60 protein-coding genes (2 of these 60 cut by a window edge) are annotated in these 57,239 nt (G+C 45.4%); 19 read left to right on the top strand and 41 right to left on the bottom strand.

The window, feature by feature from the left end; all coding sequences use genetic code 11:
• The 3 genes from DP120_RS12950 to DP120_RS12940 form a co-directional block, all read right to left on the bottom strand.
• Positions 1–515 carry the beginning of an MFS transporter gene (locus tag DP120_RS12950; protein WP_112224099.1) on the bottom strand. The gene continues 715 nt to the left of window position 1, outside the view, so 515 of the gene's 1,230 nt are visible here — the first part of the coding sequence; it begins with the start codon at positions 513–515; its stop codon lies beyond the left edge, outside the window.
• Positions 516–679: 164 nt separating this feature from the next.
• On the bottom strand, positions 680–1,489 hold the full coding sequence (gene zupT / locus DP120_RS12945) for a zinc transporter ZupT (protein WP_112224098.1): 810 nt from the start codon (positions 1,487–1,489) through the stop codon (positions 680–682).
• A 101-nt stretch (positions 1,490–1,590) separates the two neighbouring features.
• The gene (locus tag DP120_RS12940) at positions 1,591–2,235 is read right to left on the bottom strand and encodes a uracil-DNA glycosylase (RefSeq protein ID WP_112224097.1); all 645 of its coding nucleotides are present in this window, start codon (positions 2,233–2,235) and stop codon (positions 1,591–1,593) included.
• A 155-nt stretch (positions 2,236–2,390) separates the two neighbouring features.
• On the opposite strand from DP120_RS12940, the gene DP120_RS12935 reads away from it, so the two are divergent.
• Positions 2,391–2,732, top strand: a complete 342-nt coding sequence (locus DP120_RS12935) for a P-II family nitrogen regulator (protein ID WP_112224096.1) — start codon at positions 2,391–2,393, stop codon at positions 2,730–2,732.
• Positions 2,733–2,744: 12 nt separating this feature from the next.
• Positions 2,745–4,025 (top strand): ammonium transporter, encoded by a 1,281-nt coding sequence (locus DP120_RS12930; protein WP_112224095.1) that lies wholly within the window; start codon positions 2,745–2,747, stop codon positions 4,023–4,025.
• A 30-nt stretch (positions 4,026–4,055) separates the two neighbouring features.
• On the opposite strand, the gene DP120_RS12925 is transcribed toward DP120_RS12930, so the two are convergent.
• The 7 genes from DP120_RS12925 to DP120_RS12895 form a co-directional block, all read right to left on the bottom strand.
• Positions 4,056–4,691, bottom strand: a complete 636-nt coding sequence (locus DP120_RS12925; RefSeq protein ID WP_112224094.1) for a phosphatase PAP2 family protein — start codon at positions 4,689–4,691, stop codon at positions 4,056–4,058.
• Positions 4,692–4,798: 107 nt separating this feature from the next.
• A complete protein-coding gene (locus DP120_RS12920) occupies positions 4,799–5,101 on the bottom strand; it encodes an antibiotic biosynthesis monooxygenase family protein (RefSeq protein WP_112224093.1) in 303 nt (100 codons plus the stop codon).
• 113 nt (positions 5,102–5,214) lie between these two features.
• Positions 5,215–6,174 (bottom strand): siderophore ABC transporter substrate-binding protein, encoded by a 960-nt coding sequence (locus DP120_RS12915; RefSeq protein WP_112224092.1) that lies wholly within the window; start codon positions 6,172–6,174, stop codon positions 5,215–5,217.
• Positions 6,175–6,195: 21 nt separating this feature from the next.
• A complete protein-coding gene (locus DP120_RS12910) occupies positions 6,196–6,957 on the bottom strand; it encodes an iron ABC transporter ATP-binding protein (RefSeq protein WP_112224091.1) in 762 nt (253 codons plus the stop codon).
• Positions 6,954–7,904, bottom strand: coding sequence for an iron chelate uptake ABC transporter family permease subunit (locus DP120_RS12905; protein WP_112224090.1), 951 nt, complete (start codon positions 7,902–7,904; stop codon positions 6,954–6,956). Before DP120_RS12905 ends, DP120_RS12910 begins: the two co-directional genes overlap by 4 nt.
• Positions 7,897–8,847, bottom strand: a complete 951-nt coding sequence (locus tag DP120_RS12900; protein WP_112224089.1) for an ABC transporter permease — start codon at positions 8,845–8,847, stop codon at positions 7,897–7,899. The genes DP120_RS12905 and DP120_RS12900 overlap by 8 nt, the downstream gene beginning before the upstream one ends.
• 244 nt (positions 8,848–9,091) lie before the next feature.
• Entirely contained in the window at positions 9,092–9,955 is an 864-nt protein-coding gene (locus DP120_RS12895) for a DUF6612 family protein (protein ID WP_112224088.1), read from the bottom strand.
• Positions 9,956–10,154: 199 nt separating this feature from the next.
• Between DP120_RS12895 and DP120_RS12890 the strand changes: the two genes are divergently transcribed.
• On the top strand, positions 10,155–11,873 hold the full coding sequence (locus DP120_RS12890; protein ID WP_112224087.1) for an ABC transporter ATP-binding protein: 1,719 nt from the start codon (positions 10,155–10,157) through the stop codon (positions 11,871–11,873).
• Positions 11,874–12,413: 540 nt separating this feature from the next.
• Here the strand turns inward: DP120_RS12890 and hflX are convergent.
• Positions 12,414–13,685 (bottom strand): GTPase HflX, encoded by a 1,272-nt coding sequence (hflX, locus tag DP120_RS12885; protein WP_112224086.1) that lies wholly within the window; start codon positions 13,683–13,685, stop codon positions 12,414–12,416.
• A gap of 89 nt (positions 13,686–13,774) precedes the next feature.
• A complete protein-coding gene (locus DP120_RS12880) occupies positions 13,775–14,479 on the bottom strand; it encodes a VOC family protein (protein ID WP_112224085.1) in 705 nt (234 codons plus the stop codon).
• Positions 14,480–14,647: 168 nt separating this feature from the next.
• On the opposite strand from DP120_RS12880, the gene DP120_RS12875 reads away from it, so the two are divergent.
• Positions 14,648–16,198, top strand: coding sequence for a BCCT family transporter (locus tag DP120_RS12875; protein ID WP_112224084.1), 1,551 nt, complete (start codon positions 14,648–14,650; stop codon positions 16,196–16,198).
• A 225-nt stretch (positions 16,199–16,423) separates the two neighbouring features.
• Here the strand turns inward: DP120_RS12875 and putP are convergent, their stop codons facing one another.
• Positions 16,424–17,944 carry a sodium/proline symporter PutP gene (gene putP / locus DP120_RS12870; RefSeq protein ID WP_112224083.1) on the bottom strand — a complete coding sequence of 507 codons (1,521 nt, stop codon included), beginning with the start codon at positions 17,942–17,944 and terminating at the stop codon, positions 16,424–16,426.
• A gap of 109 nt (positions 17,945–18,053) precedes the next feature.
• Between putP and DP120_RS12865 the strand changes: the two genes are divergently transcribed.
• Entirely contained in the window at positions 18,054–18,419 is a 366-nt protein-coding gene (locus DP120_RS12865; protein WP_112224082.1) for a DUF2188 domain-containing protein, read from the top strand.
• A gap of 45 nt (positions 18,420–18,464) precedes the next feature.
• On the opposite strand, the gene DP120_RS12860 is transcribed toward DP120_RS12865, so the two are convergent.
• The 3 genes from DP120_RS12860 to desA form a co-directional block, all read right to left on the bottom strand.
• The gene (locus DP120_RS12860) at positions 18,465–19,064 is read right to left on the bottom strand and encodes a response regulator transcription factor (RefSeq protein WP_112224081.1); all 600 of its coding nucleotides are present in this window, start codon (positions 19,062–19,064) and stop codon (positions 18,465–18,467) included.
• On the bottom strand, positions 19,061–20,197 hold the full coding sequence (locus DP120_RS12855; protein ID WP_112224080.1) for a sensor histidine kinase: 1,137 nt from the start codon (positions 20,195–20,197) through the stop codon (positions 19,061–19,063). The genes DP120_RS12860 and DP120_RS12855 overlap by 4 nt, the downstream gene beginning before the upstream one ends.
• 90 nt (positions 20,198–20,287) lie before the next feature.
• Complete coding sequence (gene desA / locus DP120_RS12850) at positions 20,288–21,310, bottom strand: Delta(5) desaturase DesA (protein WP_112224079.1); 1,023 nt, start codon at positions 21,308–21,310, stop codon at positions 20,288–20,290.
• 269 nt (positions 21,311–21,579) lie between these two features.
• Between desA and DP120_RS12845 the strand changes: the two genes are divergently transcribed.
• Positions 21,580–21,810, top strand: coding sequence for a hypothetical protein (locus tag DP120_RS12845; RefSeq protein ID WP_084243114.1), 231 nt, complete (start codon positions 21,580–21,582; stop codon positions 21,808–21,810).
• Positions 21,811–21,879: 69 nt separating this feature from the next.
• Here the strand turns inward: DP120_RS12845 and cydC are convergent, their stop codons facing one another.
• The 6 genes from cydC to DP120_RS12815 form a co-directional block, all read right to left on the bottom strand.
• Positions 21,880–23,586, bottom strand: a complete 1,707-nt coding sequence (gene cydC / locus DP120_RS12840) for a thiol reductant ABC exporter subunit CydC (RefSeq protein WP_112224078.1) — start codon at positions 23,584–23,586, stop codon at positions 21,880–21,882.
• Positions 23,583–25,310 carry a thiol reductant ABC exporter subunit CydD gene (cydD, locus tag DP120_RS12835; RefSeq protein ID WP_112224077.1) on the bottom strand — a complete coding sequence of 576 codons (1,728 nt, stop codon included), beginning with the start codon at positions 25,308–25,310 and terminating at the stop codon, positions 23,583–23,585. Before cydD ends, cydC begins: the two co-directional genes overlap by 4 nt.
• 482 nt (positions 25,311–25,792) lie before the next feature.
• Positions 25,793–26,455, bottom strand: coding sequence for a hypothetical protein (locus DP120_RS12830; RefSeq protein ID WP_338066471.1), 663 nt, complete (start codon positions 26,453–26,455; stop codon positions 25,793–25,795).
• A 190-nt stretch (positions 26,456–26,645) separates the two neighbouring features.
• Positions 26,646–27,263 carry an NAD(P)H:quinone oxidoreductase gene (gene wrbA / locus DP120_RS12825; protein ID WP_112224075.1) on the bottom strand — a complete coding sequence of 206 codons (618 nt, stop codon included), beginning with the start codon at positions 27,261–27,263 and terminating at the stop codon, positions 26,646–26,648.
• Positions 27,251–27,451, bottom strand: coding sequence for a hypothetical protein (locus DP120_RS12820; protein WP_112224074.1), 201 nt, complete (start codon positions 27,449–27,451; stop codon positions 27,251–27,253). Before DP120_RS12820 ends, wrbA begins: the two co-directional genes overlap by 13 nt.
• 20 nt (positions 27,452–27,471) lie before the next feature.
• Positions 27,472–29,115, bottom strand: a complete 1,644-nt coding sequence (locus DP120_RS12815) for an AMP-binding protein (RefSeq protein WP_205854548.1) — start codon at positions 29,113–29,115, stop codon at positions 27,472–27,474.
• Positions 29,116–29,301: 186 nt separating this feature from the next.
• On the opposite strand from DP120_RS12815, the gene DP120_RS12810 reads away from it, so the two are divergent.
• Together DP120_RS12810 and DP120_RS12805 are read left to right on the top strand one after the other, a co-directional pair.
• On the top strand, positions 29,302–30,459 hold the full coding sequence (locus tag DP120_RS12810) for a class I SAM-dependent methyltransferase (protein ID WP_112224073.1): 1,158 nt from the start codon (positions 29,302–29,304) through the stop codon (positions 30,457–30,459).
• The gene (locus DP120_RS12805) at positions 30,456–30,713 is read left to right on the top strand and encodes a hypothetical protein (protein WP_112224072.1); all 258 of its coding nucleotides are present in this window, start codon (positions 30,456–30,458) and stop codon (positions 30,711–30,713) included. The genes DP120_RS12810 and DP120_RS12805 overlap by 4 nt, the downstream gene beginning before the upstream one ends.
• Before the next feature lie 43 nt (positions 30,714–30,756).
• Here DP120_RS12805 and DP120_RS12800 read toward each other — a convergent pair whose 3' ends face one another.
• Positions 30,757–31,179, bottom strand: a complete 423-nt coding sequence (locus tag DP120_RS12800) for a hypothetical protein (protein ID WP_112224071.1) — start codon at positions 31,177–31,179, stop codon at positions 30,757–30,759.
• A 92-nt stretch (positions 31,180–31,271) separates the two neighbouring features.
• Between DP120_RS12800 and DP120_RS12795 the strand changes: the two genes are divergently transcribed.
• The 3 genes from DP120_RS12795 to DP120_RS12785 are packed head-to-tail and all read left to right on the top strand — an operon-like array spanning position 31,272 to position 33,581.
• Positions 31,272–31,739: an ATP-binding cassette domain-containing protein gene (locus tag DP120_RS12795; RefSeq protein ID WP_205854547.1), complete on the top strand. Its 468-nt coding sequence runs from the start codon at positions 31,272–31,274 to the stop codon at positions 31,737–31,739.
• Complete coding sequence (locus tag DP120_RS12790; protein WP_112224070.1) at positions 31,736–32,659, top strand: ABC transporter ATP-binding protein; 924 nt, start codon at positions 31,736–31,738, stop codon at positions 32,657–32,659. The genes DP120_RS12795 and DP120_RS12790 overlap by 4 nt, the downstream gene beginning before the upstream one ends.
• Positions 32,637–33,581 (top strand): ABC transporter permease, encoded by a 945-nt coding sequence (locus DP120_RS12785; RefSeq protein WP_112224069.1) that lies wholly within the window; start codon positions 32,637–32,639, stop codon positions 33,579–33,581. The genes DP120_RS12790 and DP120_RS12785 overlap by 23 nt, the downstream gene beginning before the upstream one ends.
• Here the strand turns inward: DP120_RS12785 and DP120_RS12780 are convergent.
• Genes DP120_RS12780 through nfsA form a run of 3 tightly spaced genes read right to left on the bottom strand, consistent with a single transcriptional unit; the run spans position 33,578 to position 35,126 of the window.
• The gene (locus tag DP120_RS12780; RefSeq protein ID WP_112224068.1) at positions 33,578–33,760 is read right to left on the bottom strand and encodes a hypothetical protein; all 183 of its coding nucleotides are present in this window, start codon (positions 33,758–33,760) and stop codon (positions 33,578–33,580) included. The genes DP120_RS12785 and DP120_RS12780 overlap by 4 nt on opposite strands.
• A complete protein-coding gene (locus tag DP120_RS12775; RefSeq protein WP_112224067.1) occupies positions 33,760–34,374 on the bottom strand; it encodes an NAD(P)-dependent oxidoreductase in 615 nt (204 codons plus the stop codon). The genes DP120_RS12780 and DP120_RS12775 overlap by 1 nt, the downstream gene beginning before the upstream one ends.
• A 20-nt stretch (positions 34,375–34,394) precedes the next feature.
• Positions 34,395–35,126 carry an oxygen-insensitive NADPH nitroreductase gene (gene nfsA / locus DP120_RS12770; protein ID WP_112224066.1) on the bottom strand — a complete coding sequence of 244 codons (732 nt, stop codon included), beginning with the start codon at positions 35,124–35,126 and terminating at the stop codon, positions 34,395–34,397.
• Between the two features lie 104 nt (positions 35,127–35,230).
• Between nfsA and DP120_RS12765 the strand changes: the two genes are divergently transcribed.
• Both DP120_RS12765 and DP120_RS12760 read left to right on the top strand, forming a co-directional pair.
• Positions 35,231–35,785 carry a M15 family metallopeptidase gene (locus DP120_RS12765; protein WP_112224065.1) on the top strand — a complete coding sequence of 185 codons (555 nt, stop codon included), beginning with the start codon at positions 35,231–35,233 and terminating at the stop codon, positions 35,783–35,785.
• Between the two features lie 162 nt (positions 35,786–35,947).
• Positions 35,948–36,523 carry a hypothetical protein gene (locus DP120_RS12760; RefSeq protein ID WP_233785984.1) on the top strand — a complete coding sequence of 192 codons (576 nt, stop codon included), beginning with the start codon at positions 35,948–35,950 and terminating at the stop codon, positions 36,521–36,523.
• A gap of 45 nt (positions 36,524–36,568) precedes the next feature.
• Here the strand turns inward: DP120_RS12760 and DP120_RS12755 are convergent, their stop codons facing one another.
• The gene (locus tag DP120_RS12755) at positions 36,569–37,867 is read right to left on the bottom strand and encodes an ABC transporter permease (protein ID WP_112224064.1); all 1,299 of its coding nucleotides are present in this window, start codon (positions 37,865–37,867) and stop codon (positions 36,569–36,571) included.
• Positions 37,857–38,555 (bottom strand): ABC transporter ATP-binding protein, encoded by a 699-nt coding sequence (locus tag DP120_RS12750; protein ID WP_112224063.1) that lies wholly within the window; start codon positions 38,553–38,555, stop codon positions 37,857–37,859. Before DP120_RS12750 ends, DP120_RS12755 begins: the two co-directional genes overlap by 11 nt.
• Before the next feature lie 218 nt (positions 38,556–38,773).
• Between DP120_RS12750 and DP120_RS12745 the strand changes: the two genes are divergently transcribed.
• The 5 genes from DP120_RS12745 to DP120_RS12725 all read left to right on the top strand — a co-directional run bounded on the left by DP120_RS12745 (position 38,774) and on the right by DP120_RS12725 (position 43,420).
• Entirely contained in the window at positions 38,774–39,820 is a 1,047-nt protein-coding gene (locus DP120_RS12745) for a bifunctional glycosyltransferase family 2/GtrA family protein (protein WP_112224062.1), read from the top strand.
• Between the two features lie 325 nt (positions 39,821–40,145).
• Positions 40,146–40,967, top strand: a complete 822-nt coding sequence (locus tag DP120_RS12740; RefSeq protein WP_112224061.1) for an STAS domain-containing protein — start codon at positions 40,146–40,148, stop codon at positions 40,965–40,967.
• Positions 40,968–41,121: 154 nt separating this feature from the next.
• The gene (locus DP120_RS12735) at positions 41,122–41,946 is read left to right on the top strand and encodes an amino acid ABC transporter substrate-binding protein (RefSeq protein ID WP_112224060.1); all 825 of its coding nucleotides are present in this window, start codon (positions 41,122–41,124) and stop codon (positions 41,944–41,946) included.
• Positions 41,933–42,637, top strand: a complete 705-nt coding sequence (locus tag DP120_RS12730) for an amino acid ABC transporter permease (protein ID WP_112224174.1) — start codon at positions 41,933–41,935, stop codon at positions 42,635–42,637. Before DP120_RS12735 ends, DP120_RS12730 begins: the two co-directional genes overlap by 14 nt.
• A gap of 33 nt (positions 42,638–42,670) precedes the next feature.
• Positions 42,671–43,420 (top strand): amino acid ABC transporter ATP-binding protein, encoded by a 750-nt coding sequence (locus DP120_RS12725; protein WP_112224059.1) that lies wholly within the window; start codon positions 42,671–42,673, stop codon positions 43,418–43,420.
• A gap of 61 nt (positions 43,421–43,481) precedes the next feature.
• Here the strand turns inward: DP120_RS12725 and DP120_RS12720 are convergent, their stop codons facing one another.
• The 9 genes from DP120_RS12720 to DP120_RS12680 all read right to left on the bottom strand — a co-directional run bounded on the left by DP120_RS12720 (position 43,482) and on the right by DP120_RS12680 (position 53,265).
• Positions 43,482–44,261, bottom strand: coding sequence for a SurA N-terminal domain-containing protein (locus DP120_RS12720; protein WP_112224058.1), 780 nt, complete (start codon positions 44,259–44,261; stop codon positions 43,482–43,484).
• 125 nt (positions 44,262–44,386) lie between these two features.
• Complete coding sequence (locus DP120_RS12715; protein WP_112224057.1) at positions 44,387–45,382, bottom strand: GNAT family N-acetyltransferase; 996 nt, start codon at positions 45,380–45,382, stop codon at positions 44,387–44,389.
• A 14-nt stretch (positions 45,383–45,396) separates the two neighbouring features.
• Positions 45,397–46,050: a Dph6-related ATP pyrophosphatase gene (locus tag DP120_RS12710; RefSeq protein ID WP_112224056.1), complete on the bottom strand. Its 654-nt coding sequence runs from the start codon at positions 46,048–46,050 to the stop codon at positions 45,397–45,399.
• 137 nt (positions 46,051–46,187) lie between these two features.
• Positions 46,188–47,570, bottom strand: coding sequence for a class II fumarate hydratase (fumC, locus tag DP120_RS12705; protein WP_112224055.1), 1,383 nt, complete (start codon positions 47,568–47,570; stop codon positions 46,188–46,190).
• A 374-nt stretch (positions 47,571–47,944) separates the two neighbouring features.
• Positions 47,945–49,438 carry a UDP-N-acetylmuramoyl-L-alanyl-D-glutamate--2,6-diaminopimelate ligase gene (locus DP120_RS12700; RefSeq protein WP_112224054.1) on the bottom strand — a complete coding sequence of 498 codons (1,494 nt, stop codon included), beginning with the start codon at positions 49,436–49,438 and terminating at the stop codon, positions 47,945–47,947.
• A 283-nt stretch (positions 49,439–49,721) separates the two neighbouring features.
• Positions 49,722–51,233: a flotillin family protein gene (locus DP120_RS12695; protein ID WP_112224053.1), complete on the bottom strand. Its 1,512-nt coding sequence runs from the start codon at positions 51,231–51,233 to the stop codon at positions 49,722–49,724.
• A 21-nt stretch (positions 51,234–51,254) separates the two neighbouring features.
• Positions 51,255–51,794 carry an NfeD family membrane protein gene (locus tag DP120_RS12690; RefSeq protein WP_112224052.1) on the bottom strand — a complete coding sequence of 180 codons (540 nt, stop codon included), beginning with the start codon at positions 51,792–51,794 and terminating at the stop codon, positions 51,255–51,257.
• Between the two features lie 118 nt (positions 51,795–51,912).
• On the bottom strand, positions 51,913–52,626 hold the full coding sequence (locus DP120_RS12685) for a hypothetical protein (protein WP_112224051.1): 714 nt from the start codon (positions 52,624–52,626) through the stop codon (positions 51,913–51,915).
• A 129-nt stretch (positions 52,627–52,755) separates the two neighbouring features.
• On the bottom strand, positions 52,756–53,265 hold the full coding sequence (locus DP120_RS12680; protein ID WP_112224050.1) for a P-loop NTPase family protein: 510 nt from the start codon (positions 53,263–53,265) through the stop codon (positions 52,756–52,758).
• A gap of 227 nt (positions 53,266–53,492) precedes the next feature.
• On the opposite strand from DP120_RS12680, the gene DP120_RS12675 reads away from it, so the two are divergent.
• On the top strand, positions 53,493–53,693 hold the full coding sequence (locus DP120_RS12675) for a cold-shock protein (protein ID WP_006830093.1): 201 nt from the start codon (positions 53,493–53,495) through the stop codon (positions 53,691–53,693).
• Positions 53,694–54,006: 313 nt separating this feature from the next.
• Here the strand turns inward: DP120_RS12675 and DP120_RS12670 are convergent, their stop codons facing one another.
• The 4 genes from DP120_RS12670 to DP120_RS12655 form a co-directional block, all read right to left on the bottom strand.
• Positions 54,007–55,650, bottom strand: coding sequence for a serine hydrolase (locus tag DP120_RS12670; RefSeq protein ID WP_112224049.1), 1,644 nt, complete (start codon positions 55,648–55,650; stop codon positions 54,007–54,009).
• Between the two features lie 341 nt (positions 55,651–55,991).
• Positions 55,992–56,444, bottom strand: a complete 453-nt coding sequence (locus DP120_RS12665; protein WP_112224048.1) for a GNAT family N-acetyltransferase — start codon at positions 56,442–56,444, stop codon at positions 55,992–55,994.
• Entirely contained in the window at positions 56,444–56,896 is a 453-nt protein-coding gene (locus DP120_RS12660) for a hypothetical protein (RefSeq protein ID WP_112224047.1), read from the bottom strand. Before DP120_RS12660 ends, DP120_RS12665 begins: the two co-directional genes overlap by 1 nt.
• Positions 56,897–57,033: 137 nt before the next feature.
• On the bottom strand, positions 57,034–57,239 hold the final stretch of the coding sequence (locus DP120_RS12655; protein WP_112224046.1) for an MMPL family transporter. 2,425 nt of this gene lie beyond the right edge of the window; the window shows 206 of its 2,631 coding nt (coding positions 2,426–2,631); its start codon lies beyond the right edge, outside the window — the gene reads right to left on this strand; the stop codon is at positions 57,034–57,036.

The following is a 57,239-nucleotide window of genomic DNA, read 5'->3' as shown; positions in this document are numbered from 1 at the left end:
CCGTATTCTGATGCGGGAATAACAAAATAAGAGATGATTGCCGCGAGCAGCCAGCCGGCAGCCCAAAAACTTTCAAGTAAGACAACAACGCGCCCGCGCTCTTTCGCTGGCACACTTTCCGAAACAAGTGTCGAAGCCACAGGCAATTCCCCACCGAGCCCCATTCCGACGAAAAAGCGCAAAATCATGAACGCCGCCAGTGTTGTGGTAAAGGCAGAGACACCGCTCGCCAATGAAAACAACAGCAGCGTAATGATGAATATTTTCTTTCTTCCCACACGGTCCGCATAAATTCCGAATACGAATGCGCCAACAGCCATCCCGATGGAATTGATGCTTCCTATCCAACCCATTTGATCTGTCGTCAGATTCCAATCCTGCTGAAGCGCTGCGATGATGAAGGATAAAATCCCAACATCCATCGCATCGAACAGCCAGCCGAGACCGGCGACCCATAACAGCCGATTACGTGTAATCGGCGCAGTATTTTTTTCATTATCAGTAATTGTAGACATCTGCATTCTCCTTGTCCTAAGCATTCCACTTGGTGTCTTTACACCTTATTACTATACTCGTAAGGATTAATTGGCACAAGCATGCTTTTTTCAAGCAAGAAGCTGCGCAAAAGGAAAAACGCTTCCGCCCCTTTTAAAAAGGAGACGAAAGCGCCGGAGTTCAATTATGTCACTAATACAAGGCTAACAGCCATCACTGCCATACCGGCTACCAAACCATAAATCGATAAATGCGCTTCGTCATAGCGTTTGGCGGCAGGCAATAATTCATCCAATGAAATAAAGACCATAATTCCGGCTACCGACGCAAAGACGATGCCAAAAAGTGTATCACTCAAAAACGGCATCAGGAACAGCCAGGCGGCGATTGCGCCAATCGGTTCTGAAATCCCCGAAAGAACACTGTAAAGCAAAGCTTTTTTTCGGCTGCCGGACGCATAATAAATCGGCACGGAAACCGCAATGCCTTCCGGAATATTATGGATGGCCACCGCAATTGCAATCGCGATACCGAGCGCCGGGTCCTGGATCGCCGACATGAATGTAGCGATTCCTTCCGGAAAATTGTGGATTCCGATGGCAAGCGCTGTAAAGATGCCCATTTTCCGCAATCTGGCATATTCATCGTTGGTCGGCCCCGTATCCATATCCTCAATCGTCTTAACTTCATGTGGATTCCCGAGCTGAGGCAAGACACGGTCCAAAGCGGCCATAAAAACCATTCCGCCGAAAAAGCCGGCGAGCGTCAGCCAATACCCCATACTTTCACCATGAGCCCCGGTTAGCGAATCTTTTGCTTTGAAGAAAATCTCAATCATAGAAACATATATCATTACACCTGCTGAAAATCCTAAAGAAACGGATAAAAATTTAGTATTGGTCCGTGAAGCAAAAAACGCCAGCAAACTGCCGATACCGGTGGCTAAACCGGCAAATAGCGTGAGCCCCAAAGCAAATAAGACTGCACTGTCCATATCCCATGACTTCCTTCCACTCTTGCTGAATATCGTTATTGTATCCTTAAAGTTTCCTTAGTGCAACTTTTTTCAACAAAGAAAGATATTCGATTATTCGTTCACCTTTTCATCTTCAGGATTTCGCCCAATTTCCGCCAATCATCCTCTTTTAAATAACGTACCGGAGGATTATAAAAAACACTGGCCGGATGAAAAGTCGGGAAGATATGGTAATTCTCTTCAGTTTCTTTGAACATCCCTGCCTCTTCGTCCCATGTCAATACAGGGGTTTCCAGCAACACACCATGCAGTTCCGTCACTTTTGCCTGCGGGCCAATCAGCCGCTGTAATCCAACGTTGCCCAAAGTAACGATCAGCGGCGGCCTGATATCCTTTATTTCTGCATCAAGAATCGGAGCATGGGCGATAATCTCTTTTTTTGTCGGCGCACGGTTATATTTTCTTTCCACCGTTTCTCCGTTCCGCTTTTTCTTAACCCCCCATTTATACGGCCGGCTTCTTACAGCACTCGTTATATACACATCTTCACGGCTAAGCCCGACACTTGCCAGGGATTCCATTAATTCTTTCCCTGCTCTGCCGGTGAAAGGAATTCCAGTTTCCAATTCATTTTCTCCCGGTGCTTCACCGACAAGCATGACTGCCGGCTCCAAAGGACCGCTACCCCGCACAAATCCTTCCACTGAAAATCCTTCTATACGCTTTAATCCTAATGCCACAAGTTCCTCACTGATTTTATACATAAAATCACCTCAAAATAAGTATAACATTTATGAAATGTTAACTTTTATAACATTGATTTCAAAAAATGCTTGCATTATCTGAAAATTTTATTTATTATGTTAAGAAACCTAACATTATTTCATGTTAGAAAATCTAACATCATAGGAGGAAGAGTATGAAAAAGATTGAGACTATTATCCGTCCGTCCGTTTTCGGTGACGTTCGACAAGCTTTAGCTCTTGAAGGCATTGACGGGTTAAGTGTTACGGAAATTGCAGGAATAGGCAAACAAGAAGGGCGAATCGGCATGTTCCGAGGGAATACTTATAAAATGGAGTTTTCACCAAAATTAAAGTTAGAGATGGTGGTAGAAGATTCGAAAGTGGAAGCGATCATAGAAGCTCTTCTGGACTATGCGGCAACCGGAGAAGTTGGAGACGGAAAGATTTTCATTTTCGCTGTAGAAGAAGCAATCAGAATCAGAACGAAAGAGCGCGGCGATGTCGCGGTCGGATAAGGAGGAGATTGGATGGAAGCAGTACAAGGCTCAGTTGATATGATATGGATTATGCTCGGCGCTATGCTTGTCTTTTTCATGCATGCCGGGTTTGCCATGGTAGAATCAGGATTTACACGTTCAAAAAATACATTGAATATTTTAATGAAAAATATCATTACTATATCGTTAGGTTCTATTCTTTATTTTATCGTCGGATTTGCTCTTATGTTTGGACCATCAGCTTTCGGCATGATCGGTACACAAGGATTTGCGCTTTTAGGTGACGCAGACATCGCGTTCTTCGTCTTCCAGGCAGTTTTCGCGGCAACTTGCGCAACTATCGTTTCTGGGGCCGTTGCAGAACGGGTGAATCTGTCGGCATATATTTTATTGACTGTCGCTATCACCGCAGTCATTTATCCAGTCGTCGGACATTGGATCTGGGCGGATGGCTGGCTGGCCGGACTTGGCTTTATCGATTTTGCCGGTTCAACTGTCGTTCATTTGACTGGGGCCGTTGCAGCATTTGTTGCAGCCTGGAAAATCGGCCCTCGTATCGGCAAATATAATGGAAAGATTGTCAACTCAATTCCAGGGCATAATATTCCGCTCGGCGCATTGGGAGTTTTCATCCTGTGGCTTGGATGGTTCGGATTTAACGGCGGCAGTACACTGGCAGCCGATCCGGAGCTGGTTCCTTCAGTGATTGCCAACACTTTATTGGCAGCTTCTGCCGGCGTTCTTGCAACCGCAGGCTATACTCGCTTAAAATATGGACAAATCGATCCTTCATTGACATTGAACGGCGCACTTGCAGGGCTTGTCGGAATTACAGCCGGCGCAGCGAATGTTTCATTTATCGGCGCCATTGTAATCGGTCTGGCGGCTGGTGTCATTATGACCGAAGCCATTCGTTTACTGGATTCAAAAATCCGTGTCGACGATCCGGTCGGCGCCATCTCAGTCCACGGAATCGCCGGAATTTGGGGAACGATTGCAATCGGGTTGTTTGATACTTCAGGAGGCTTGCTGTATGGTGGCGGCCCGGAAATTCTCGGTATTCAAACTGTAGGCGTTCTCGCAGTAGTCGCTTGGACTTCTATTGCAACAGGACTTGTACTTGGAGCCATCAGCCTTTTTGTTCCTCTGCGTGTTTCTGCTGAAGAAGAAGAAAGCGGCTTGGATTTCGCAGAACACGGATCACAAGCATATTCAATGGACGAAGTTTTGCAGGGGTCTTCCGGTACTGGAGATTCTTTTGCCAACCGCCTCAACCAATTAGGCGAAGCTTCAGCAACCTCAAAATCTTAAAAACATAGAAAGAGGATGTCCGCTCAGCGGTCATCCTCTTTCTATGTTTTGATGTCGTTTCCTGAGAAAATATTCCCTCATTTCGTACCAGACAGCAACCGCCACAAACCAGGAGTAACCTGCAAACCAGCCCGCCAATACATCCGAAAAGAAATGTTCGCCGCCTGCCACCCGTGACAGTCCAACTAATGCCACCATAATTACTGTAAGCAGCCAGATCAGCCAGCGGGCATATTTGGACGCCATATGATCCGTCAGGAAGTAAGCCAGAGTGAAGAAGAATAATAACCCGACCATGGCATGACTTGATGGAAAACCGAAAGTTTCCAGTCCCCTCGGAAGATCCGGTCTTTCATTTACAAAAAAGTACTCCATCAGTTCATTCAGACCATTACCGGCTCCGACTGTCAAAAACACAAAAAACATGCCCCTGTAATTCTCCCTTTTGAGCCAAAGGAAAACCATCAAGCCCAAACTGACAACGAAGATCATCCACCGTTCACCGAAAATCGATAATGCATCCAGAAAGACATTGCCATGAAGCCATTCCATCGTACGCAGATCAAGCTCCAGAAATCCTTCGTTCGTATAACTTGTCAAGATTGCAAAAAAACCGATCAAAGTCGCCATTCCCAGTGCATAGAATAGACGTTTGATAGCCTTCACCCTCTTTCTTCAGTATATTCAGTTTATCATAGAAGGACTTCTGCTTCATTTAATGAAACAAAAAAGCGAACCGGAAATCCAGTTCGCCTTCTGCTTCATTCGCTTGCTTATTCATGCACGTGGAAAGTGTTCTGAGTGACTTCGATAATGTGATCAGGTTTCGGTTTCCCGATTTTCGCTTTATGGCCAGCGATATGGTCAGGATGCTTCTCCCAATTCTTCCAGTCCTCTTTGGATTCCCAGCGGACATAAAGAATCACTTCTTCGTCACCGCGGCGGACATCCTTTTTCAGAATGGTACGGTCAATAAACCCAGGCTGTTCCGCCAATTTGTTCTGCCCCGCAAAACGACCTAACACAATCTGCGAAGTTCCTTCTTTTACAACAAAAGTTTTCATTTGCACGAACATTTTTATATCCCCCTATTCGAATATATACCCTAAATTATTTTGAACTGTGTTGTGTAATATCGACAGTTAAAACAATACTCAGCGGTAAGCAGCCCGCTGAGTATTGTTCGCTCTTATTCGAATGCAGATTGGATTTCTTTAACCATTTCGCTGACAGATTGCAGTCCGCCACCAGACAGGTACCAGTAATCCGGGTCAAGGTAGATGATTTTATCTTCTTTATAAGCAGTTGTTTTTTGCACCAATTCATTTTCAAGAGAGTCTTTCGCACTTGCATCCGTACCGACTGCAGCGTTGCGGTCGACAACAAACATCATATCCGGGTTTGTTTCCAGGATGTATTCAAACGAAATGCTTTGTCCGTGAGTAGAAGCTTCAATGCCTTCATCCGCTTGTTTTACACCGAAAACATCATGGATGATTCCGAAACGTGAAGCCGCTCCGTATGCACTTATTTTGCCTTCATTCGCCAAAACGATTAGGGCTTTTTCGTCTGTTGCACTTGCTTTAACATCTTCGATTTGGGTTTCAATTGCAGCCAGCTCTTCTTTTACTTCATCTTCTTTACCGAAGATTTCACCAAGAGTGTTCATATTGCTTTCAAAAGACTCCATGTATTTCGTTGTATCCACACCCAGGTGAACTGTTGGAGCGATATCAGAAAACTCTTCATACATAGCAGCCTGACGGCCAGAGATGATGATAAGATCCGGTTTCATCGCATGGATCGCTTCAAAATCGGCTTCTTTCAAAGTACCGACATTTTCATACTTTTCAGCGTCAGCGAATTTTTCAAGATATGAAGGCATGTTTGCTTGCGGCACACCTGCTACAGCTTCGATGCCCAGTTTATCCATCGAATCAAGAATACCGAAGTCGAATACGACTACTTTTTCAGGATTTTTGTCAAAAGTCGTTTCGCCAAGTTCGTGAGTAACTGTTATCGTTTCAGTGCTGGCTTCTTTCGTGTCTGCCGCAGCTGTTTTTGAATCTGTCGCTTCTTCGTCCGCGCCACATGCTGCAAGGAAAGCAACCATCATTAATGTGAATGCAATCAATAATAATTTTTTCATTTTTCGTCGAGCTCCTCTTTTTTAAGAATTGAAATACACGCAAATTCGGCAATTGTTCATCTGCTGAATCGGAATATCCATATCGTAGATTTCTTTTAATGCTGCACTTTGAATAATTTCTTCTGTCGGCCCGTCTTTTACGACACGGCCGTTTTTCAATGCGACAATCCGGTCCGAATAGACCGAAGCGAAATTGATGTCGTGCAAAACGATGATGACAGTCTTGCCAAGCTCATCAACAAGGCGGCGCAGAATTTTCATGATTTGTACTGAATGTTTCATATCCAGGTTGTTCAATGGCTCATCAAGAAGCACATAATCCGTATCCTGGGCAATGACCATGGCAATAAATGCACGTTGGCGCTGGCCTCCGGACAGTTCATCCAGATAGGCATGCTCCATTTCAGCCAAATCCATGTAGGCAATTGCCTGATCCACCATTTTTTCATCTTCATCATTCAAGCGTCCCTTGGAATAAGGAAAACGTCCAAATGAAACCAATTCGCGAATTGTCAACCGCACATTCATGAAATTCGACTGTTTCAAAATCGATACCCGTTTTGATAATTCATTGGATTTCATTTTTTTCGTGTTCGTCGAATCGATCAGCACTTCACCGGTGTCCGCATCTAGAAGCCGGCTGACCATTGATAAAAGCGTCGATTTCCCGGCTCCGTTCGGGCCGATGAAAGACGTGATCTGGCCCCTTTGGATATCAACAGTGACATTTTCCACGACTTGTTTTTTTCCGTAAAGCTTGCTCAATTCACGTACTTGGATCATTTAGCCCGACTCTCCTTTAATAGTAGATAGATGAAGTAAATTCCACCGATGAAGTTGATGATGACGCTGAGCGTCGTGTTGAAAGTGAAGAGCCTCTCCACTACCCATTGTCCGCCGACCAAGGCCAGAACACTGATGACAATGGCACCAAGCAGCAACACTGAATGTTTATAGGATTTGAAAAACTGGTAGGACAGGTTCGCCACAATCAGGCCGAAGAATGTAATCGGACCAACAAGTGCTGTGGCAACAGCGATTAAAACCGCGGAAAGGATAAGCATATAGCGGACAAGTGAATCATAATTGACTCCCAGGTTCAACGCCGTGTCCCGTCCGAGCGACAGCACATCGAGTGACGCGTTATGCTTCCATGCAAATGCGATCAGCACAACGATTACAATTAGTGAAAGCCAGACCAGGTCCGAATTGACATTATTGAAACTCGCGAACATCTGGTCCTGGACAATCTGGAATTCATTGGGGTCGATCAATACTTGCAGGAAGGTCGAAATGCTTCCGAAAAACGTACCGAAAATGATGCCGATTAATAATAGGAAGTAAATCGGCTGATTTCCTTTTTTAAATAGGAAATGATAGAACAATAAAGCGAAAATGACCATGGCCGCTATTGATAAGATGAAATTGACTTGTCTGTTCATAATGCTGATGTGATCGGATCCAAGGAAGAAGATCAGCAAAGTCTGGAGCAGCATATACAGCGAGTCGAGTCCCATGATGCTCGGCGTCAGGATCCGGTTATGCGTTATGGTCTGGAAAACCACTGTTGCATAAGCAATCGCTATTCCTGTCAGCACCATGGCGAACACTTTAATGCCGCGTCTCGGCAGTGCATAATCGAAACTTCCGTTCAGGTCATGGAAGAGATAAACTCCACAAGCGGCCAGAGCCAAGGCCACAAGTATGAGCATCTTATGTAAATCACGCATACGCCTTCCTCCTAAACAGTAAGAAGAGGAAGATGAAGCTTCCGATGACACCGACCATCAGGCTGATGGAAATTTCATACGGGTAAATCAAAACTCTTCCTAGAATATCGCACAGCAGCAAGAATATGGCTCCAAGCATCGCTGTATGCGGCAATGTTTTCTGTAAATGGTCTCCTTTGAAAATTGAGACGATATTCGGGATGATCAACCCGAGAAACGGGATGACGCCTACTGTCAAAACGACTGTCGCTGTAATCAGCGCAACAAGTGTCAAGCCGATGTTGACGATGCTGCGGTATTTCAGTCCCAAGTTCTTCGAGAAATCCTCACCCATGCCGGCAACCGTAAAGCGGTTGGCGTACAGATAAGCGATGATAAACACCGGAACACTGATGTAAAGCAGCTCGTAGCTCCCTTTCATGACCATCGAAAAATCTCCCTGCAGCCAGGCGGACATGTTCTGGATAACATCCGCGCGGTATGCGAAAAACGTTGTAATGGAAGAAAGGATATTCCCGAACATCAAACCGACCAAAGGAATGAAAATCGCATCTTTGAATTTGATGCGGTTGAGAATTTGCATAAACAGGAATGTACCCGCTAAAGCAAATACGAAAGCTACAGCCATTTTCTCAATCATGGACGCATTAGCGAACATGAGCATTGAAACGAGAATCCCAAGCCTTGTAGCATCGAGTGTACCTGCTGTCGTTGGCGACACAAATTTATTGCGGCTCAATTGCTGCATGATGAGTCCTGCCATACTCATACCTGCACCCGCCAGCAATATGGCTACCAGCCTTGGCAGACGGCTGATCAGGAAAATCTGTGTTTCTTCCGACTGGAAATCCAGCAGATCTAATGGACTGATACTGCTAACTCCGACAAACAGCGAAATGACAGACAGTATGAATAATGCTGGTATTAAATATCTTTTTTTCATGACTGACCCTCATCCGTTTCCAATAAAAACTTACTTGACTGATTATGATAGTGATAATCATTATCACTCTCTCACAAATTTAAGTATAGCAGTTGGAAATTAGGTGTCAACGATTAAATGAGAATTATTTTCATTTAGATGAGAAAAAACACATTTGTCGTTCTTTTGCCACAAATGGGGTGCAATAAAGAAACCGCGTGCTCCACCGTTTAGGGTGGAATACGCGGCCATTTGAACCGTTTTCTTAGTAGCCATTCATTTCTTCGGCATTCTCAATTACTTCTGCCGGTACAGTAATAGTATCGATTCCATTGAAATTGCTGTACTCCGCCTGCATATCGCTTTGGATATTCACGGATTCGCCTTCCATTTCCATGTCAAAATCCATTGTCATATTAATCGTATTAGGCTGGAAAGTTTCTTTATCGATGAAAATCTCGTAATAGATTTTATTGATGGTCATTCCGTCCATGATTTCCTGCGCTTCGACATCCAGCTCGCCAAGCATCTGGCCCATTTCTTCAGAGATCAATTTTTCGTATTCTTCTCCCGCTGCATCCAGTGTCAGAACAAATTCATCACCCGTCTGTTCGAAAGTGAAATCATCCTGAAAAGCTTCCAGCTGTTCAAATTGACCAGCCAGATCGCCTGACTGCTGCTCCATCATCATCAATGCTTCCAAATCTTCCATCTCATCCGCCGGCAGTTTAACCCACATATCCATCATTGGGTCGTAACTATAGAGGCCATCAGCTGTATAGTACATTTCCGTTTCCATGGGCGGCATGTCTTCCATGCCTTCAGATATAAAAGAGGATTGGGCTTTTTGATAAAATGCCAATGGCTCGACAGTCATATCCATTGAGATATCCATTTTCATGTCCATATCCATTTCAGGCCCCATAACCATCGTCTGGTTTGTCACCATGTCCATATGGAAACTTTTCGCTTCTTCAGATGCTGCAGTCGTTTTCGCAAACAGCTCTTCCAGCGTCAGATCACTTGTTTCCTTTGGATCTGTTTCCTCCGACGGTTCCGCCGATTCTCCGCATCCCGCCAAGGTCAAGGCAATGGCTCCGGCTCCCATGTAAGCTATCCATTTCTTCAAATCGCTCATCCTTTCCAATTTCTGTGTTACTGAATAATACGAAGCAATTCTCAAGAAGTTTCATTAAATAATTCTATTTCCGAAATTTCAATCGTTTATTTTCCTTTTTTGGACTATACTTTTCTTTGTGGGAAAAAATCTTACTGCAATCAGTACCGGCATCAGCCGTTCTGTCCAATAAACACAAGAGGTGAATTTTTTGAATTTAAAACATTTTTTCAAGTACTATAAACCGCATAAACGTCTGTTTATCGTCGATTTCTCAAGCGCTGTCATCGTCGCGATATTGGAATTGGCGTTTCCGGTAGCCGTTCAATATTTTATCGATGAATTATTGCCGAGCGGTGAATGGAGTACCATCGTTACTGTAAGCATTCTTTTGCTGGCCGTGTTCCTGCTCAGTACGTTTCTCCAATATATCGTCAGTTTTCTTGGGCATAAGCTCGGCATCAACATTGAAACCGACATGCGCGAGGAACTTTTCACTCATGTGCAGCGGCAGTCTTTCCGCTTTTTCGACAATATAAAAACCGGCCATATCATGAGCCGCATCACCAATGATTTATTTGATATCGGCGAACTGGCCCATCATGGCCCGGAAGATTTTTTCATTGCCATCATGACGTTCTTCGGCGCATTCGGCATCATGTTCTGGATCAATCCAAAACTGGCGCTCGTCACACTGATTGTCGTGCCATTCCTGGTTTGGCTGATCACTTATTGCAACATCAAGATGAATTCAGCATGGAGCAATATGTACGGAAAAATCGCCGACGTCAACGGCCGTGTGGAAGACAGCGTTTCCGGCGCGCGTGTCGTGCAATCTTTCACCAATGAAGAATTTGAAATCAACCGTTTCAAAAAAGACAACGGCAGTTTCCGCCTTGCCAAGCTTGTTGCTTATAAAGTGATGGCCGCCACTCATTCCAGCATCTATATGATGACGCGTCTTTTAACATTGATCGTCCTTGTTTACGGTGCATGGCTGAATTACCAAAACGAATTAAGCTACGGGGAACTGGTCAGTTTCGTGCTGTTCCTGAATGTGCTGATCAAACCGATTGATAAAATTAGCGCATTACTTGAATTGTATCCGAAAGGAATGGCCGGCTTCAGCCGCTTCCGCGAACTGATTGACCAGGATCCCGATATCGTCGATAAGAAAGGCGCCCAGCCAATTACCGGTTTGCAGGGCAATATCACTTTCGACAATGTCCATTTCGGTTATGATGAACACAAGAAAGTGCTGAATGGAATCGATTTGAATCTCCGTGCAGGCGAAACAATCGCTTTTGTCGGTCCATCTGGCGCCGGCAAGACAACCATTTGTTCATTGATCCCACGTTTTTATGACATCCAGCAAGGTTCAATCGCCATCGACGGCATCGACATCCGGGACATGACCAAGCATTCGTTGCGCTCCCATATCGGCATCGTGCAGCAGGACGTTTTCCTGTTCACGGGTACAATCCGCGAGAATATCGCATATGGCAGGCAAGGTGCGAGTGATGAAGAGATTCTTGCCGCAGCCCGAAAAGCCCACCTTGAAGACTTCGTCAATAAATTGCCGGATGGCTATGAAACCCAAATCGGTGAACGTGGCCTGAAATTATCAGGCGGCCAGAAGCAACGGCTCGCCATTGCGCGTATGTTCCTGAAAAATCCGCCGATCCTGATTTTGGATGAAGCGACTTCCGCGCTTGATACGGAAACCGAACGCGTCATCCAGGAAGCTCTTTCCGAACTCGCGGAAAACCGCACCACATTGATCATCGCCCATAGGCTGGCGACAATACGCGACGCAGACCGCGTCATCGTTGTAACCGAAGACGGCATCGCGGAACAAGGCGGATACAGCGAACTTCTTGAACACGACGGCATCTTTGCGAACCTGCATCGCATCCAATTCCAGCAGTAATTAAGAAAAGCGGAAACGGCCGTTAAGCTCCGACAGGCTTAAGATGAACTTCCGAAGCGGCGTACTTTGCCGCACAGGAAGGGCAGCTTAAGTCCGAGGAGTTGGCCGGTGGAGTCTGGACAAGAAAAGCGACGGCACCCGGTTAGCTCTGTAAGGCAAGAGATGGACCAAATGGAATTTGGGACATCTCTTTGCGACGAAGCTAGCGCAGCGATGCAGGAGCAATGCAGGAGCAATGCAGGAGCAATAAGGGGTTAGACGGATCAGCAGAGTGGCGTTTTTTGCCGCGGCAGCTGGGCCGGCTTATGACCCGAAGAGCTGGGTCGCCGGAGTCTAGACAATAACGAAAAGCGAAAGCGCGACCGGTCCTTCCGGGCGCGCTTTTTTACGAGTTGGGCGTATTTCCTTCGAAGTTGGGCGTATTCCGGGTAAAGTCGGGCGTATTTACATGAAAGTTGGGCATATTCGAATAGAAGTTGGGCATATTTACAAATAAGCCCCAAAACAAAAGCAGGCTTCCGCGTGGAAGCCTGCTTTTCGTTATTTACCTACAACAAATTCCTGGTAACGGTCGTAATCCGCCCGGCTCAGTTCCACCCGCAGCGAAGTGCCTTCTTCTTCATACTCCGTTTCCCGGATAGTGGCTGTTTCATTCAGGTAGCCCACGATGTCCCCGCGGTCAAATGGAATGACCATCCGGCAAGTGACATAGTCTGCGAAGATGCGTTGTTTGACCATCGCAAGCAGTTCATCCAGTCCTTTATCGTTTTTCGCAGAAATCCACAGGCCATCCCCATTTGTTCTTGGATGCGGGATACCGGCAAGATCTGATTTATTGTACACATAGATCGTGGGAACATTCTCCACACCAACTTCATGGAGCGTCCGGTTGGTGACATCCATCATATGGCGATATTCTTCGTGTGACACATCGACGACATGAAGAAGCAGATCTGAGTTACGCGCTTCTTCAAGAGTCGAGCGGAACGCACGGACCAAGTGATGCGGCAATTTGCTGACAAATCCTACCGTGTCGGTAAGGAGGAAACTTTTATTGTCTGCCAGCAAAATCTGGCGCACAGAAGTTTCCAATGTAGCAAACAGCATATCTTTTTCGAAAACTTGCTTTTCTTCCTGCTGCCCTGTCTTTTTCAGCAATTCGTTCATGACGGTAGATTTTCCGGCATTGGTATATCCGACAAGCGACACGACCGGCATGCCTTTTTTCGTGCGCTGCTTGCGCTGGGTTGTCCGCTGGTCTTTGATATGTTCAAGTTCTTTATGCAATTTGGAAATCTGGTCTTCGATTTTCCGGCGATCGAGTTCGAGTTTCGTTTCACCGGCACCACGGTTTGCGACTCCGCCGCTGCTGCTGCCCCCTTGGCGGCCGAGTGAAGCCCGAAGTCCAACCAGTCTTGGCATCATGTATTGCAATTGAGCCAATTCAACCTGCACCTGCGCTTCTCGCGTTTTCGCACGACGAGAGAAAATATCAAGGATCAGCATCGTCCGGTCGATGACTTTGCATTCCAGGTCTTCCTCAAGATTCCGTATCTGCGAAGGCGATAGCTCATCATTGAAAATGATCAGATTGGCTTCTGTTTCTTCATAAAAAGCTTTTAGTTCGTCCACTTTCCCTGTCCCGACATAATGGGAAGGATTGACGCGTTCGAGGTTTTGAGTGATTTCACCAAGCACTTCGACGTTGCAGGCTTCCGCCAGATTTTTCAGTTCATCCATTTCGTAATCGAAATGGGAGTCTTTCTGGAGCTGTACGCCGACAAGCACCGCTTTTTCAATCAATGTATCCATATGCACCGTCTCCTTTTCAGCCGCTTCACAAGGCTGACTCTATTCTCTCCATCTTATCACAGGGGCGACAGACCTTTAAATTCAAGCCATCAAATCATGTAAATGCCTTTTTGATACAATACCCGTTCTTTGCCATTTCGAAAATAAACTTCTTCCAATCGCTCTTTTTGGCCCGTCTGTTTCCTGAACTCTATTTCACAATTTGGCAACTGCAAGCTGCCGCCAAGAATAGCCTTCCACCTTCTGCCCGTTGCTTCCACATCCTCCACCCCAAATACGCAGCGTTCCAAAGTTCTGTTTTCATCGGCCGCCTTAATAGCTCCATCTGCCTTAAGCCCTTCATACCGCTCTTCATTAGTTTCACTCCATTCAATAAAGAATGGGTTCGGCAAGCGTTCCGAGAAATCCTCGTTGATGAACAGCATTTTCCACTCGATCAGCTTTCCTCCAGCAGTCCGGCGGCTGCCGTCCAGGATTCCGCTTGTCTGAAAACCTTCCGACGTTAAGCGCTCCTCTAATTGATCAATGGATTCCACGCGACAACAAACGGTCCCGAATCCCGGTCCATTGAGCAGTAATAACTGCGTCAAAGGATGGGAGGCAGACTCAGCGATTTGCCGATTCTCCAGTGACAGCCATTCGATATAACTATCCTTGCCATACCACAAGGCGTTACGTGTCCCCCAGTTTTCGTGGCGCCCTCCTATAACTGCATGCAGATTTTGCTGTCCCCAGAACTCCACCACTTGTTCAGGAGTTTCTTCTATAAAATGTATGACGTGATCGAACTTCATGGATTCCACTTCCTTTTCTTCAGATTCATCAAGCTGTTCTCTACTTTATCTTTTCAAACTTTTCAATTTAATTCTACCAAACTTCCCCCTATCGGTAGTCTTCACGGGTTATTTTCGGTAGTCTAGGGTATATAGAAAAATAACTGCATATTAAAACAGGAGGTCATCATGGACAAAAAATTATGGATTAATCCCGTTTTCATCGTATCAACACTCGTCATCCTGCTGCTTGTCGTACTCGGAGCCTTGGCTAACGAGCAATTTAAGTCAGTATCGGACACCTTATTCAGTTTCACAACCGATAATTTTGGTTGGTTCTACCTGCTCGCCGTATTTATCATTACCCTATTCCTCATCTTCATATCCATCAGTAAATATGGTGGCATTCGTCTCGGTGCAGACACTGACCGCCCCGAATTCCCTTTCTTCACCTGGATCGGCATGTTGTTCTCAGCCGGGTTTGGTGCGGGCCTCGTATTTTGGGGCGTAGCTGAGCCGATGAGCCACTTCTTTACCACTCCTTTCGGCAATGAAGCACAAACACCCGAAGCAGCCCGCATTGCAATGGGATACTCATTCTTTCATTGGGGAGTCAGCCAGTGGTCAGTCTTCGCAATTGTAGGTCTGGTCATCGGATTCCTGCAATTCCGAAAGAAAAAATCCGGGCTGGTATCGACCGCACTCGAGCCCGTAACCGGTTCAAAACCATTGGTGAAACATTCGATTGATTCTTTGGCTGTAATTGCCACTGTCATGGGGATTGCAACTTCGCTGGGTCTTGGCGTATTGCAGATGAACGGCGGTTTGAATGCAGTCTTTGGCATCGGGAATTCATTCACCATCCAATTGATCATCATTGGCGTCATGTTCGCCGCTTATACATTATCGTCTTCCACCGGACTACATAAAGGGATCGCTTACTTAAGCAACCTGAATCTCGGATTGGCCCTGGTCCTGATGGTATTTGTATTCTTTGCGGGACCGACCGTCTTTATTATGGAAACTTTCACATTGGCGCTCGGCGATTATGTTACAAACTTTGTGCAATACAGCCTGCGCATGGAACCATATGCAGGCGGAGAATGGGTTCGCGGTTGGACCGTCTTCTATTGGGCTTGGGCAATTGCATGGTCGCCATTTGTCGGTGCCTTTGTCGCCCGCGTTTCCCGTGGACGGACAATCCGCGAATTTGTTCTCGGCGTATTGGTCATCCCGCCGGCAATCGCCTGTGTGTGGATTGCTGTCTTTGGCGGAACAGCATTATTCTATGATTTGAACAACGGCACCGGTATTGCGGAAGCGGTTAATAACGATCTCACTTCGGCTTTATTCCAGACTTTTGACGTATTGCCTTTAACGACAATTATGTCAGTTCTGGCAATCCTATTGATTTTCACATTCCTGGTCACTTCTGCCGACTCTGCCACGTACATTCTGGCAAGCATGACGAGTTTCGGCAGTCTGAATCCACCGACCGCATTTAAAATCATCTGGGGTGTGCTGATGGCCTCGATTGCCGCGGTCCTGCTTTACTCTGGCGGACTTGAAGCTTTGCAGACCGCATCCTTGATTTCGGCTCTGCCGTTCACCGTCCTGCTGCTGATGATGGTATGGTCATTTGTTAAGCTATTGCGCACTGAAACACCGCCCATCCGCAAATCGGATATACGCCAGTTTAAGAAGATGGAAAGAGAAGCACGAAAAGATCAACAAAAATAAACAAGTTTAAGCCAAATGAAAAAGCTCAACCCTATCCACACGGAAGGGTTGAGCTTTTTCTTTGTTCAGACGCGGCCCAGCTTAACGGGCGCCGTCGCTTTTCTTTGTCCAGACTCCGGTGGCCCAGCTCTTCGGGTCATAAGCCAACCCAGCTGCGCGACCTAGGCCACTACGCTGGTCTGTCTTATGCCTTTCAGAGCTTAACGGGCACCGTCGCTTTTCTGCTTACTTATCTTCTTTGATCAAACGTACTGTTTCATCAAATTCTGTCTCAATTTCTGTATTCGGTTTGTAAGTAACTAGACTTACCAACCAAGCTACAAGAAGACACAGGATAAATCCTGGGATGATTTCATAGACACTGCCGAGGAAGTTAGTAGTCGCTGTTGCGCCTGCATCTCCTTCAGCTGTTCCGATTGAATCCCAAATGATTACAGTAGCAGCACCGACGATCATGCCGGCAAGTGCTCCCATGCTTGTAAATTTACGCCAGAATAATGACAACAGGATCAGCGGACCGAATGCGGCACCGAAACCTGCCCAAGCGTAAGCAACCAAGTCAAGAATTGTAGCATTTCTTTCCCACGCAAGAAGAGCTGCCACAATAGCGACCAGCAATACGCCTGCACGGCCAAGATTGACCACGATTGTATCAGAAATTTTCTTCTTGAAAGCGATCTTGTACAAATCTTCCACCAACGCTGAAGAACTTACCAGCAATTGGGATGAAATCGTACTCATGATAGCAGCCAATACTGCCGCAAGCATAAGTCCCGCAATAAGCGGGTGGAACAGAATTTGTCCGAGTGCGATAAATATTGCCTCAGGATCAGTCAATGTTACACCAGGATTCTGCTGGAAGTACGCGATACCAATGAGAGCAGTTGCAGTTGCACCCAGAAGGCTTATAATCATCCAGCCAATACCGATGCGGCGTGCCTGACGCACTTCTCCCAATGTTTTGATTGCCATAAAACGGACAATGATATGAGGCTGACCGAAGTAACCAAGGCCCCACGCTACAGCAGAGATGATACCGATTGCTGAAGCACCTGTTGTAAAGTTAAGCAAAGTCGGGTCAACAGCACGGATACTGTCTGCTGTTTCACCAAGACCGCCGGTCACGAAAATCCCGATAGTCGGAACCGCGATCAACGCAAGGAACATCATGACACCTTGAACAAAGTCAGTATAGCTGACCGCAAGGAATCCTCCGAATAGAGTGTAGGCTACAACTACTCCAGCTACAATCAGCATACCCATTTGGTAGCTTAGCCCGAATGAGCTTTCGAAGAATACTCCACCTGCCACCATTCCTGAAGACACGTAAAACGTGAAAAAGATCAGAATAATAATACCTGAAACAATTCTTAATAATCGTGAAGAATCTCTCAAGCGATTTTCCAAGAAACTTGGAATCGTAATGGAGTCTTTCGTTACGAGTGAGTAGACACGCAAACGCGGTGCTACAAAATACCAGTTTAAATAGGCACCAATCGTTAATCCGATTGCAATCCAAACTTCCACTAGACCGCCGACGTAAATGGCACCAGGAAGTCCCATTAACAACCAGCCCGACATGTCGGATGCTCCTGCGCTGAGTGCGGCTACGGATGGGCCAAGGCCACGTCCTCCGAGCATGTAATCTGATAAGTTGACGGTCTTGCGATACGCATACCATCCGATGAATAACATAGCGATGAGGTAAATAATTAGCGCTATGATTTGATAAGTTAAATCTGACATCTTATCTCCCCCTTCCACACCATTGTAACATTCTGAGTCTTTAATACCAGTAATTTTTTGTTTCGCATGCTAATAAAAGGGGGAATTGAGTGGCAAGGAGGCGATTATTGTGCCATGGAATAAAGACGATTATCCGGATTCTTTCAAGAACTTAAACCCTGATGTACGTAACAAAGCAATTGAAATTGCCAACGCATTGCTCGAAGATAATTACGAAGAAGGAAGAGCAATTTCGATTGCCACAGCCCAAGCCCAAAAATATGTGGAAGGAGACAAAGAACACCCGGTTTATGAAATCCGATCACACGATGATGGCTGGCAGTTGAAGAAAAAAGACAGCAAGAAAGCGATTTTAATCGAGGAAACAAAAGAAGAATTAATGGATGAAGCAAAACGTTATGTAACCAAGAACCACGGCGAATTGCATATTTACTCAAATTCCGGGGAACTGCAGGATACATTATATGAAGACTAGTAAAAACCATGCACAAAAAAGCCGCTGTCGATTGACAGCGGCCTTTTACTTGAACCAGCCTTTTTCTTTGAAGCGTGATATCGCTTCAATCCGATTTCCGACTTCCAATTTATCAAGGATAGTGGAAATATAATTACGGACCGTACCGGAAGTAATGAACATTTCCTTTGCAATTTCATTGGTGCTGCGCCCTTGCGCAATCAATTCCATTACTTCTCTTTCCCGCTCCGTCAGGGGATTGTCTCCTGCATAAACAAGGTCGACAAGTTCAGGAGCATAGATGCGCCGTCCAGACATGATACTGCGTATCGAGGTGGCGAGATCTTCACTTGGGCTGTCTTTCAGAAGATAACCGCTGACACCCGCGTTTCGGGCACGTTCAAAATAACCGGACCGGGCGAAAGTCGTCAGGATGATTACTTTGCATGGATGTTCTTTAAGGTGTTCAGCAGCATCCAGGCCGCTTTTCATCGGCATTTCAATGTCCATGATGCAAATATCCGGATTCAGATTCGCTACAAGATCGATTGCTTCCTGGCCATTCGAAGCCATTCCGACAACTTCCATATCCTCTTCCAAATCGAGCAAAGAACCCAGAGCTCCGAGCATCATACGCTGGTCTTCAGCGAGTACGATTCGAATCATGCCATCTCCCCCTTGGAATTATAAAGAATCACATTAGGCACCCGAATGTTCAAAGTCATCCCCTCCACACCTTTAATATCAGCAGAACCATTGATGAATTCAAGCCGCTCCCTCATCCCTGCCAAGCCATTCCCCTGCATGAAGCCGCCTGTTTCGGGCAAACCGATGCCGTCATCCTGCACCTGAACCAATACTTCCTGCGCCGTCTGTTTGATAAGAACAGTACACCTTGTCGCCTGGCTGTGCTTGACGACATTGTTGACCGCTTCTTTCAGACACATGCTGAGAACATTCTCCACCAGCAAAGGCGTATTTTTAAGTTTCGGGCTTCCGTACAAGACGAAATCGATTTCAGCTGCTTTCAGAATCTGCTGCACCCGCAGCAATTCGTCTTCAATTTTTGTACCCCGCATATCTGATACCAATTCGCGTACTTCCTTTAAGGCTGTACGCGCTGTCTGTCTGACATCATTGATTTCATTCAGCGCAGCTTCCGGATCCCGGTAAATCAACTTACTCGCCAAATCGCTTTTCAATCCGATTAACGAAAGTTTTTGTCCGAGTGTGTCGTGAAGATCACGTGCAATCCGCTCTCGTTCTTCTATAATAACCAATTGCGAAATCCGCTTGTTCGCGTCTTCCAGCTGGCCTTCCAGCTTTTCGCGTTTATTGCGGTTATACGTATTAAACGGCAACAGGATGACCCCAAGAATCGTCAGCACGACAAACGGCAGCTGCGTCATGAAGAGATTGCTGTGGAAAGCAATGCCAAAAGCGACTGTTGCAATGGTCGTTCCGATATGGATGCCGTAAATGATGAAGAAACCGATTTTATTGCGGATATTACCAATAAAAAATGCTACAAAAATGGCCAAATAAATATAGCCGAAAAGAAAGGTCAAAATGATGTTTACAGCCATTTCTACACTTACCCATACATATACAAAACCGCTATTCGAGTTTATGGATAAACGGTAGGCCAAAAAGAACAAGCCTAAAAGGGCAATCCCAATCGATATTTCAATTACCGACGATGACCGAAAAAGGAAGAAGAAAGGCAAAATACAAAAGATAACCCACGCGTAAAGACTGAGCCACGGGTTTTTCGGAAATAATTGATACCAGCTTTGCATAAGCTCCTCCTCGTATTGCTATTATTATCCATCATACCAAAATCTGATTAAAAGAAAAAACCATTCCGCTGAGGAATGGCTTTTCGAACTTTAGTTGGCAGCTGTCTTCTTGGAATCATTCAGAAGATGCTTGATGTCGCCAAATGTTACAAAGGTTTTGTTTTTTGCATCGTATACTTTGTAACGCAATGACTTAAGGCTTGACTTAATATTGATCGTCGTTGCCTGCTGAAGCGGCGGAGTTGATTCATGCGCTTTTTCCAAATTATAGTTCGGAACACGCGGGCTCAAGTGATGGACATGGTGGAAACCGATGTTTCCTGTAACCCATTGCAATACTTTCGGAAGTTGATAATAAGAGCTTCCTTCTACAGCTGCTTTCACATAATCCCATTCGCTTTCATCTTCAAAATATGAATCTTCGAATGTGTGCTGTACATAGAACAACCAAATGCCAAATGCTCCGGCAACGAACATTGTTGTACCTTGTACGATTAGGAATGCCTGCCAGCCGATTGCCCAAATAAGCAGTGAATAGATCACGACTAACGAGATATTGATCAAATATGTGTTATTACGCTCTTTCTTGCGAGCATCTTTACGGTTGAAACGACTCGAAATCAATACAAGGAACAATGGTCCGAATCCGAACATGACCAGTGGATTACGGTACATGCGGTATTTGAAACGTTCCCATTTAGAAGCTTCGACATATTCATCGATTGTCATAACCCAGATGTCGCCGACTCCGCGTTTATCAAGGTTACCACTCGAAGCATGGTGAATTGTATGTTCCCGTTTCCATTTTTCAAACGCGAATAACGTCATGATTCCAGTGATTGTTCCGACAATAGCATTCGCTTTTTTGTTTTTAAAGAAAGAACCGTGTGTGCAGTCATGGAAAATGATGAATGTTCTTACTACAAATCCTGCTGCTACAAATGATAATGCGATTGTCAGCCAGATTGAAACGTCAAGAGCCAGATAAGCCAAAGTCCATGCGATGATGAATGGGGGAATCGTATTCACCAATTGCCGTACACTTGCTTTTACATCTGCCTGTTCAAAAGGTTTTACGAATTTTCGGAGTTGCGCTGTTTTTTCTTTGCTCATCATTCTTCCTCCTTATGCGGACATTCTGCGTCCGGATAACTTATTAACCTAATAATAGTAAAAATAATAATTATGAATAAGTCATAAACGCATGGATTTATACATGACACTTGTCATGTATGTTATTTCCGGGTGAGTTTCCTTTCCAAATAAGCAGGGTATTGTAAGATAAAATGCGAATACATAACATGACAAGGGATAATTCTTTCAAAATCCCATTGACTTAAAAGGATTACTTTCTTTACACACTATAAAAAGAGGTGGATTCCATGATTTATCTGGTTGCAGTCATTATGATTTTTTCCATACCGTTAGCCGCGATCATCACATCGCACTTGGAAACCCAGACCAAGCTGAAGCATAAAATGATTGAAAGTGAAGTCGAATTGGAAAAGCTGAAGCATGAAAATTACGTTATTGAAACGCAGAAATTACGGTTGGAACTGGAACAGATGAGACTGGAAGACGCGAAAAAGGAACAGGATTTTTTAGCAAAATAAAAAGGCAAAGCTGATACCAGCTTTGCCTTTCAACTTCTGAGCCGCCAAAATTTTTTTGGCGGCTTTTTATTATGCCATGACCTGCTGTTCAATTTCCTTCAACCCATAAAAATAGCCTTTGCTTCGCATCAATTCATCATATGAACCATTTTCAATCAATCTGCCATTCTCAAGTACAATGATTTGATCCATTTTCTCGAGTCCAGTTAAATCGTGGCTGACCACAATGAACGTTTTGTCAGGATGGTCATCAAATAAGCGTTCATAAATCAATTGCCCCGTTTCAGAATCGACAGAAGAAACCGGTTCATCCAACATCCAAATATCGCCTTTTTTTAATAAGGCTCTCGCTATTGCCAATCGCTGTCTCTCGCCACCGGAAAGATTTTGCCCTTTTTCTTCAACTTCCATTGCAAGCGAGAATCTTCCGAGTTCGACTCTTTCCAAAGCCGCTGTCATCTGTTTATCATTTGCGGATGGATCGGCAATCTGCAAGTTGCTCCGGAGGGTACCTTGGAAAAAGTGGTTTTCCTGCAGCACCACATTTAAGCTGCGCCATATATTTTCCTGTGAAAATTCTTCGGCACTAACGCCATTGAATAGCACCTGGCCATCCCGCGCCGGAAGAATATCCATTAACACAGCCAGCAAAGTAGATTTGCCTGAGCCACTCGGTCCAACAATTGCAGTCTTGCTGCCTGCCGGAAAATCGATTGTGATATCTTCCACCGCCAGCCGTTGTTCATTTGGGAACATATAACCCACGTTCTTCGCTGAAATGGTGAGCGGCCCTTCTGGAAGTTCATCACTTCCTTTCTCTCGCGGCTTTTCAGCAACGACAGAGTCCAGCCGCACTGCCGCTTTTCGGCTTTCTTCAAAATGAGCCGGAAAGGCAGCCATGGGCGCCATGTTCTCAAAAACGCCCAGCGAAATCATCACAAGCATGGCAAGATATAAACCTTCCAACTCTCCCGCGGCTGTAAAATAAGCACCGCTCGCCAGAATAGCCAAAGAAATCAGAAGGGCGATGAATCCATTTGCGGATTGGCTGTATACTTCTTCCTTCCCTTCGTTTCGCTGTTCTTCATTATAGGATTCAACCAGCTCCGCCAATTGCTGTTCTTTGCCGGCCAGCTGTCTGTAAACTTTCAAATCACGGAAGCCGTAAAGAAACTCAGCTGCTTCTGCGGATAAAGCTCCCCTGCTCTCCCGCGTTCTCCAATTCCGACGGCGTTTCCGCCAAGCAAAATATGCTGGAACAACTACTGCAGTCAAAAGGTATCCAACCGCAAGCAGAATAGCTGTGTAAATTGAAAAGTACAGCGTGAAGAGAATCGTTCCTGTAAAAACCAACAGAAGCACGATTGGCGGATAAAAGACCCGAAGCAAGAAATTCTGCAGGCTCTCAACGTCACCGATAATTCTTGCCAGTAAATCTCCGCTTCTGTATTTGCTGTAGAGTTCCGGTGCCAAAGGTGAAAGTCTTTCAAAAAACGAAACTCTCAAATTTCCCAGCATCGTAAAGGTTGCTCTGTGCGAAAACAATCGCTCTGAATACCGGCTAACCGCTGAACCAAGACCGAACAGCTTCAAACAGGCACCAATCACTATTAACACAGTCAGTTGGCCGGTCAATGCCGCCTTTGAGATCAAGTAACCGCTCGAGGCCAGTAATGCCACACTTGCCAGCCCTGCAAGCACCCCAAAGATGATTGCCAGTGCAACATCCCTTTTTTCATGCAAAGTTAATTTCAGCACTTGTACTAATTCATTCATCGGGATGCACCTCCTTGTGGAAGCGGCAGACGATTCCGGTAAGGTTCGAAGTTTGCCGCAAGTTCTTCGTGTGTACCGGCAGCTGCCACTTTACCATTTTCAAGAAAAATAATGCGGTCGGAATTACGGATTGTGTGCAATCTATGCGCAACCGTTATAACTGTTGCGTAACGTGATAGTTCTTCAATTGACTGCTGTAATATACGTTCAGTCTGCAGATCAAGGCCTGTAGTCGGTTCATCAAACAAGATGATGGTCGGCTTTTTCAAAAAGGCACGGGCCAGGGCAATCCGCTGTTTTTCTCCACCCGATAAACCGCGCCCCCCTTCTCCAACCCCTGTTTCATAACCTTGCGGCAAAGAGGCGATCAAATCGGAAATACCCGCTTTTTCTGCAGCTTCATCTATTTCTTTCTGGCTTGTCTCCCTATCGGCACCGATTGCGATATTCTCTTTAATGGTACCGGCAAACAGGTACGGAGACTGGGAAATATAACTGATTTGTTTAAACCAGGAGGATTCCTCTATTTCCTCACGAGGTTTTCCATCAATCAAAATATCGCCTTCTTTGATTGGCAGCAGTCCTGCAATGAGGTGCATTAATGTAGTTTTTCCTGACCCGCTTTTGCCAATGACAGCAATTTTGCTGTATGGCTCAATATCTATCGAAACATCACGCAACTCGAATTGCGGATTATATGCAAAATGAAGGTTTTCCAAACTGAGATGTGGTACTTTCCCTTCTGCCAGTTCAGTTTCTCCCCACACTACCCGTTTGCGTTCTTTCGAAAATTCTTCCTCCATCATTTGTGCTGCCGATACACTTCCCCGCGCTGTATGGAACGCACTGCCGAAATCTTTCAGCATTGTAAAGAAGTCGGGAACCAGAATCATGATTAGGAATGCACTGAAAAAGCTGAGATTATCAAAAACGACCAGCCGCAAGCCGACTTCCAGTGCGATAATGCCGATGCTCAACATTGAAATGTATTCAAGCGTCAAAGAAGACAGGAATGCCGATTTCAAAACATCCACGGTTGAATCTCGGAAGTTTTTGCTGCTTTCTTCTATTTTGTCTTTTTGTTTTTCACCCTGTCCGAAAAGACGCAGCGTTGTCAGCCCCTGCAGAATATCCAAAAAAGTGCCGGAGAATCTATTCAGCTGATCCATCTTTTCATCCGCTTTTTCTTTTGTCCGCTTACCAACTATTGCCATGAATACCGGTATAAACGGAGCTGTCACTAAAATGATCAGGCCCGTCGTCCAGTTCTGGGATATAATCGCCGCCAGGAGCATAATCGGGATAATATAGCTTTGGATGAGTTGAGGGATGTATTTACTGAAAAAGCCATCTGTTTCATCGACTGCATCCAATACCAAGCTGACTTTTTGTCCAGAATGGCTCTCAGTCGAAGATAGCAACGGATCTTCCTTGAACGAATTGATCAACTTTAAACGAAGCTGTTTTTTTATAGCAGCCGCCATATCGACGCCTGTCCGCCCGATAAGATAACCGGCAGCAGAACGAACGATAATCGCAAGCAAAAGTCCGAACAAAAATAGAGTTATCTCTCCAAAATCTTTATCTTTTATAAAGACACCGTCTACAACAAGAACGAAAAATACAGCCTGACCAATCATAGCCGCCCCTCTCAGGACAGACATCACAATCAGCAGGCTTATACTGTTTTTCTGTTCGAAAGCCAGTTGTTTCAAGTCTTTCATGCCGCTCTTCCTCTCCATTCGTATACTTTTATTATAAAGCATAGCGGCATATAATCCGTTCTGTGCGCCTGCCGGCAAGGGGGTAATCGGCTATATTGTTACAGCCTTGTTCACAAACTGCCCATGTATTATTTCCCGGGCAATAAAATATTCTGTTGCATATAAAAAACCCGCAACATTTGAAATTTGCGGGTTTTTTAAAACATATTAATTTGTCCATCAGTTTCAGTTTCAGAATTCGAAATCACATTTTGAAGCAGGACTATATCCTCTCTGATTTGCTCGCGCATTGAGAGGTCAGCGCATTTTCGATATTCATGCCGTAATTTATCCAGTTCATATACGAAAACGACTCTTTCCTCTTCTTTAACCATTTCGGCCACCTCATAGTATAGTAGTTTGAAAGGCTTATACTATAGTACCTATTAATATGGATTGAATTATACTCTAACTAGTGAGAAATTGCTATCTATTTGCTATTTTTATATGAATAGAAGTAAAACTGAATACGACACCATTCCGATGCTAAATGACAGGAAACTGCTTTCCCGTTCTTCCGGCAGTTCTTCCTTCATTACATTCAAAATAACTCCCCCCGCCAGCAGTGCTACAAGGAAGGAAACTACGACATCCGCTACTTCTGTGAAAATACCGACCATCCAGCCGATGACAATCGCAGCTGTCAGCAGCCATCTGCCGTATTTGTCATAATCGTCCTCGTGGGAAGTTCGCAGCGCCTTGTCATTTGTTATAAAGTGCAAACCCATCGCAATAAAATAAAAGAAAGTTCCCCAGCTATTTTCAAAATGATCATGGACCAGTAAATATCCAATCAGCGAATTGTACAGTGTGAAGGTTCCAATATGGACCCAGAAAACTCCTGATCCTCCCCTCACTTGACCATCTTTACCTTTCTTCGACTTTTTGACCATAACTTCCAGTCCATAAAAAATAGCAAGTCCGATCATCGCAACTATATAGATATGGCTTTCAATAAAAGCCCAAGTCCCGCCTTCCAGTTCTCCTACAAGTTCACTTTGGAAATGGCCGAGCTCCGGCAGTAAATGCAAAAATACGTAAGCTACTGAAATACCCCCAGCCACAGATAAAAAACGGCTGCGGGGAACGACCTTAAGAAATTTCATATATTTAGAGAATAAATGAATGATTACAAAACCGATTATATAAATTAGAGTAGTCCAAAACATCTGAATCGCTCCATTCGCCTGGTGGCAAAACATCACCTTTTTAAATCGTTGGGGTAAAAATTACGTTAAAAGAAGAAAAAGCAGGCGAGGATTTATTAAGCCCACCTGCTTACCATTTTCTCCTGCTTTATTGCTGGCCTTGGCCATTCTTAATCCACTGAGCCACTTCAACAGTGTGTTTCGCCTGATACGCGACGGCACCTTGAACGTCTTCAACCATATTGCCTTCCTGATCGACTGATACGCTTGTACCATATGGATTCCCGCCGCCTTTAAAGAGAACCGGATCTGCGTATCCTGGTGCCGCCACAATTGCGCCCCAATGGAACATGGACGTATACAAACCAAGAATTGTCGCTTCCTGTCCACCATGGGCATTTTGTGCGGAAGTCATTGCACTGACTACTTTGTTTGCCAACTTCCCTTGTGCCCACAAGCCGCCAGTCGTATCCAGGTATTGCTGCACCTGAGAAGATACATGGCCGAAACGCGTCGGTACGCTGAAAATGATAGCGTCTGCCCATTCCAGCAGATCGACTTCTGCTGTCGGCACATCCTTTGTTGCATTATAATGTTCACGCCAGGCTGGGTTGGAATCGATTGCTGCATCCGGTGCATTTTCTCTCACTTTCGCAACCTTCACTTCTGCCCCTGTTTCCTTAGCCGCTTCTTCAGCCCATCTGGCCAATTGGTAGTTTGTCCCTGTCGAGCTGTAATAAATGATTGCCAGTTTCACATTTGCCATTTTGAACATCTCTCCTTAGATAAGTTTTCCCGTGGCAGATACAGTTCAGTTAAATATCCTGCATTCAAGATATTTGTTACTCTATCAGTTTCCCCTGTATTTACTTCAATTAAACAAATTTTCACTGTTTTCATCACAGAAAAAGGCGCCGCACTTTTTTGCGGCGCCTTTTTGCCTTCGATTCCCAATATGGCTTAAAGTGGAATCCTTATACCTCGCTCTTCTGCGTAAGTTCCACCGACAGTTCGCGCAGTTTGAATTTCTGAATTTTACCGGATGCTGTCATTGGATATTCTTTGGTGAATTCAAAATAGCGGGGGATTTTATGGCGTGAAATTTTCCCCATGCAATAATCACGAAGCTCTTCCGCATCCAAGCTTTCTCCTTCTTTTAAAATGATCCAGGCCATCAGCTCTTCTCCGTATTTCGGATCCGGCACACCGACTACCTGAACATCCTGAATAGCGGAATGGCTGTACAAAAATTCTTCGATTTCACGCGGATAAATATTTTCTCCTCCGCGGATGACCATGTCTTTAATCCGGCCGGTTATGGCGATATAACCATCTTCATCCTCTACGGCTATGTCGCCTGTATGCAGCCAGCCTTCGGGGTCAATTGCATTTTTAGTCGCTTCTTCGTTTTGATAATATCCCTTCATTATATGGTAGCCGCGTGTGCACAATTCACCCGGCACACCAGCAGGCACAGTTTCACCTGTTGCGGGATCGATGATTTTCACTTCAACTTCTGCATGCGGTTTGCCGACAGTCGAAACGCGCTTCTCGATGTCGTCATCTGCGCGGGTTTGGGTGATGACCGGCGAAGATTCCGTCTGGCCGTAGGCAATGGTGATTTCCGTTGCACCCATATCACTGATCACTTTTTTCATCACTTCGATCGGACACGGTGAACCGGCCATGATGCCCGTCCGGAGAGTCGATGTATCGAACGACGCGAAATCAGGATGATTCAGCTCCGCAATAAACATGGTCGGCACACCGTGCAATCCGGTGCATTTCTCATCCTGCACCATCTGCAGCACTCGTTTCGGTTCAAACTGTTCCGCGATGACCATTGTGGTTGAATGCGTGACAGCTGCCATCGTTCCAAGAACGCAGCCGAAACAATGGAAGAAAGGCACCGGAATGCATAACCGGTCTTGTTCCGTCAGGTTCATCGTATCGCCGACCAGTTTGCCGTTATTCACGACATTCAGATGTGTCAGCATAACTCCTTTCGGGAAACCGGTTGTACCGGAAGTGTATTGGATATTGATAACGTCATCCGGATCCATCGATTGGAACCGGTCTTCCAATTGCTCATCGGAGACGTCATTTGCGAAAGCTTCGAATTCACTCCATGTAAAAATTCCCGGATACTGATTTTCGCTCATCACGATGACCCGCTTGAATTTTGGCAGTTCAGCGCTTTGGACTCTTCCTTTTTGGGAATTCTTGAGCTCCGGACATACTGTATTAATAATATCGATATAGTTGCTCCCTTTAAATTCTTCGCCTAAAATCAGCGTTGTCGAATCAGATTGCTTCAGCAGGTATTCCAATTCGCTCGATTGGTAGCTCGTATTGACGGTCACCAGCACGCCGCCCATCTTCCCGGTGGCAAATTGGCTCAACAGCCACTCACGCTTATTATCCGACCAAATGGCGACATGTTCGCCTTTTTCAATACCGATGCCAATAAAAGCTTTAGCCAGCCTGTCCGTTTCTTCATCAAATTCCTTATAGGTTTTACGGATGCCGTATTCTGGATAAACATAAGCTTCGGTTCCAGGATGAAGAGCTGCCCGCTCTCGGACCACTTCTCCTACTGTCTGCTGTAAAATCGCCATTTCCATACCCCCATGTTGTAAACGTTTTCAAACTCTTTATTATGTTATCATAAAATTCAAAATTATTTAAATGGTTAAAGATAGAAACAATGAATTTACTCGTCGATATTCCGTAAAACAGCTGCTGTCTCATTTAACGAATTCCATGATAAACTTGTTCTATCATGAAACAGGAAAGGAACTGCAATGGAATTACAAGAAATGCATCAAAACCTGGCTGATCGCCTCAGCCAGCAGGAACTTGTTTCTGCGACAATCAGCCAGCCGCGTCAGAAATCGAATGATTTAAAGCGTGTTAAAATTAAGCCTGTTGAAATTAAAAACAGCTACCATATACAATTCGAATACCAGCATGAGCATGTGCTGAAGCACAAAAACATGACTGTGGAAGAAGCAGAGGCAGAACTGGAGAATTTATTCGAAGAATTTCGCCAGGGGCTTTTCCAGTTCACTGAAGAAAAAGTTCAGATTCAGCTTTCAAAAAAATTCAAAGTAAGCTGGAAAACCGAAGCAACAGAAAAAACAAAAGCTCAGCTAACACATAACCGCAAGAAGCAGTATTTGCTTGAAGACGGCATTCCCTATCCATTTCTTGTGCGCCTCGGAGTACAGAATCCGGATGGCAGCGTCAAAAAGCAGAAATACGATAAGTTCCGCCAGATCAACCGGTTCATCGAATTCATCGACGACGCTCTGGTCCATCTTCCAAAAGACCGGACGGTGCGTATTCTCGATTTCGGATCCGGGAAATCGTATCTGACATTCGCGCTGTATCATTACCTGCGGGTGGAAAAAGGACTTGACCTTCGGGTGACTGGCCTCGACCTGAAAAAAGAAGTCATCGAAGAATGCCGCGGGATTGCGGAAGACTTGAATTATGAGCAATTGGAGTTTCTTGTGGGAGACATCAATGATTACAACGAAGAGTCCTCAGTCGATATGGTGGTTACGTTGCACGCTTGCGACACCGCAACAGATATGGCGCTGTCCCGGGCGGTTAAGTGGAACGCGAAAGTCATATTAAGCGTGCCTTGCTGCCAAAGCGAACTAAATCACCAGATTGATGCGCCGGAACTCGGCATCATGCTGCAGCACGGCTTGATCAAAGAACGTTTCAGCGCTTTGGCGACCGATTCCATCCGCGCTGAACTGCTGTCACTTGTCGGCTACGAAACACAATTGATGGAGTTTATCGACATGGAGCATACGCCGAAGAACATTCTGATCCGCGCCTATAAAACAGGACGGAAACCGGCAGAAGGCCAATTGGAACGATACCGCCAGTTTACCGGAATGCTATCAGCAAAACCCTATCTTGAAAACGAATTGAAGGAGCTACTATGAAAAGAATCCACATTGTCAACGGCATCATTTTAGCGTTTTCCGTCATACTGGTGCGCTATATCGATGTCCACGTCTACGATATGCACATCATACTCAACTTGCTCGTCCTGGTCGGACTGATTGTCGGCGGGATGAAAATCGCCGAGCGCTTTCCGGCACTCGATTACGATGTCAGCAGAAAAACCGGCATGGTCATCAACACGATTGTCGTACTTACGATTTTCCTGGCGTTTTTCGTTTTAGAATTAGGATGAAAAGAAGCATCCCCCATTTTTTTGGAGGATGCTTCTTTTGTATTTAAGGCGAGTTTTCGTTCGGCTTTTTATCTGCCTGCTCCTGAATGACTTCCATTACATATTCTTCTACGGGCTTGAGCGTGAATTCGAGACCGCTCGTCTTCAAATTATTCTCTAGATAATCCAATTGATGGTCTTCTACGGACTCCGACTGAAGGTTCAAGGCGTTGTTTACATATAACATTCCTTCATTGGTGGCCATCGGACTGTCCACCCCGTCTTCCTTTTTGCGGGCTTCCGCTTTTTCGATGCCGAACACGAGACCTTCATCTTCCAATTCCTTCATCGCTTTATTGTAGCGATCTTCCCCTACCGCATCAGACAGCCGCTTATCCAGTTTTTTTATATCTTCCAATGTGGCACCTTTGAAATACTGTGCATAATAAGCGATCAATATCTGCTCTTTATCCTGCAATTCCTTCATTGTAATTCCTCCCACATTAAAGCTGTTTACACCTCCTTTCCCCCTTTGGCGGTTCATTAGACATTTATTTGGAAATTCTATTGCAATCAATATTGCATCAGCGTACCATTTTTATAGTCAGACTATTATTTTCCTATTATAAGAGCCAGTTCGCCGATTTCAATGAAACAAAGGCAAAGGAAGTATTGGATTTCCTGGAAGTGCCACTTTCTTCAAAAATGAAAAACCTGTCCAAAGGAATGCGCGGACGGGCAAAATTGGCTGCAACTTTAGGGCGTGAAAGCCGTTATTATTTAATGGACGAACCATTCTCCGGTCTCGACCCGATGGTGCGGAGCGATTTGATCAAAGGATTGATCCGGTTCACAGACCTCGAACGCCAAACATTAATCCTGTCGACGCATGAAATCCGTGAAGTGGAAATTCTCCTCGATGAATTGGTCCTATTGAAAGGCGGCAAGGTTTTGGCACACAGGCATTTGGATGAGATCCACGGAGAAACGGGAATGGATACAGTGGAGTGGATGACAAAAGAGACGAAAGCAGGTGCAGCAGGATGAGTGAAAAGCCATTGGTGCAGATTAAAAATCTGTCAAAGACAATCGGCAACAAGAGGATCATCAAGAACTTGAATCTCGATTTATACAAAGGCCAGATCACCGGATTTCTGGGTCCCAACGGAGCCGGTAAAACGACGACGATCCGGATGATGGTCGGTTTGATGAAGCCTTCAGAAGGCGATGTGCTGATCGATGGAAAATCGGTGAAGCACAGTTTCGAAAAAAGCATCGAAAAAGTGGGCGTAATCGTCGAAAACCCGGAGATGTATAAATACATGTCGGGTTATAAGAACCTGCTCCATTTTTCGAGAATGCATAAAGGCATTTCGAAAAAACGAATTGATGAAGTTATTCTGCAGGTTGGCATGAAAAATCGCATCAATGAAAAAGTCGGTTCGTATTCACTCGGGATGCGGCAGCGCCTCGGCTTGGCGCAGGCCCTTCTTCATAACCCGAAATTCCTGATTCTCGATGAACCCACCAACGGACTCGACCCTGCGGGCATCCGGGAATTCCGGTTGTATTTGCAGAAAATCGCGCGTGAGAACGGCGTAGCTGTTTTCGTTTCCAGCCATTTATTGTCGGAAATCGAATTATTATGTGACAGGATCGCCATTATCCAAAATGGTGAATTGATCGATATCAAAAATGTCAAAGAGCTTCAGCAATCCCGCTTCCATTTCAAAGTTGAACCTTTGGCTGCAGCGGAAGAAATACTCGCTGGCATCGGCTTTCCTGTTTCTCAATTTGAAGGTGGATTATTGGTCGAAACAGAAGCGGAACACATTCCCGGGGCAGTGAAAATCCTCGTGAACGCGAACATTTCAATCTTTGCGGTCCAGCCTTTCAAGGCGACTTTGGAAGATCAATTCCTGGAAATGACAGGAGGTGGAGATATTGCTCAAGCTCACACAAAATGAATGGATGAAATTATGGAGCCGTAAATCCTCCTGGATCATGATCATTTTACTGGCCATCATTCTATTGGCTTCAGCTGCCATTACAAAATGGGTAGATAATGCGATGGACATGAACAACACGGAAAGCTGGGAGCAAGTGGAAGCCAGTGAAATGGCTTATAACCTAAGCATGCTGGAAAATCCCAGCTTGAGTGATGCGCAGCGCGAGTATTATGAAGGAGAAGTAGCCATTTCCGAGCACCGCCTCGAGAACGATCTGCCTCCTTATAATTACGACAGTATGCAGCAAAGCGTCATTGATTCGCATATTATGATGTCGGTTGTCACATTGTTTACTGTCATAATCGCCGGCGGCATTGTCGCTGCTGAATTTTCACAGGGAACCATCAAGATGCTGCTGACGCGCCCGGTGAAACGCTGGAAGATTTTAACCTCAAAATATATCGCAACAATGTTGTATGCGATTCTGCTGGCGGTTGTATTATTCATCGTGACTGCACTCGCTGGATTGATCTTTTTTGGCATCGGTGACGGTACGTTCCTTACATGGAACGGTTCAGAAGTTGTCGAAAGATCGTTCTGGCTGGAAGGACTTAAAATGCTTGCGCTTAGTTTTGCGAGCGTTTGGATCATCGGCACATTCGCCTTTATGCTGGGCACCGTTTTCCGCTCCAGCTCGCTTGCCATCGGCTTGTCGATCTTCCTGATGTTCACAGGTATCCAAGCAGTTTTCCTGCTGGCAGATTATGAAATCGTTAAATACTACCTCTTTACCCATACAGATCTGACGCAATATTATACAGGCTTCATGCCGGTTGAGGATATTACGATGACGATGTCCGTGATCGTACTGATTGTGTATTTCCTTATTTTCATGGCGATCAGCTATCTGACGTTCAGCAAACGGGATGTTACAGCTTAATAAAACCAGAATCGAAAAACCGCCCAGGCACTTAATGCCTGGGCGGTTTTTTCGGCTGTTTTGGCGAGTTGGGCGTATTCTGAGCGAAGTTGGGCATATTTCATGCAAAGTTGGGCGTATTCCAACCAAAGTTGGGCATAAACAAAAAACAGCCCCAAAATCGCAGACTGCTTCGTCATCAATAAGCTATACCCACACGGCTTCGGACAAAAGCGGAATCCTCTAATTGCTGATAGGCGAATTCCCCGGTGTCGCTGGTGCTGATTTCCTTGCCGCCTTCAGGAAGAAAGTCTTTTTCGACGCGGTATCCGCCTTTCGCTTCGCCGTCCGGCAAATATGTCGGACAGACGATGGTCCATTCCAGATCCGTTTGCTCCAGCAGGCGAAAAGCTTTTTCGTGCTCTTCGGCTGCGAATGTCATTTTCCGGTTCGAGTCGCCCCCCTGGTAGCGGAGCTTGCCTTCTTCAAGCCGGCTGTTCAGGATGCCGGCTGTCCCGATGGTAATTATCCGTTTGATGCCATGTCGTTCCATTGATTCGATGATGAACGGCAAAGCATCCGTTAAAGTTGTCGTCTTATCAGTTCCCAATGCGCTGAAGACAGCATCCGCCCCAGCAATTGTGCGTTCAACGTCTTTCCCTTCTCTTACATTGCCGAATACCGTTTCGAGATTCGGGTGTTTGTCGAGCTTGGGAGAACGTTGCAGCGCCGTAACCTGGTGCCCATCTTCCAAAGCACGCTTCAGGATTTCGCTCCCGACTCTTCCCGTTGCTCCGAATATCGCAAGTTTCATCGTATCGCCCTCCTTGGAGATTATTTGAAACTATATCCTTTTTTCGCCAATACTTCTTTAATGTCCGGACGGTGCGGTTTATTCAAGAAATTAGCCATTTGCTGTGACCAACTCGCTGTCTTCTGATTGGAGCCACGGCTTCCGTAATATTCCTGGATGTTCTTGTCGTATTCAGGCAGGATTGTTTCGTATTTCTTCTCATCGTAATCATTTTCATGAAGAATCGCTTCCACCGGCAAGCGCGGTTTCACGCCATTGCTTTCATTCGGTACGCCGACCGTCAAACCGTAAACAGGGAAAACGCCTTCCGGCAAGCCGACCAGTTCGCTGATGGCTTCCATATTATTGCGGACGCCGCCGATATAGCAGATGCCGTAACCTTTCGATTCCGCTGCAAGCGCCAGATTCTGTGCCAGCAAGCCGACATCCGTAACAGCGACCAACAGATTTTCAGCCTGGTCGTATACAATCGACTCCCCTTGCATTTCAACAGCGTGCTTCAAGCGGTTGTAATCTGCGCACATCAGGAACACTGCGCCGGCGCCTTCCATCTGTTTCGGATTTTTCGAGAGTTCGCCAAGTTTCCGGCGTTTCTCCGGATCTGTCACCCAAACCACTGAATAAGCCTGGACGAAATGTGAAGTCGCCGCATATTGCGCTGCTCCGATCAGTTCTTCCACTTCTTCTCTTGTTAATTGTTTTTCTTTATAATTGCGCACTGAAGCATGCGATTTCATCAACTCTATTACCATATGTATTCCTCCTTAACGTTATTGCTTCTATCGTACCAAATTCTTTCAGAGGATACTGTTCCAACGATTTTTGATAAAATAAAACCTATAAGAGGTGATGGATAGTGAAACACGCAAAAACCGCATTTACAATACTTTTCCTTTTACTCCTGGGCGGTTTTTTGTTTATTTGGATTCAGCGTGAAATTGAATTCCGTGAAGAATTGGAATCCCGCCCATTGCCTGATTCCCTGCATCCGATTGTGGCGGAGAAAAGCCGCGAACTGGTGGAGGAAGCCGAGGAAATCGGCATCGATATCGTCATCACAGACGGTTTCCGTTCTTTCGAGGAACAGGATGCACTGCACCAGCAAGGACGCACTTCAGGCGGTAATATCGTGACTTATGCTGAACCCGGCGAATCATATCATAATTACGGGCTCGCCATTGATTTCGCTTTAAAACTCGACGATGGTTCGGTCGTCTGGGATATTGAACGCGACGGTAACGGCAATGGCCGGTCCGACTGGTTTGAAGTGGCGGAAATCGGCAAGGACCTCGGCTTTGACTGGGGTGGGGACTGGAACCGGTTCAAGGATTATCCCCATCTCGAAATGACTTTTGGGTTGTCGATCCGTGAGCTGCAACAGGGCTGGCGTCCGGAAGATACGATGGAATAATGAAGGGCTGCTTGGAAAAACATTCCCTGAGACGGAAACCGTCAGATGGTTCAGGTTATAGTGTTGAATTTTGTGCCTTCGCTAAAAATCTCACTCTCCACCCAATTCTGTAACTTTTCCGCCTCCATCTACGTCTTCTTCAATAAAGAGGGGTGTTTTAAAATGAAATTTTACAACTTTCTTCTCTTCTCATTAATGTTATTGATGCTCACCGCCTGCGGCACGGATGAAGAGACCTATTCCGGCACCACTGCTTCCATTGATGATTTTTCAGTCAAGAATACAGAAGCCTCTTCAACCGAAGGTGATTTTATTTACCGCCTTGTTTCCGAAAAAGAAGAATATGAGAGCGGAGGCCCTGTAGAGCTTTATGCCGAACTTGAATATATCGGCGAGGAAGACAGCATCGATATTTTCCACGCCGGTTCTGCGTTCTTTTTTCCGATGGAAGAAAAGACACGCGGCTATCAACTGGATTACCCCATGATCGAGCCATTGCTGACGACAACCCTCACGAAAGGTGAGCCTCTTCGCGAGCAGTATGCCGGCAGCGGTGCTTACAGCGATCAGGATGATGATCGCTATATTGAGTTTATGAAACAACTTACAAGTAATCAATTTCCCCGGGGTTATTACGTCGTCAACGGTTATGCCGACTTTTTCACTGAAACGGCTGATGGCGCAAAGACAAACTACGAAATACATGCCGAAATCGATTTCAAAGTAGTCGATAAATAGTTAAAAGCGCGTCCCCAATAGGGAACGCGCTTTTCTTTTATTCCATTACATTTCCTGTCTCAAAGCCTGAATGATATCGATTTGTGTCGCTTTCCTTGCCGGGCGCCAGCCTGACACCATCGCAACCCCAATACTGATCGCGGATGCGATTACGACCAATTGCCATGGAATTGTGGAGATGACAATCGACATTCCGCTGGCATCCTCTTCACCGAGTGAACTCAATATAATGATTGGAACCAGCCAGTTCGCGAGTATACTGATGCCATAGGAAATAGCGACAGCCAAAGCTGTACCGATCAAACCGATTGCAGCACTTTCCATGAGGAATAATTTACGGATCAGTTTAGGTTGTGCGCCAATCGCTTTCATGACTCCGATTTCACGCGTACGTTCTGTGACCGCCATCGTCATCGTATTAAAAATACCGATGGAAGCGATCAGGACCGCAATTGTTCCCACAAAGATCAACCCTGCTTTTAACCCATTAAAGAAGACATTCATTGTCCCTAACTCTTCCGTTACGGAATAGACGTAATAACCATCCTCTTTCAAGGCATTTGTGATTCCGCCGACGTTCTGCAGCTCATCGGCATATACCAGGATATTCTCGTATCCTTTTTCCAGACCCAACTCTTCATTGAAGATAGGTCCCCACGAACTGTCGGCATAGATGCCGGCGTCGGTCATCCAATCCTTTGCAGGTTCTTTGGCAACGCCTGTTACAACGAATTCCCATGTTGACGGTTCAACTGCTTCCTCTCCCTCAGCCGTGAATGGCGTCAATTCCAATTCCACTGTCTGGCCGATCAGGCTGCCGGCAAAGCCAGCCACTTCTTCGCCATTGGCTTCCTTTTCCATTTCCGCTTCTGTCAGCAATCGTTCCGCCATATGGTAGCCAACTACGACTTCCTCAGCTTTTGACGGCATCTTTCCTTCAGATAAAGCAAATCCCGCCTTTTGTTCTTCTTCCATACTGGATAGCACAACCTGGGAATATGTACTGCGATTGCCAATCACAATCTCTGTTTCCGCTTCAGGCTTGTTGCGCTCCACTACTGCTATTACATGTGCCATTTCCTTGATCTGCTGAAGTTCTGCATCCGGTATGTCCGCTGGAGGAATTTCTGCTTCTCCATCTGATTTACCCGCTACTTCAATCTGCGTCACCATATTATTATCCAAGACATCATCAGTGATAGTCTGGTGCAGTCCAAAGCCCACTGAGGCCAGGACAATCAGAAAAGCGCAGCCCATTGTGGCAGCTAAGATTGTAGTAGCAACGCGCAATTTATTGCGTTTCATATGCTGCCTGATAAAGTCGATTTGATCCTTAAACTGCATGGCGCTGCTCCCCTTTCACTAATTCACCATCGTGCAGACGGTATTGTCGATCAGCCACAGCCGCCACTTCTTCATCGTGGGTGATAATTACGAACGTCAGACCCAGCTTTTTATTCAATGATTGAATCAGCAATAAAATATCTTTTTCCGTTTCAGAATCCAAACTTCCGGTCGGCTCATCCGCCAGAATAATTGGCGCATCCGTTATCAGTGCTCTTGCAATACTGACGCGCTGCTGTTGCCCGCCGGAAAGTTCGTTCGGATAATGGCCAGCCACTTCTTCGAGCCCTACTTTTTCAAGCAGTTTCTGGACTTTCATTTTTCGTTCCGCTTCAGCCATACCTTTGATTTTCAAAGGCAATTCGACGTTTTCGAAAGCGCTCAGCCCGGGCATCAACTGGAAATTCTGGAAGATGAAGCCGAAGTTTTCCAATCGGAAGCTCGCTTGCTGCGATTCTTTTAAAGCGGCGGTTTCCTGGCCATTGACCACGACGGATCCCGTTTCAGGCGACATGAAACCTGCCAATATGTGGAGCAGAGTCGATTTTCCCGAGCCACTTTTGCCGAGGATTGCAACTATTTCTCCCTTACCTACTTCCAGTGTGACACCTTTTAATACCGGCACATGCCGTTCGTTCCCTTTTTTCCCGATTTTAAAATGATGCTGTAAATCTTTTATTTTTATCATTCTTTATTCCCCTTTCCCTGATAACATTAGTATAGGAAGAAAATCTTAATAATTATGAAGCAGGTTTCTGAAGATTTCCTTAAGATGCTGTGTGAAAGCATCGCTGCTTGGGTATTCTTATATATATGCATTTAAAAACAGCGCCTTACCTAACTGTACGGACGATTCACAAATCGGGGTATTCTTGCAATTCAGCAGGACCGGAAAGGAGGTCATACGTGAATCAATTCGCTATTATTATTCCAGCATATAAACCAGATCAAAAATGCCTGAATACCGTCGAGAAGATAATCAACGAAGGATTTGAGCGGATCATTGTCGTCGATGACGGCAGCGGCAAGGAACATGCACATATTTTCATATCACTCGAAGAACATAAAGAAGTAACGGTATTAAGGCATGCTGATAACCAAGGGAAAGGCCGAGCCCTGAAAACCGCTTTTCAATACATACTTACGAATAAGTTTCCTTTTGACGCCGTCATAACAGCGGATGCGGATGGCCAGCATTTGGCCAGTGATATGGTGAAATTATCAAAAAAAATGCAGGAAACGCCGGACAAAGTCGTGCTTGGCGCCCGTGATTTCAGCAAGAAGGACATTCCGTTCAGAAGCCGTTTCGGCAACCGCTTCACCCGCCTGTTGTTCAGGCTATCGACCGGCACTGTCCTCACTGATACCCAAACTGGGTTAAGGGGAATTCCTGTCAAATACCTTCCGCAATTATTAGAGGTCAACGGCGAACGTTTTGAATACGAGATGAATGTTCTCGCTGCCTTGCGAAAAAATGAAATCGAAGTTACGGAAGTGACGATTGAAACCGTCTATATCGATGACAATAAATCGTCGCATTTCAATCCTTTAAGGGACTCATTCCATATTTATAAAATTTTCATCTTCTACGGCTTATCAGGGGGAGCATCCTTTGCACTCGACATCGGATTATATTGGATATTCATCCAATTGCTCAGAGACCCGGCGCCAGAACTGTTCATTATAATAGCTACTATCGCTGCTCGTATCCTGTCCTCCTTATTCAATTATTACATCAACCGAAATAAGGTCTTTAAGCAGGGATCGAGGAAATCGTTGGTCCGTTATTTCGCTTTAGCCGCTTTCATCATGCTGACTTCTGCGGGCTCTGTGCATCTACTGTATGCGGAATGGCTCGGACGCGGAGAAGTAATTTTGAAGGTATTAGTGGATACAATCCTTTTCATATTCGGATTTGTAGCTCAGCGTGCCTGGGTGTTCCGTAAAGAATGATTCAGCCATTTCCATAACCCAGAACAGAAAACAACTTTTCTGTTCTGGGTTATCTTTGATAGATAAGAAAGTATAACTTTCTAATCAGAAGGTTCTTAAAACGGAGTATTGCGCTGTCCAGACTCCAGCGCCCAGATTCTCGGGTCATAAGCCACTCTGGCTATACGGCAAAGAACGCCGTTTCGCCAGAGCGTCTTATGCCTTTCGAATCTAAACGGGCGCTTACGCTTTTCTCGATCGCCAGTAAATACTGCTGATTCAAGCCCCTTCTTTTACAAAATTAGGCTATACTAAAAATATGAAATTAAGAAAAGGTGTGAAGGAAATGTCAGATGTTGATCAGTTTTCCTCTTATATCTGCGAGAATGCTCATTCAATTTCAAAAGAAGTTGTCGAGTATGTGGTAAGCCGCAGCAAGCCGGGAATATCAGAAGAAGAAAAAGAGATGGCTTTGTCCATGTATGTTAAACTTTTGAGCTTCTTCAGCGAATCGTTGAAAAACGAAAGCAAAAGTTTTATACCGGACCATTTAATCGAGTGGAGCAAGAACAACGCTCAAATGCAAGTGAACAGCGGAGGCAAGCTCTCTGACATCATTGTGCGTTATCCCTTAACGCGTGATATTTTTACCGAGGCGCTGGTTCGCATCAGCCTTGAACTTGACCTTTCAACAGCGGATACCGGTCTTGTCCTGAAAGGGATCAACCAAGTTCTTGATGTCAGCCTTAATGAGACTGTACTTGCATTCGAACAGCTATCTGAACAGTCGAAAAAAGAATTGCAGGAAGAACTGCTTTCATTGTCAGCACCAATTGTGCCCATCCGTGATGAAGTCGTTGTCATTCCTCTGATCGGCTATATCGACGAAGACAGAGCCGCCTTTATCATGGATAAGGTCATACCTAAAATTGCCGCGATGAATGTCGATTACGTCATTTTGGATTTCTCCGGTGTACTGACAATCAATCGCCATGTAGCGGAATCACTGCATCAGATCGGCGGCATTTTCCGAATAATGGGTATAAACGTTGTCATTACAGGCCTGCGTCCTGGACTCGTACAAGTCGCTATCAACAGCAATATTAAAATTTCAACAGCAAACGCCTTCAGTACTGTCAAACAAGCGCTAGAGAATATCGAAAAATAACACGTATTAAAAGCTTCTCCATCCAGGAGAGGCTTTTTTTATTTTTTTTTCACTTTTTGAAGAATCTTTAATTGAGCAGGACGAAACAAGATGCTATACTCAAACAGCAAACTTTAATGCCGACAAAAACTATAAGAATTAGGGGAGATAAATTATGAAGAAATCACTTTTATTTATTTTGATGGTGCTCGGGGCAGTTCTATTGCTTGCTGCTTGCGGCGATTCATCAGAAGACACATCTACAGAAGAGAATCAGGAAGCAACCGGTTCTTCTGAAGATTTACTGACGAAAGTTCAGGAAGAAGGTACGTTACTTGTTGGAACTGAAGGAACTTATCCTCCATTCACTTTCCATGACGAATCAGGCGAATTAACAGGTTTCGATGTTGAAATAGCACGCGAAGTGGCTGAACGCCTTGGCGTTGAAGCCGAATTCCTTGAAACACAATGGGATGGAATGTTCGCAGGTCTCGATTCCGGAAGATTCGATATGGTCGCAAACCAGGTTGGTATTCGTGAAGACCGCTTGGAAAGCTACGATTTTTCAGATCCGTACATCACTTCTGCAGCTGTTTTGGTAACTAAAGAAGATGAAACAGAAATTACATCATTTGAAGATTTGGAAGGCAAAACATCAGCTCAATCCCTGACTAGCAACTATGCCGATATCGCAAAAGAATACGGCGCTGAACTGACAGGCGTTGAAGGATTCAACCAAGCCATCGAATTATTGGTATCAGATCGTGTCGATGCAACAGTAAACGATAAAATTTCTGTTCTGGACTTCATGAATCAGCGTCCGGATGCACCAATCCAAATTGCTGACGAATCAGATGAAGCTTCACAAAGCGGTTTGCAGTTCAGAAAAGACAGCGGCGCAATCGTCGATGAAGTAAACAAAGCACTTGCAGATATGATTGAAGACGGCACGTATGACGAAATTTCACAGAAATGGTTTGGCGAAAATGTACTTGAATAGTATTTTCACAAATCCCGAAAGATTGGAACGGTTACTGGACATTGCCCAGTCATCGTTCCTTCCTTTGTTGGAGGGAGCAATTCAGTATACGATTCCTTTGACTTTGATTTCGTTCACAATCGGGCTGATTCTGGCTACTTTAACAGCACTGGCCCGAATTTCCACAGTAAAGTTCTTTCAAATCATCGCGCGAATTTATGTTTCCATTATCCGCGGTACACCGCTATTGGTTCAATTGTCCATCCTGTTCTACGGGCTTCCGACAGTGGGCATTACGCTTGAACCTTTTACGGCAGCCATTTTCGGCTTTTCCCTGAATGTCGGAGCGTATGCTTCTGAAGTTATCCGGGCAGCGATTCTGTCGATTCCGAAAGGCCAATGGGAAGCCGCCAATACAATCGGCATGTCATACAGCCAGGCTTTAAAGCGGATTATTCTTCCGCAGGCGTCGCGTGTATCCATTCCGCCGCTATCAAATACATTTATCAGTTTGGTAAAGGATACATCTCTTGCTTCTTTCATACTCGTGACAGAGATGTTCCGCCGGGCACAGGAAATTGCCGCTTTCAACTACGAATTCCTCCTGTTGTATTCACAGGCAGGCCTTCTTTACTGGATTTTCTGCTTCCTTCTATCATTGGTGCAGGGACGCCTGGAGAATCGTTTTGATCGTTATGTATCAAAAGCTTAATTTCATTCCCATGAATTCAGAAAGGAGACTCCTATGATCGCCATAAATAATCTGCATAAAAGCTTTGGAGATCTTGAGGTCTTGAAAGGCATAGACCTCAATGTCGAAAAAGGCCAGGCTGTCGTTGTCATCGGCCCCTCCGGTTCTGGCAAGACGACGTTCCTTCGCTGCCTGAATATATTGGAGACGCCCACTGCTGGAACAGTGGCCATTGACGGCCACATGGCTGATTTCTCGAAACCCTTGCCAAAGAAACAAATAATGGAGTTCAGAAAACAGTCCGCTATGGTTTTTCAGCATTACAACCTCTTTCCGCATATGACCGCTTTGGAAAACGTCATGGAAGGACCCGTCACCGTACAAAAAATCGACCGGGCTGAAGCACGTGCAAAAGCCGAAGAATTATTGACAAAAGTCGGACTGAAAGAAAAAATGAATGAATATCCTTTCCAGCTTTCCGGCGGCCAGCAGCAGCGTGTCGGCATTGCCCGAGCGCTAGCGCTCGAACCGAAAGTGATGCTTTTTGATGAGCCGACTTCAGCACTTGATCCTGAACTTGTCGGAGAAGTACTTCAAGTAATGAAAGAACTGGCTCTTGAAGGCATGACCATGGTAGTCGTCACGCATGAAATGCGCTTTGCCAAAGGCGTAGCGGATGAAGTATTGTTCATGGATGCGGGTCGTATCGTAGAACGCGGTACGCCGCAGGAAATTTTTGATTACCCGAAAGAAGAGCGGACGAAGCAGTTTTTGAACCTTATTCAAAACGCCGATACAATCTAAATACAGATCAGCAAAAAGAGAACCAGGTCCCCCGAAATGGGGACCTGGTTCTCTTTTTTCATTAAATATTGATTGTTACTTCCGCGCCTTCACGCAGTTCTGCTACTAATGCCTGTACTGCTTCATTCTCTTTTTGCTGTAGAAGCTGTGCTTCAAGTTCTGATTTAATATCTTCAAGCGGCGGTAATTCTTCGCCGCCCATTTCTTCCTGCTGCGCTTTCACTTGATCATAGAACGTCTGAAGTTCTTCTTCTGAAACTTCAGTATCCCCTGTTTCTTCAGTGATCAATTTATCCACTTTTACTTGTGATGCAACCTGCTCCCTAACTTCTTCCTCTGAAAGATCCTGCTCTTCAAGAGCAGCTAAAAATTCATCAGATGAAGCCATGCCGTTTTGTTCTGCCAATACAGTCAAAGTTTCGTTGACTTCTTCTTCAGAAGCCTCGATTTCACGATTTTCTGTTTCCTGAATCAATAATCTCTGGCTGACTAAACTTTCGGCAACCTGCTCTTTCAATTGCGCCTGATCAACTTCCTGGCCGGACATTTGCGCCTGCATAGCCATTTGTTGGAACTGTCCAACGTATGCATTTTCAAATTCCTCTTTCTTTATCTCTTCACCGTTCACTTCAGCGACAACGTCCGGTACGCCTTCTAAATCAGGCTCAGGCATTTCCGGCTGTTCAGCTGTTTCACCATTTTCTTCAGGAGCTTGCTCTTCAGTTGCTTGTTCCTCGGTTGCTGTTTCTTCTTCATTTGTATTTTCATCCGCATTGCCGCATGCCGCTGTCACCATAACTGAGGCACCGATCAATAGGCTTAAAAGCATTTTCTTAGTCAAAATGTATTCCCCTTTCAATCATAATGGTCGTAATTGTATCACATCCAGGCTCTAAGTAAACTGAAAGCCCTCGTGCCACTATGTTTTGAGAGGCGAATAATTGTTGATTTCATGTGTTTTACCTGTCAATCACCATGTGCCCAGGCAATCCTTGGATCTATTTTTCGCGACATCCTCACCATGAACGGTTCAAAGCCAAGTCGTGGCCAGAAATAGGAAGCGATCTGGTTCGGCGTATGCCAATCTGCGTACAGATAATTAAAGCCTTCTTTTTTCATTTCCACAAAACAATGATTGGCGAGCACACGGCCAATCCCTTTGCCCCGCATATCTGGATTGGTTGAAGCCGCTGGCAGCACCGCACAATTTAACGGCGAAGACAGACTGGCCCCGTCTTCTTTTCGGAAATAAACATGGAAGCCGGCAACGCGTTCGCCGAGTTCCGCGATCCACAGAAAAGCCTCTTTATCTTCGGATAAATCCATATAGCTGCGTTTGATGCTTTCCATCGTTTCTTTTGTAATCGGATGCCAGGACGGAGCAGCAGCCTGATGAATGCTGTTCCATAAAGCCACTTTCTTCAGCAAAGGGGCGTCCGCCTGTCCGCCTTTCCGGATAACCACCTTATCCGCATCGGAATCTCCGGACGCTTCGAAATCCTTTAATTGGAGGATTGCGTATTTCTGTTCATAACTGAATCCCTGCTCCAGCCACTGTTCCACCAAGGCCCGTTCTCCCAGGGGAATCATCAGAACATGGGTGAAATAGCCATGCTTGATCCATTCAGCCCCGGCGTCCGCATAAAGCAGCCGCAGCAGGCTTGGATGCTCTTTATCGCTGATTGCGACGGATTCATAATTCATCAGAATATAACGGCCCCGTTCGGTGTCTTCCTTGAATTCGTAAAGCAGGTAGCCGGTCACATCTATCCCGCGGACGGCCACAATGCCGCTGACAAAAGGTTTTTCGAGCTGTTTACGGATTACATTCTCGGCTTCATCAATCTCCTCAAACGCCTGCGGCAAATAAGGAAATGCTTTCCGCTCTTTTTCATGCCTTTTTGCCAATAAAGCGGACATCTGGCGAATATGAATTTCTTCAACCCCTACAAATTGAATCATGGCTTCCACTCCTCTTATTGAAGTTTCACTTCCAGCACCCGATATTGCCCTGCCTCAATCACTTGTCCGAACACTGCAGGAACCGCTTCGACAAATATCGGTCCGTCAAGTATGACTGTATGAAATTCCCCTTCTTCACCACACGCATCGATTCCGATAGCCTCAAGCTCTTCGATCAATTCCATCGTAAATTCCCTGCCGAGGAATTTCGGATCCATTCGCGCCGTATCCACCACCGTAATCACAGCTTTGAATCCCTCCGCAATCAATTCCTTCAACAATTTGCGCCGGGGTTCTCCCCATAGCGGATGGCTGACTTCGATATCCGCTTCCTTACTGACTTTCTGCACCCATGCCCGGTGATCTTCCAGATCGATATCGCCGTAAACACCCATATCGATGCCTTCACTTTTAAAATTCTTTAAAAGGCTGATGAATTCCTTCTCATAGTCCTTCCAGTCCGCCTTCCCGATTTCCAGCGGCAGCCCCATCCGTTCCGCCTGCGCTTCCATAATTTCCAGCGGCAGACCATGCGACCTCGATTTCGATCCGTCTTCTTCGAACATTGTCAGTAAAGTCACCGGCACATGCCCTTCCAGCACAGCCCGGTAGTACGCCAGCGCGGAATCCTTTCCGCCGCTCCATGACATCACAAATGTTTTTTGCATAATGCACCTCTTCCATAAATTCTTTTCTGAATAAAAGACTTCGACAATTAAAGAATAAATCCTTTGCTGCCGTTATACTGCGGCTTAAAACTTAAAAAAGCGGCCGGAAAAGCTTCCGGCCGCTTCATAATATTCACTTATTTGCCAACCATGTTTTCAGGTTTAACCCATTCGTCGAATTGCTCGGCTGTCAGATGTCCGCTCTTCACAGCTGATTCTTTCAATGTCGAGCCCTCGTTATGGGCTTGTTTGGCAATCGCTGCCGCTTTTTCATAGCCGATATGCGGATTCAATGAAGTTACGAGCATCAATGAATTATTCACATGGTTTTGGATGACATCCAGGTTCGCTTCAATACCCACTGCGCAGTGGTCGTTAAAGCTTACCAGGCTGTCTGCCAACAATCGCACTGATTGAAGGAAGTTGTAGGCGATGACCGGTTTGAACACATTCAATTCGAAATTCCCCTGGCTGGCAGAGAAGCCGATTGTCGCGTCATTCCCCATTACCTGTGCTGCAACCATTGTCAACGCTTCACTCTGTGTCGGGTTAACTTTCCCCGGCATGATGGAGCTGCCTGGTTCGTTGGCTGGAATCGTGATTTCACCGATGCCGCTGCGTGGTCCGCTGGCAAGCCAACGTACATCATTTGCAATTTTCATTGCATCAGCCGCAAGTGCTTTGATGGCGCCGTGCGTATAAACCATTTCGTCGTGGCTTGTCAGTGCATGGAATTTATTTTCAGCTGAAGTGAATTCGGAGCCAACAGCTTCAGCAATGAATTCTGCAACGTAGCCGCCGAATTTAGGATCTGCGTTGATGCCTGTTCCTACCGCTGTGCCGCCGATTGCCAATTCACGCATATAATTTACGCTTTCGCTGATCATGCGCTCACTTTTCTCCAGCATATGCTTCCATCCGCTGATTTCCTGGCCCAACGTCAACGGTGTTGCGTCTTGAAGATGCGTACGTCCGATTTTGATGATGTCATCGAATTTCTCCGATTTCTCAGCCAAAGTCGCTTTCAATTTCTGAACAGCAGGGATCAATGTTTCGGTTACAGCCAATACGCCTGCAACGTGCATAGCAGTCGGATAAGTGTCGTTTGAACTTTGGGACATGTTCACATCATCGTTCGGATGAAGTTTCTCTTCAGAATTCTGTTCCGCTAAAATTTCGTTTCCGCGGCGTGCCAGAACTTCGTTCATGTTCATATTCGACTGCGTTCCGCTGCCTGTCTGCCAAACAACCAATGGGAAATGGTCATTCCATTTGCCTTCGATTACTTCATTGGCTGCAGTTTCGATCGCTTTCATCTTCGCTTCAGATAATTTTCCAAGCTTATGGTTAGCTTTCGCTGTCGCTTTTTTCAATTGGGCAAACGCAATTACCACTTCATGCGGCATACGCTCAGTGCCGATCGCAAAGTTCTGGACACTGCGCTGTGTCTGAGCTCCCCACATTTTGTCGGCTTCAACCTGAATTTCACCAATGGTGTCTTTCTCTGTACGATATTGCATTCCATTCACTCCAATTCTTATGTCTAATTAAACCTTCTCCTCTATTAAACACAAAAAAACGTGAAAAAGCGACTTTTCTCTAGAAAAGCGGAAGCGCCCGTTAAGATTCGAAAGGCATAAGACGATTTGGCGAAGCGGCGTTCTTTGCCGCACAGCCAAAGTGGCTTATGAACCGAGAATCTGGGCGCTGGAGTCTAGACAAGTGAAAAGTCGCTATAATCCTGCTGAAAAATTGATATCAAGAACCGATATACCGCAAATCAACTTAAAACTTTTGCTCCTGTCTCTGCATCGCTGCGCTAGCTTCGAGACATGAAAGTGCGTTGCATCGCTACGCTGCTTCGTCGCAAAGACATTGATCTCGCAGGCGTCGATCAATGTCTTTGCTGCATAAAAAATTCCTCAATAATCTCTTCATCCGAATGCGGAATATATTCACCCTTGATAATTTGAGCGCCGTTGATGCAGCCGCTGGATAACAGGATGATATCTTCCGGTCCGCTTGCCTTTAATGCTTCTATTACAGCATCCTTGCGTAAAGGTGCCGTCAATACTTCCTGTTTATAAGGGACTGTAAAGCCCTTAACCACTGCATCCACTACATCGTTGGGGTCATTATAGCCCGGATGGTCAACTGTAACGATGATCGTATCCGCTCTGCCTTCCGCAGCTTTTGCCATTTTCGGCATCTTGGAGAAATCGCGGATTCCGATACCTGCAATCATCGCGATGAGGCGTCGGTGCGGTAACTTTTTCGCTTCATTTAATACAAGCTCAATGGCTACCGGTGTATGGGCGTAATCGAGGATAATTTTTCTGCCTTCGGGTCCGGCAAGAACCTGGAACCGCCCTTCCACCTGCGGAAGCTCTGGCAAGACAGCTAAAATCTCCTCAATGGATTTCCCGGCCAATAAAGCCGCAGCAATCGCTGCAGTCAGATTTCCGGCATTATACTCACCGAATATAGGAACTTGAACCCGTCTTGCAATACCTCCATATATTAAATTGAAAGCCAATCCCTCATCCAATGTCCGGCAGTCTCCCCAAATCAGATCCGCTCCGGAATCAGGGTCCGCACTATAGGTAAGACAGGGATACTGAGCAATCTCCAAAATCTCCTGAGACATGCCGGCATCATCCAAATTGATGACAGCCGATTTCGCCTGCCGGAATAATTCCAGTTTTGATTGGAGATAATGAGTAAAGGTTTTATGGTATTCCATATGTTCCTCTGAAATATTCGTGTGGATTGCCACATCAAAGATGATCCCTTCCACCCTTTTCTGATCCAGCGCAATAGATGAAACTTCCATTGCGGCTGACACGTCTCCTTGGGCAGACAGCTGCGAAAAGATATTATGTATATCAGAGGAAATGGGTGTAGTCGGGGTGCTTTTCTTGTAAGCGAGCTTGCCGGTTGAAGACCATATACCGGTAGTGCCTAAAAATCCGCATGGCATTTCCAATAAATTAAAAAGGCTGTAAACGAAGGTGGCTGTGGTGGTTTTACCATTAGTGCCTGTAACGCCGACCTTAATCAGCCGATCCTGTGAGTTGCCGTAAAAGTAATTGGAAATGTGCGCCATGGCAACCTTTGAATTTTCAACCTGCAAAAATGTCACTTGAGGAAACAAGTTGAAATGCTGATTCAGCATGTCTTTGTCTGTCCCGATTATGGCACATGCGCCTTTATCGATTGCTTCTTCAATATATAAGTGGCCGTCTGTATTTTCTCCGGTCACACAAAAGAAAGCGGATCCTTGTTTTGTCTCCACTGAGTTATAAACGATGGAAGTTATTTCCTGGACTTTGGGTCCGTTTAAGGAAAGGGATGTGAGATGAGGTATTTCTGTAAATTGTATGTTCATAGGGTGCTCCTTAAGTAAATGTTTTCTTTTACCATGAATTTATCATTTTAACAATATTATTATCACGTTCTACCACCCTAATTAAATCTACAAAATGACAGAGAAGCAACAATACAGCATAAATGATAATTTCATACTATATCGCCTATCTTTTCCCCCTCAGCGGTTCCCTGAAACCAAAAACCAGCCACAAAAAGCAAAAGCTTTTCGTGGCTGGTTTGGGTTATTAATATTTAATGTAACTATTTTCCTTCCATACAATTTAATGTATGTGAAATTCTGCTTACTTCACAGGCGTCTCTTTTTCCGCCAATTCGTACCGCAATTGCTCAATTGTAGCAGCGTAATCCGATTTCCCGCTCATGTTCTCGAGCATTTCACGAACATCGATGCCAGATGACTCCTTCAGCGTTTCTTGCAGAGTCGACATCAGATTCGTTGCATACGAGGTCACTTTATTGGCGCCGCCTTCGCCGCTGCCGGTATCGACAACAGTAATTTTATCGATATTGGCAAGTGGGCTGGCAATCTGTTTTGCATATTCCGGCAGCATTTTCACGATCATATCGAGTGTAGCCGCTTGGCCGTACATTTCAAAGGCTTCCGCGATTTTACGTTTCGCTTCGGCTTCGGCAAGACCTTTCAGACGGATGACATCAGCTTCCGATTCACCTTGTGCACGCTGGGAATCAGCTTTCGCCATACCATCCAAGCGGACTTTCTCTGCCTCAGCTTTCGCCATAGCTTCGACCCGGTACTTCTGGCCATCAGCATCTGCAAGCTGTTTCGACTTCTCAGCTTCGGCTGCCTGTTCCACAGCATAACGGTCAGCATCCGCTTTTTTCTTCACTTCTGAGTCATATTGGCGCTCACGGCGTTGAATTTCTTTCTCTTCCAGCTCAATTTGCTTCTGGCGTTCAATGATGCGGATCTGCATTTCCTGTTCTACAACTTCCTGTTTCGAACGCGCTGTTTCCAGTTCATACGCCTGATCGGCCCGGGCTTTTGCACTGTCCTGCTCACGGCGGTATTCTGCCACTTTCAACAGATTCTCTTTTTCCGCTTCGGCGATTTCAGTCGCGCGCTGGATCTCCGCACGCTGTGCCTCTTTGCCAGCTTCAGCGCGTTTGATGCGCGTCTCCATTTCCGATTCGGCGGTTGAAATATCCGCATCTCTTTTCACCTGGGCAATACGTGCTTTACCTAACGAATCAAGATAGCCATTTTTATCACGTACATCTTTAATGGTAAATGACACGATGATCAAGCCCATTTTCGCCAAATCATGCGACGCTACACGCTGAACTTCCTGCGAGAATTTATCGCGGTTTTTATAAATTTCTTCTACGGTCATCGACCCCAGAATGGAACGGAGGTGACCTTCCAGGACTTCTTTCGCTTCATTTTCCCGGTCCTCTTTTGATTTCCCTAAAAACTGCTCAGCAGCTGTTGCGATTTCAGAAATGGAACCGCCGATTTTGATGATTGCCGTCCCGTCCGCCATGACCGGAACACCTTGCTCCGTATAGACTTCGGGCGTCGTCACTTCCAATTTGCTGGACAATAAGCTTAGCGGCGCCGCCTGCTGAAACACTGGCAGCAGGAACGTGCCCCCGCCTCTGATAATTTTAATGCGATTACCCGAATCGTCGGTATGTACGTTTTTCGACCCCAAATAACTTCCCGTAACGATCAACGCTTCGTCCGGTCCTACCGTCTTGTATTTTGTGACGTATACTCCGATCAACGCCAGTAATATAGCTGCCACCACTCCAATAACGATCCACACTTCCATCCTGATTTCCCCCTGGTTTTTCTATTTTTTATTTCTTAATACAAAAGGCTCGTATTCCCTGACATAGAGCGTGCCGTCAGCGATATCAATGATCAGCACCTGTTCGTCCTGCGCAATCGGTTCATTGTCATAGCCCGCTGCCCGCTTCGAAATCATTCCGCCGTACGTTTCCAGCACCACTTCGCCATAACCGTCGACAGGAATCGGAATAATCACTCTAGCCACTTGTCCGAGGAGCGATTCTTCGGTATAGGCAATCGAAGATTCCGCAGATTTCAATGGCAATAAAACAAAGAAATAAAGAAGGAAGTCCAGCACCACCGCTGCTGTTGCTGAAATTAGGATGATGCTGGCACTGTTCAGTCCGCCCGCTTTTTCAAGCACAAAGGCGATGGCGAAAAACAAAGTGAAAAATGCCAGCAGTACAGCTGGGTTCAATAGCGGAAGCCCTTCTCCGGCATCGGCCATATCGCCGAACAGCACGTAAAGTAAAGTCAGCCCTGCCGCAATCAGCAAGCCGTACATATAAATTTGCTCCACCCCTACACCAAACAATTCCATTCCAATACCTCCCATTCCAGGTAACTATTTTCCATCTTATCTTATATACGGTAATAAAGGCTTGAAGTTTCAGAATTATTTATTATTTTTATGCGATAAAAGAAAAAACCCATTCTATTTAAAGAATGGGTTTTACAAATTGAATTTCGTGGAAACCGTTTTTCATTTGAAAATTGATGCCGACGTAACCGGCATCGAATAATTGATGTTGCCTGGTGAAGTCGTCCAGTTTGGCTGCCGCAAAATCCTCGTACCCGATTGAGGGATTTTCAAGGTCTTTTACACAGACATACCGTTCTTTATTTCCATACTTCTCAGTCAATGCGCCAATGTACATATCCTGCGTGAACTTGTCTTTCAGGCTCGGGATGTTCATCGGTGCGACGGTACAGCAGACGTAACGGAAATTCCCCGGAAGTTTTGGAAGCTCCTTCATAATGACATCAGCTAATTTCTGTTGCAGCCGGTTCCCTCTATAAGCGGGCAGCACAGCAGAAATTTCCTGATAAATCACTCTTGGCAACTCCTCTTCAGACAATCCGATGTCATAGCCGAGATGCTCTTCATCGATTTCAGGAATCAACAGTGCGCGGAAACCGATCAGTTTATCTTCTGCATAGGCACCAACCATCAGCCCGCGTTCATTGAGGATGAAAAGAAATTCTTCTGTAGATAAAGGCTGTAAAGCTATTCTTTCCGGCATGGCAGCAACTACTGTTTCTTGTACTTCTTCTATAGCCGGCAGATCTTCGAGATAAAGCCGTTTCATGTGCAGAGGCAGTTTTTTCCGAAGAACCTGATGGGTGATAGTACCTTCATATAAAACTTTCATCTCCGCTTCCCCCAACCGTTCAGATTTATACTTTTATGATACCATTTATTTTTTCCTATGTAAGCGAGTTTTTTAAATTTTACTGCAAATTAGACAATAATTTGATGTGCCATCCAATGAGCCGGCAGTTCATTTCAAAAAGCCGTCTATCTGCTTTTGCGTCTGCAGAATAACCGACTGGTGATCGGGTCCACGGGCAATAAAATCTTTTGCCCTTTGCCGCATCTCAATTTTTCTGTCCGCATAAGTCGTGACGATGAATTTCAAAAATTCCTTATCCATCTTTTCAGGGCATCCTTCTGCCATATCGGGGCGGGTCTTCCCGTAGTTTAGAACCCATCGTTTCAAAGCCCGGTATAGACAAACTCTTAAAGGCAGCTCCAAATAAATGAAAGTATCCGCTTCTGCCAGACGGATTTCCATCGAACTGGCGTAGTTTCCTTCTATAATCCAGGTATCTTCTTTAACCAGCTGCCGCTGCTTGTCTCTGAATTCTTCCTTTTCTCTTTCCAACCATCCTGCTTTCCAATAATAAGAATCCAAATGATGCACTGGCATTTCAAGCTTTTCCCCAAGTTTTCTTGCAAACGTGGATTTTCCGGCACCCGCTGAAACGCCGCACACAATGATTTTCTTCATTTCCCCACCCCTTCGTCCTTATCGTTCTATTAGTATAATTAAATAAAAGATTTTAAGCCAGCGGACCAATTTTTACATAAAGCTTGCATTTTTAATATACCCGTGTTATTCTAAGGAAGAATTATTTTTGTTCGGATAACTTTTAAAAAGTGTCAGATGTTCATCTGCAAGATTTGAGCAAGGATAGTAATACAATGTATGCTTACGCATACGAGGAGGAAACACACATGGAACAAGGTAAAGTAAAATGGTTTAACTCAGAAAAAGGATTCGGCTTCATCGAAAGAGAAGGCGGCGACGATGTATTCGTACATTTCTCAGCAATCCAAAGCGAAGGCTTCAAGTCTCTTGACGAAGGCCAAGAAGTAACGTTTGATATCGAGCAAGGCCAACGCGGTCTTCAAGCTACTAACGTACAAAAAGCTTAATCTAAATATAACTCTTAATGGATTCTTCTTCGGAAGAATCCATTTTTTTATTTTATTTCCAAAAAAAGTTTTTTTACCAAGTTTTAATTGCCCCCTTCCCCACGAATAAATTACACTTTCAGAAAAGCATTATTAGCATATACAAAAACAAGAGGTGATCCGTTTTACGCGGATCACCTCTTGTTTTGCTGTTAATTCAGCATGAAATACAGCTGGAAAACCACAAAAATCAGTACGGCTAAGCCAATCGTGCCGAAAATAATGGATAATGCCAGTTTTTTACCGCTCATGGACTTCTACTCCTTTACGACTGTCAGTTCATTTTTTCCTGTTCAATCAATTGGATAACATCATATGCACCAGCGCTTTCATTCGATAATACCGTTAACGTGCTGCCGTTGGAAGGATAAAATCCTGAATGGAAACTGACCCCCGGATCGTAGCCCATCACATGATATTTAAGGATTTCATCTTCTTCTTTTTTAATCCATACTCCGTAGCCGTAATGGCCTTCCTCATCCGAAGCGTGCACCTTCAGCAAATTGCGTGTCCCTTCTTCAGAAAGCAGGCTGTAATTCATTAACTGCTCCCAAAAAACAGCCATGTCCGCGGCCGTTGTATAAGCACCGCCGTCAGCGCCGCCCTTGATCGGAATAGTGTATTGGTTCGTGCGCCAGGTCGCCCCCTCATCTATATAACCAGTTGCCGTTTCTGCCGGCAAGCGGTCCAATTGGAAATAACCCGATCTGTCCATGCCAGCGCGCTGAAAAATACGCTCTTCTATCACATCGCTAAAATCGTTGCCGCTCAGCTTCTCAACCACCATGCCGAGCGCAATAAAGCCGGCATTATTGTACTCGAAACTTTCGCCCGGTTCAAACTTCATCGGCTTATCCTTGATGAGAGGAAGAAAATCTCTCGTGTTCTTCATTCTATACATCGGCAGGTCCTGCCACAGTTCTTCAAAGTCATCCATGACGGACTCATCGAAATAATCCGGGATCCCGGACGTATGCGTCAGTAATTGATGAATTGTCACAGGGAAATTCGGGAAATGTTCTAGGAGCAATTCGGACAGGACATCATCAAATGACAATTTACCTTCCTCGACCAATTGGGCAATTGCCACAGCGGTGAATATTTTGCAGCCTGAAGCTATGCCAAACCGGGTGTTCACCGCATTCGGCCGCGCATTTGCCCGGTCTGCCATCCCTTTGGCTATCGACCATTCTTCATCTGTTTTCAGCATGGCGGCTCCTGAGAACTCCATTTCCTCCAAGCGGTCTGACAACGGATTTTCCGGAACCGCTGTACCGAATCGCCCTTCTTCATCAATATCGATTTGGCGGCCATCCGTCAATTCGATCGACACCGGATGGACCTCGCTTTTTTTCTTCGAGAAATACCAGGTTCTTTTCGGGGCAACAAGAAGGATGAATGCCGCTCCCTGTCCAAGAAAATTCAACGAACCGGGATCTATGCCTTTATTGCCGCGGACCGGAATTTCCATATCTTCGATCTGCTTGCCGACTTCCGCTACATGCGGGGTGGTTATACTGACTTCACTGATATTCAGCAATGAATCCACAGTGAAATTCCCCATCCTGTCGGTATTCCGGCGCCCGAGAAATTCCACGATATTTCCGGCAGGATCTTCAAAATAAAATGCATCCGCATCAAAATTCGCGTAATAGATTTCATCCATTCCTTCCTGGCGGTTCAATTCCACACGTGAACTTGCCCAGCCTTTGGCAAGAGTGAACTGGTTGCCTGGGATATTGAAGGCAAAATGATAGAAAGCCGGGCGATCGGATTCGCGGAAGATAAGCTGGGATTCACCGATTGCCAGCATAAAGCTGGATTCGTCTTCTTCAACAATCCGGAAACCCAGTTGGTATTCATAAAAGCCTTTTACTTCATCGAGCTTATTAGTAAATAAAGTCACTTTCTTGAACATGTCATCACTCCTTGCTTCAAGCATACCGAAATTTACTGTTTTTTTCCTCTTTTTCCTGCCTCTTATTTTTACACGAAAAAAAGGAGCGCTAAGGCTCCTTTATAATGCTCCGATAAATTGAAGTTGTGAGATGTCCTTTTTATCTGTTTGACCATCCAGTTGAATGGGTGACATAGGCTTCCAGCCTTTAACGTATTATTTATCGGCGATTTTATGAGGTTTATCGGCGATTTCTAGCAGTTTATCGGCGATTTTTCATAGTTTATCAGCGATTTTTTAAGATTTATCCGCGATTCTTCCTTAACCATAAAAAAACCCTTCCCCAAAAGGAAGAGTTTAAGTCAAAAAGTATAAACCAGCCTAATCATGTCGCGGCATTCGATACCGTTTTCAATAATCGGTTCCGGATAATTGCGCGTAAAGAAATCACGGTCGATCGAGTCGATGCGAAATCCACATTTTTGATACAGCATCAGCTGATTAACACTCGAATTGCCAGTGCCTATTTCGACATTGGCGAATCCCAACCGTTTCGCTTCAGACAAAGCATGAAGAATCAGCTTCTTACCGTAGCCTCTCCCTCTCACATCCTCTGCGACAGCGATGTTTTTAATTTCTACGGCTGTGCCCGATAACGGCAATAAGACATATACCCCTATAAGTGAGTCGCCGACTAGCGCTTCGTAGACACAGCCGCGTCCGCAATATTTCCGGACAAATTCTTCAGACGGGTCCGCTTCCAACAGCAAGTCCAAGGGGAGATCATCGCCATCTTTCAGTAAGCGGATTTCCATTATTTTGGCTCTTTAAAACCCTGGTCAATCAAATAGTCTTCAGCATCGCTGAAAGTGCCGAAGCTTTCTTCCAGGTTTTTGCCGGCGTAGACATTCCAGAATGGCTCGTCATAGACCAAATCCACTTTCTCGTTGTCGCGGTTCGTCCAGGTCTTATCGTACGGCGGTTCCGGTTCCAATGACAAATAATCCAGAGAATCGGCAAGGATGCTGCGCAATTCCTTTTCCGAAAAGTCGCGGATATTGACGAAGCCTTTTTTGTCCGCTTCGTAATGCGGCAAGTTGCCGACATAGACAAAGCCATTGCCTGTCGGGTGCAGATGATAAACCACGATTTTCTTGTCGTAGAGACTTTCTTCGTAATGGAAATTGACGCGTTTCATTGATACGTCTTTGCGTGTCAGTTCAGGAAATGATTCGATGATTTCCAGTTTTTGCTCAAATGTAAGCATAGTGCATATACCCCGTTTCATTTTTTCATTCTTTCCCCATTATAACATGGCTGCTATAAATCCTTCATTAACAGAAAAAAGCTGTGGGTGCACACCCTGTAAGGATGGCGCCAGCAGCTTCAATCTATTATTCATCTTTATTTATTTTCACGATTACGATTGCCGAACGGCCACCAGACCCCGCGGTCGAATGACACCGAAATTGCCGGAATGAGCAGCGGCAGCACAAGTAAACCGTAAAGCAACAGACCGGTAACAACAATTGTCGCAATCTGTACGAGACTCAATACACCCGAAGGCATCATCGCGCCGAATGTGCCGGCGAGTATGATGGCTGCCGTGA

The organism is Planococcus halotolerans, from assembly GCF_003289955.1.
In the GTDB taxonomy this organism is placed as follows: Bacteria; Bacillota; Bacilli; order Bacillales_A; family Planococcaceae; genus Planococcus; species Planococcus halotolerans.
Note: the sequence above shows the minus strand (reverse complement) of the source record. Positions and strands in the feature narration are given on the sequence as shown.

What these genes read in the sequence shown, in the direction of transcription:
- zupT (WP_112224098.1), bottom strand. Translation starts at nt 1,489, where the DNA reads ATGGACAGTGCAGTCTTATTTGCTTTGGGGCTCACGCTATTTGCCGGT.
- DP120_RS12940 (WP_112224097.1), bottom strand. Translation starts at nt 2,235, where the DNA reads ATGTATAAAATCAGTGAGGAACTTGTGGCATTAGGATTAAAGCGTATA.
- DP120_RS12935 (WP_112224096.1), top strand. Translation starts at nt 2,391, where the DNA reads ATGAAAAAGATTGAGACTATTATCCGTCCGTCCGTTTTCGGTGACGTT.
- DP120_RS12930 (WP_112224095.1), top strand. Translation starts at nt 2,745, where the DNA reads ATGGAAGCAGTACAAGGCTCAGTTGATATGATATGGATTATGCTCGGC.
- DP120_RS12920 (WP_112224093.1), bottom strand. Translation starts at nt 5,101, where the DNA reads ATGTTCGTGCAAATGAAAACTTTTGTTGTAAAAGAAGGAACTTCGCAG.
- DP120_RS12915 (WP_112224092.1), bottom strand. Translation starts at nt 6,174, where the DNA reads ATGAAAAAATTATTATTGATTGCATTCACATTAATGATGGTTGCTTTC.
- DP120_RS12910 (WP_112224091.1), bottom strand. Translation starts at nt 6,957, where the DNA reads ATGATCCAAGTACGTGAATTGAGCAAGCTTTACGGAAAAAAACAAGTC.
- DP120_RS12905 (WP_112224090.1), bottom strand. Translation starts at nt 7,904, where the DNA reads ATGCGTGATTTACATAAGATGCTCATACTTGTGGCCTTGGCTCTGGCC.
- DP120_RS12900 (WP_112224089.1), bottom strand. Translation starts at nt 8,847, where the DNA reads ATGAAAAAAAGATATTTAATACCAGCATTATTCATACTGTCTGTCATT.
- hflX (WP_112224086.1), bottom strand. Translation starts at nt 13,685, where the DNA reads ATGGATACATTGATTGAAAAAGCGGTGCTTGTCGGCGTACAGCTCCAG.
- DP120_RS12880 (WP_112224085.1), bottom strand. Translation starts at nt 14,479, where the DNA reads ATGAAGTTCGATCACGTCATACATTTTATAGAAGAAACTCCTGAACAA.
- DP120_RS12875 (WP_112224084.1), top strand. Translation starts at nt 14,648, where the DNA reads ATGGACAAAAAATTATGGATTAATCCCGTTTTCATCGTATCAACACTC.
- putP (WP_112224083.1), bottom strand. Translation starts at nt 17,944, where the DNA reads ATGTCAGATTTAACTTATCAAATCATAGCGCTAATTATTTACCTCATC.
- DP120_RS12860 (WP_112224081.1), bottom strand. Translation starts at nt 19,064, where the DNA reads ATGATTCGAATCGTACTCGCTGAAGACCAGCGTATGATGCTCGGAGCT.
- DP120_RS12855 (WP_112224080.1), bottom strand. Translation starts at nt 20,197, where the DNA reads ATGCAAAGCTGGTATCAATTATTTCCGAAAAACCCGTGGCTCAGTCTT.
- desA (WP_112224079.1), bottom strand. Translation starts at nt 21,310, where the DNA reads ATGAGCAAAGAAAAAACAGCGCAACTCCGAAAATTCGTAAAACCTTTT.
- DP120_RS12845 (WP_084243114.1), top strand. Translation starts at nt 21,580, where the DNA reads ATGATTTATCTGGTTGCAGTCATTATGATTTTTTCCATACCGTTAGCC.
- cydC (WP_112224078.1), bottom strand. Translation starts at nt 23,586, where the DNA reads ATGAATGAATTAGTACAAGTGCTGAAATTAACTTTGCATGAAAAAAGG.
- cydD (WP_112224077.1), bottom strand. Translation starts at nt 25,310, where the DNA reads ATGAAAGACTTGAAACAACTGGCTTTCGAACAGAAAAACAGTATAAGC.
- DP120_RS12830 (WP_338066471.1), bottom strand. Translation starts at nt 26,455, where the DNA reads ATGAAATTTCTTAAGGTCGTTCCCCGCAGCCGTTTTTTATCTGTGGCT.
- wrbA (WP_112224075.1), bottom strand. Translation starts at nt 27,263, where the DNA reads ATGGCAAATGTGAAACTGGCAATCATTTATTACAGCTCGACAGGGACA.
- DP120_RS12815 (WP_205854548.1), bottom strand. Translation starts at nt 29,115, where the DNA reads ATGGCGATTTTACAGCAGACAGTAGGAGAAGTGGTCCGAGAGCGGGCA.
- DP120_RS12810 (WP_112224073.1), top strand. Translation starts at nt 29,302, where the DNA reads ATGGAATTACAAGAAATGCATCAAAACCTGGCTGATCGCCTCAGCCAG.
- DP120_RS12805 (WP_112224072.1), top strand. Translation starts at nt 30,456, where the DNA reads ATGAAAAGAATCCACATTGTCAACGGCATCATTTTAGCGTTTTCCGTC.
- DP120_RS12800 (WP_112224071.1), bottom strand. Translation starts at nt 31,179, where the DNA reads ATGAAGGAATTGCAGGATAAAGAGCAGATATTGATCGCTTATTATGCA.
- DP120_RS12790 (WP_112224070.1), top strand. Translation starts at nt 31,736, where the DNA reads ATGAGTGAAAAGCCATTGGTGCAGATTAAAAATCTGTCAAAGACAATC.
- DP120_RS12780 (WP_112224068.1), bottom strand. Translation starts at nt 33,760, where the DNA reads ATGACGAAGCAGTCTGCGATTTTGGGGCTGTTTTTTGTTTATGCCCAA.
- DP120_RS12775 (WP_112224067.1), bottom strand. Translation starts at nt 34,374, where the DNA reads ATGAAACTTGCGATATTCGGAGCAACGGGAAGAGTCGGGAGCGAAATC.
- nfsA (WP_112224066.1), bottom strand. Translation starts at nt 35,126, where the DNA reads ATGGTAATAGAGTTGATGAAATCGCATGCTTCAGTGCGCAATTATAAA.
- DP120_RS12760 (WP_233785984.1), top strand. Translation starts at nt 35,948, where the DNA reads ATGAAATTTTACAACTTTCTTCTCTTCTCATTAATGTTATTGATGCTC.
- DP120_RS12755 (WP_112224064.1), bottom strand. Translation starts at nt 37,867, where the DNA reads ATGCAGTTTAAGGATCAAATCGACTTTATCAGGCAGCATATGAAACGC.
- DP120_RS12750 (WP_112224063.1), bottom strand. Translation starts at nt 38,555, where the DNA reads ATGATAAAAATAAAAGATTTACAGCATCATTTTAAAATCGGGAAAAAA.
- DP120_RS12740 (WP_112224061.1), top strand. Translation starts at nt 40,146, where the DNA reads ATGTCAGATGTTGATCAGTTTTCCTCTTATATCTGCGAGAATGCTCAT.
- DP120_RS12735 (WP_112224060.1), top strand. Translation starts at nt 41,122, where the DNA reads ATGAAGAAATCACTTTTATTTATTTTGATGGTGCTCGGGGCAGTTCTA.
- DP120_RS12730 (WP_112224174.1), top strand. Translation starts at nt 41,933, where the DNA reads ATGTACTTGAATAGTATTTTCACAAATCCCGAAAGATTGGAACGGTTA.
- DP120_RS12725 (WP_112224059.1), top strand. Translation starts at nt 42,671, where the DNA reads ATGATCGCCATAAATAATCTGCATAAAAGCTTTGGAGATCTTGAGGTC.
- DP120_RS12715 (WP_112224057.1), bottom strand. Translation starts at nt 45,382, where the DNA reads ATGATTCAATTTGTAGGGGTTGAAGAAATTCATATTCGCCAGATGTCC.
- DP120_RS12710 (WP_112224056.1), bottom strand. Translation starts at nt 46,050, where the DNA reads ATGCAAAAAACATTTGTGATGTCATGGAGCGGCGGAAAGGATTCCGCG.
- fumC (WP_112224055.1), bottom strand. Translation starts at nt 47,570, where the DNA reads ATGCAATATCGTACAGAGAAAGACACCATTGGTGAAATTCAGGTTGAA.
- DP120_RS12700 (WP_112224054.1), bottom strand. Translation starts at nt 49,438, where the DNA reads ATGAACATACAATTTACAGAAATACCTCATCTCACATCCCTTTCCTTA.
- DP120_RS12695 (WP_112224053.1), bottom strand. Translation starts at nt 51,233, where the DNA reads ATGGAAGTGTGGATCGTTATTGGAGTGGTGGCAGCTATATTACTGGCG.
- DP120_RS12690 (WP_112224052.1), bottom strand. Translation starts at nt 51,794, where the DNA reads ATGGAATTGTTTGGTGTAGGGGTGGAGCAAATTTATATGTACGGCTTG.
- DP120_RS12685 (WP_112224051.1), bottom strand. Translation starts at nt 52,626, where the DNA reads ATGAAAGTTTTATATGAAGGTACTATCACCCATCAGGTTCTTCGGAAA.
- DP120_RS12680 (WP_112224050.1), bottom strand. Translation starts at nt 53,265, where the DNA reads ATGAAGAAAATCATTGTGTGCGGCGTTTCAGCGGGTGCCGGAAAATCC.
- DP120_RS12675 (WP_006830093.1), top strand. Translation starts at nt 53,493, where the DNA reads ATGGAACAAGGTAAAGTAAAATGGTTTAACTCAGAAAAAGGATTCGGC.
- DP120_RS12670 (WP_112224049.1), bottom strand. Translation starts at nt 55,650, where the DNA reads ATGTTCAAGAAAGTGACTTTATTTACTAATAAGCTCGATGAAGTAAAA.
- DP120_RS12665 (WP_112224048.1), bottom strand. Translation starts at nt 56,444, where the DNA reads ATGGAAATCCGCTTACTGAAAGATGGCGATGATCTCCCCTTGGACTTG.
- DP120_RS12660 (WP_112224047.1), bottom strand. Translation starts at nt 56,896, where the DNA reads ATGCTTACATTTGAGCAAAAACTGGAAATCATCGAATCATTTCCTGAA.